At 33.0% G+C, this 57355-nt stretch carries 59 protein-coding genes; 37 read left to right on the forward strand and 22 right to left on the reverse strand.

Annotated elements, in window-relative coordinates:
• Positions 1–275, forward strand: a 275-nt coding sequence (locus ACIQ0M_RS06100) for a T9SS type B sorting domain-containing protein (protein WP_396150776.1), incomplete at its 5' end; no start/stop codon positions are given.
• 167 nt (positions 276–442) lie between these two features.
• The gene (locus ACIQ0M_RS06105; protein WP_396150778.1) at positions 443–802 is read left to right on the forward strand and encodes a hypothetical protein; all 360 of its coding nucleotides are present in this window, start codon (positions 443–445) and stop codon (positions 800–802) included.
• Positions 803–863: 61 nt separating this feature from the next.
• Here ACIQ0M_RS06105 and ACIQ0M_RS06110 read toward each other — a convergent pair whose 3' ends face one another.
• Complete coding sequence (locus tag ACIQ0M_RS06110) at positions 864–2054, reverse strand: pyridoxal phosphate-dependent aminotransferase (protein WP_396150780.1); 1191 nt, start codon at positions 2052–2054, stop codon at positions 864–866.
• 172 nt (positions 2055–2226) lie between these two features.
• Here ACIQ0M_RS06110 and ACIQ0M_RS06115 point away from each other — a divergent pair, with 172 nt between their 5' ends.
• Positions 2227–3507, forward strand: coding sequence for a PDZ domain-containing protein (locus ACIQ0M_RS06115; protein ID WP_396150782.1), 1281 nt, complete (start codon positions 2227–2229; stop codon positions 3505–3507).
• A 32-nt stretch (positions 3508–3539) separates the two neighbouring features.
• Here the strand turns inward: ACIQ0M_RS06115 and ACIQ0M_RS06120 are convergent, their stop codons facing one another.
• The gene (locus ACIQ0M_RS06120; protein WP_396150784.1) at positions 3540–3974 is read right to left on the reverse strand and encodes a DUF1573 domain-containing protein; all 435 of its coding nucleotides are present in this window, start codon (positions 3972–3974) and stop codon (positions 3540–3542) included.
• A gap of 179 nt (positions 3975–4153) precedes the next feature.
• On the opposite strand from ACIQ0M_RS06120, the gene ACIQ0M_RS06125 reads away from it, so the two are divergent.
• Entirely contained in the window at positions 4154–6784 is a 2631-nt protein-coding gene (locus tag ACIQ0M_RS06125; protein ID WP_396150786.1) for a valine--tRNA ligase, read from the forward strand.
• Between the two features lie 54 nt (positions 6785–6838).
• Here ACIQ0M_RS06125 and ACIQ0M_RS06130 read toward each other — a convergent pair whose 3' ends face one another.
• The 3 genes from ACIQ0M_RS06130 to ACIQ0M_RS06140 form a co-directional block, all read right to left on the reverse strand.
• Positions 6839–6973 (reverse strand): hypothetical protein, encoded by a 135-nt coding sequence (locus tag ACIQ0M_RS06130; protein ID WP_129464907.1) that lies wholly within the window; start codon positions 6971–6973, stop codon positions 6839–6841.
• A 66-nt stretch (positions 6974–7039) separates the two neighbouring features.
• Positions 7040–7450: a thiol-disulfide oxidoreductase DCC family protein gene (locus tag ACIQ0M_RS06135; protein WP_396150788.1), complete on the reverse strand. Its 411-nt coding sequence runs from the start codon at positions 7448–7450 to the stop codon at positions 7040–7042.
• A gap of 5 nt (positions 7451–7455) precedes the next feature.
• Positions 7456–9627 carry a DNA mismatch repair protein MutS gene (locus ACIQ0M_RS06140; RefSeq protein ID WP_396150790.1) on the reverse strand — a complete coding sequence of 724 codons (2172 nt, stop codon included), beginning with the start codon at positions 9625–9627 and terminating at the stop codon, positions 7456–7458.
• A 108-nt stretch (positions 9628–9735) separates the two neighbouring features.
• Between ACIQ0M_RS06140 and ACIQ0M_RS06145 the strand changes: the two genes are divergently transcribed.
• Positions 9736–10401 carry a uracil-DNA glycosylase gene (locus tag ACIQ0M_RS06145; protein WP_396150791.1) on the forward strand — a complete coding sequence of 222 codons (666 nt, stop codon included), beginning with the start codon at positions 9736–9738 and terminating at the stop codon, positions 10399–10401.
• On the opposite strand, the gene ACIQ0M_RS06150 is transcribed toward ACIQ0M_RS06145, so the two are convergent.
• Positions 10402–10776: an RNA-binding S4 domain-containing protein gene (locus ACIQ0M_RS06150; protein WP_396150793.1), complete on the reverse strand. Its 375-nt coding sequence runs from the start codon at positions 10774–10776 to the stop codon at positions 10402–10404.
• Positions 10777–10890: 114 nt separating this feature from the next.
• On the opposite strand from ACIQ0M_RS06150, the gene ACIQ0M_RS06155 reads away from it, so the two are divergent.
• Positions 10891–11871: an FKBP-type peptidyl-prolyl cis-trans isomerase gene (locus ACIQ0M_RS06155; protein ID WP_396150795.1), complete on the forward strand. Its 981-nt coding sequence runs from the start codon at positions 10891–10893 to the stop codon at positions 11869–11871.
• A gap of 63 nt (positions 11872–11934) precedes the next feature.
• On the opposite strand, the gene ACIQ0M_RS06160 is transcribed toward ACIQ0M_RS06155, so the two are convergent.
• From ACIQ0M_RS06160 to ACIQ0M_RS06175, 4 genes are all read right to left on the reverse strand, one after another.
• Positions 11935–12852, reverse strand: coding sequence for a hypothetical protein (locus ACIQ0M_RS06160; protein ID WP_396150797.1), 918 nt, complete (start codon positions 12850–12852; stop codon positions 11935–11937).
• A gap of 179 nt (positions 12853–13031) precedes the next feature.
• Positions 13032–13985: a transketolase family protein gene (locus ACIQ0M_RS06165; protein ID WP_396150799.1), complete on the reverse strand. Its 954-nt coding sequence runs from the start codon at positions 13983–13985 to the stop codon at positions 13032–13034.
• Positions 13985–14611: a hypothetical protein gene (locus ACIQ0M_RS06170; protein ID WP_396150801.1), complete on the reverse strand. Its 627-nt coding sequence runs from the start codon at positions 14609–14611 to the stop codon at positions 13985–13987. The genes ACIQ0M_RS06165 and ACIQ0M_RS06170 overlap by 1 nt, the downstream gene beginning before the upstream one ends.
• A 9-nt stretch (positions 14612–14620) precedes the next feature.
• Complete coding sequence (locus ACIQ0M_RS06175) at positions 14621–15469, reverse strand: transketolase (protein ID WP_396150803.1); 849 nt, start codon at positions 15467–15469, stop codon at positions 14621–14623.
• Positions 15470–15660: 191 nt separating this feature from the next.
• Here ACIQ0M_RS06175 and tgt point away from each other — a divergent pair, with 191 nt between their 5' ends.
• The 6 genes from tgt (at position 15661) to ACIQ0M_RS06205 (ending at position 22916) form a co-directional block, all read left to right on the forward strand.
• Positions 15661–16791, forward strand: coding sequence for a tRNA guanosine(34) transglycosylase Tgt (tgt, locus tag ACIQ0M_RS06180; protein ID WP_396150805.1), 1131 nt, complete (start codon positions 15661–15663; stop codon positions 16789–16791).
• A gap of 30 nt (positions 16792–16821) precedes the next feature.
• Positions 16822–17898 (forward strand): LptF/LptG family permease, encoded by a 1077-nt coding sequence (locus tag ACIQ0M_RS06185; protein WP_396150807.1) that lies wholly within the window; start codon positions 16822–16824, stop codon positions 17896–17898.
• The gene (locus ACIQ0M_RS06190) at positions 17885–18772 is read left to right on the forward strand and encodes a DMT family transporter (protein WP_396150809.1); all 888 of its coding nucleotides are present in this window, start codon (positions 17885–17887) and stop codon (positions 18770–18772) included. Before ACIQ0M_RS06185 ends, ACIQ0M_RS06190 begins: the two co-directional genes overlap by 14 nt.
• A gap of 102 nt (positions 18773–18874) precedes the next feature.
• Positions 18875–19828: an acetyl-CoA carboxylase carboxyltransferase subunit alpha gene (locus ACIQ0M_RS06195; protein ID WP_396150811.1), complete on the forward strand. Its 954-nt coding sequence runs from the start codon at positions 18875–18877 to the stop codon at positions 19826–19828.
• A 140-nt stretch (positions 19829–19968) separates the two neighbouring features.
• Complete coding sequence (dnaB, locus tag ACIQ0M_RS06200) at positions 19969–21513, forward strand: replicative DNA helicase (protein WP_396150813.1); 1545 nt, start codon at positions 19969–19971, stop codon at positions 21511–21513.
• A 218-nt stretch (positions 21514–21731) separates the two neighbouring features.
• Positions 21732–22916, forward strand: coding sequence for an asparagine synthetase B (locus ACIQ0M_RS06205; protein WP_396150884.1), 1185 nt, complete (start codon positions 21732–21734; stop codon positions 22914–22916).
• Between the two features lie 52 nt (positions 22917–22968).
• On the opposite strand, the gene ACIQ0M_RS06210 is transcribed toward ACIQ0M_RS06205, so the two are convergent.
• Both ACIQ0M_RS06210 and cphA read right to left on the reverse strand, forming a co-directional pair.
• Positions 22969–24717 (reverse strand): DUF4375 domain-containing protein, encoded by a 1749-nt coding sequence (locus ACIQ0M_RS06210; RefSeq protein ID WP_396150814.1) that lies wholly within the window; start codon positions 24715–24717, stop codon positions 22969–22971.
• Between the two features lie 36 nt (positions 24718–24753).
• Entirely contained in the window at positions 24754–27378 is a 2625-nt protein-coding gene (cphA, locus tag ACIQ0M_RS06215; RefSeq protein ID WP_396150816.1) for a cyanophycin synthetase, read from the reverse strand.
• Positions 27379–27629: 251 nt separating this feature from the next.
• On the opposite strand from cphA, the gene ACIQ0M_RS06220 reads away from it, so the two are divergent.
• Positions 27630–28502 carry a cyanophycinase gene (locus tag ACIQ0M_RS06220; protein ID WP_396150886.1) on the forward strand — a complete coding sequence of 291 codons (873 nt, stop codon included), beginning with the start codon at positions 27630–27632 and terminating at the stop codon, positions 28500–28502.
• Positions 28503–28577: 75 nt separating this feature from the next.
• On the forward strand, positions 28578–29420 hold the full coding sequence (locus ACIQ0M_RS06225; protein ID WP_396150817.1) for an isoaspartyl peptidase/L-asparaginase: 843 nt from the start codon (positions 28578–28580) through the stop codon (positions 29418–29420).
• A gap of 174 nt (positions 29421–29594) precedes the next feature.
• Here ACIQ0M_RS06225 and ACIQ0M_RS06230 read toward each other — a convergent pair whose 3' ends face one another.
• From ACIQ0M_RS06230 to ACIQ0M_RS06240, 3 genes are read right to left on the reverse strand one after another with little or no spacing between them, the layout of a single operon-like run.
• The gene (locus ACIQ0M_RS06230; protein WP_396150819.1) at positions 29595–30206 is read right to left on the reverse strand and encodes a response regulator; all 612 of its coding nucleotides are present in this window, start codon (positions 30204–30206) and stop codon (positions 29595–29597) included.
• Positions 30203–32005, reverse strand: a complete 1803-nt coding sequence (locus tag ACIQ0M_RS06235) for a tetratricopeptide repeat protein (protein WP_396150821.1) — start codon at positions 32003–32005, stop codon at positions 30203–30205. The genes ACIQ0M_RS06230 and ACIQ0M_RS06235 overlap by 4 nt, the downstream gene beginning before the upstream one ends.
• Positions 32005–32499 carry a hypothetical protein gene (locus ACIQ0M_RS06240; RefSeq protein WP_396150823.1) on the reverse strand — a complete coding sequence of 165 codons (495 nt, stop codon included), beginning with the start codon at positions 32497–32499 and terminating at the stop codon, positions 32005–32007. The genes ACIQ0M_RS06235 and ACIQ0M_RS06240 overlap by 1 nt, the downstream gene beginning before the upstream one ends.
• 374 nt (positions 32500–32873) lie before the next feature.
• Here ACIQ0M_RS06240 and ACIQ0M_RS06245 point away from each other — a divergent pair, with 374 nt between their 5' ends.
• Complete coding sequence (locus ACIQ0M_RS06245) at positions 32874–33257, forward strand: hypothetical protein (RefSeq protein WP_396150825.1); 384 nt, start codon at positions 32874–32876, stop codon at positions 33255–33257.
• A 52-nt stretch (positions 33258–33309) separates the two neighbouring features.
• Here the strand turns inward: ACIQ0M_RS06245 and ACIQ0M_RS06250 are convergent, their stop codons facing one another.
• Positions 33310–34377: a branched-chain amino acid aminotransferase gene (locus ACIQ0M_RS06250; RefSeq protein WP_396150827.1), complete on the reverse strand. Its 1068-nt coding sequence runs from the start codon at positions 34375–34377 to the stop codon at positions 33310–33312.
• Between the two features lie 301 nt (positions 34378–34678).
• On the opposite strand from ACIQ0M_RS06250, the gene ACIQ0M_RS06255 reads away from it, so the two are divergent.
• The 5 genes from ACIQ0M_RS06255 to ACIQ0M_RS06275 all read left to right on the forward strand — a co-directional run bounded on the left by ACIQ0M_RS06255 (position 34679) and on the right by ACIQ0M_RS06275 (position 37413).
• Positions 34679–35173, forward strand: coding sequence for a DUF4920 domain-containing protein (locus tag ACIQ0M_RS06255; protein WP_396150829.1), 495 nt, complete (start codon positions 34679–34681; stop codon positions 35171–35173).
• Positions 35173–35628, forward strand: coding sequence for a hypothetical protein (locus ACIQ0M_RS06260; protein WP_396150831.1), 456 nt, complete (start codon positions 35173–35175; stop codon positions 35626–35628). The genes ACIQ0M_RS06255 and ACIQ0M_RS06260 overlap by 1 nt, the downstream gene beginning before the upstream one ends.
• A gap of 3 nt (positions 35629–35631) precedes the next feature.
• The gene (gene mnmD / locus ACIQ0M_RS06265) at positions 35632–36291 is read left to right on the forward strand and encodes a tRNA (5-methylaminomethyl-2-thiouridine)(34)-methyltransferase MnmD (RefSeq protein ID WP_396150833.1); all 660 of its coding nucleotides are present in this window, start codon (positions 35632–35634) and stop codon (positions 36289–36291) included.
• 31 nt (positions 36292–36322) lie between these two features.
• On the forward strand, positions 36323–37114 hold the full coding sequence (locus ACIQ0M_RS06270; protein WP_396150835.1) for a TIGR00266 family protein: 792 nt from the start codon (positions 36323–36325) through the stop codon (positions 37112–37114).
• Positions 37115–37215: 101 nt separating this feature from the next.
• On the forward strand, positions 37216–37413 hold the full coding sequence (locus ACIQ0M_RS06275; RefSeq protein ID WP_129464880.1) for a hypothetical protein: 198 nt from the start codon (positions 37216–37218) through the stop codon (positions 37411–37413).
• Positions 37414–37447: 34 nt separating this feature from the next.
• Here the strand turns inward: ACIQ0M_RS06275 and ACIQ0M_RS06280 are convergent, their stop codons facing one another.
• Complete coding sequence (locus ACIQ0M_RS06280) at positions 37448–38392, reverse strand: LysR substrate-binding domain-containing protein (RefSeq protein ID WP_396150837.1); 945 nt, start codon at positions 38390–38392, stop codon at positions 37448–37450.
• Positions 38393–38498: 106 nt separating this feature from the next.
• Here ACIQ0M_RS06280 and ACIQ0M_RS06285 point away from each other — a divergent pair, with 106 nt between their 5' ends.
• The 4 genes from ACIQ0M_RS06285 to can all read left to right on the forward strand — a co-directional run bounded on the left by ACIQ0M_RS06285 (position 38499) and on the right by can (position 41666).
• On the forward strand, positions 38499–38978 hold the full coding sequence (locus ACIQ0M_RS06285; protein ID WP_396150839.1) for a Dps family protein: 480 nt from the start codon (positions 38499–38501) through the stop codon (positions 38976–38978).
• 66 nt (positions 38979–39044) lie between these two features.
• On the forward strand, positions 39045–39335 hold the full coding sequence (locus tag ACIQ0M_RS06290) for a hypothetical protein (RefSeq protein ID WP_396150841.1): 291 nt from the start codon (positions 39045–39047) through the stop codon (positions 39333–39335).
• A gap of 67 nt (positions 39336–39402) precedes the next feature.
• The gene (locus ACIQ0M_RS06295) at positions 39403–41001 is read left to right on the forward strand and encodes a SulP family inorganic anion transporter (protein ID WP_396150843.1); all 1599 of its coding nucleotides are present in this window, start codon (positions 39403–39405) and stop codon (positions 40999–41001) included.
• Positions 41002–41030: 29 nt separating this feature from the next.
• The gene (gene can, locus ACIQ0M_RS06300) at positions 41031–41666 is read left to right on the forward strand and encodes a carbonate dehydratase (protein WP_396150845.1); all 636 of its coding nucleotides are present in this window, start codon (positions 41031–41033) and stop codon (positions 41664–41666) included.
• A 26-nt stretch (positions 41667–41692) separates the two neighbouring features.
• Here the strand turns inward: can and ACIQ0M_RS06305 are convergent, their stop codons facing one another.
• Both ACIQ0M_RS06305 and ACIQ0M_RS06310 read right to left on the reverse strand, forming a co-directional pair.
• Entirely contained in the window at positions 41693–42889 is a 1197-nt protein-coding gene (locus ACIQ0M_RS06305) for an LETM1-related biofilm-associated protein (protein WP_396150847.1), read from the reverse strand.
• Between the two features lie 85 nt (positions 42890–42974).
• Positions 42975–44063, reverse strand: coding sequence for a M42 family metallopeptidase (locus ACIQ0M_RS06310; protein ID WP_396150849.1), 1089 nt, complete (start codon positions 44061–44063; stop codon positions 42975–42977).
• A gap of 86 nt (positions 44064–44149) precedes the next feature.
• Between ACIQ0M_RS06310 and ACIQ0M_RS06315 the strand changes: the two genes are divergently transcribed.
• The 5 genes from ACIQ0M_RS06315 (at position 44150) to ACIQ0M_RS06335 (ending at position 48586) form a co-directional block, all read left to right on the forward strand.
• Positions 44150–44848 carry a DUF4294 domain-containing protein gene (locus tag ACIQ0M_RS06315; RefSeq protein ID WP_396150851.1) on the forward strand — a complete coding sequence of 233 codons (699 nt, stop codon included), beginning with the start codon at positions 44150–44152 and terminating at the stop codon, positions 44846–44848.
• 40 nt (positions 44849–44888) lie between these two features.
• Positions 44889–45824 (forward strand): TerC family protein, encoded by a 936-nt coding sequence (locus ACIQ0M_RS06320; protein WP_396150853.1) that lies wholly within the window; start codon positions 44889–44891, stop codon positions 45822–45824.
• A gap of 1382 nt (positions 45825–47206) precedes the next feature.
• Entirely contained in the window at positions 47207–47962 is a 756-nt protein-coding gene (locus ACIQ0M_RS06325) for a hypothetical protein (RefSeq protein ID WP_396150855.1), read from the forward strand.
• A gap of 3 nt (positions 47963–47965) precedes the next feature.
• Positions 47966–48361: a DUF5675 family protein gene (locus ACIQ0M_RS06330; protein WP_396150857.1), complete on the forward strand. Its 396-nt coding sequence runs from the start codon at positions 47966–47968 to the stop codon at positions 48359–48361.
• Between the two features lie 9 nt (positions 48362–48370).
• Complete coding sequence (locus tag ACIQ0M_RS06335) at positions 48371–48586, forward strand: hypothetical protein (protein WP_396150858.1); 216 nt, start codon at positions 48371–48373, stop codon at positions 48584–48586.
• A 231-nt stretch (positions 48587–48817) separates the two neighbouring features.
• On the opposite strand, the gene ACIQ0M_RS06340 is transcribed toward ACIQ0M_RS06335, so the two are convergent.
• The 3 genes from ACIQ0M_RS06340 to ACIQ0M_RS06350 are packed head-to-tail and all read right to left on the reverse strand — an operon-like array spanning position 48818 to position 50807.
• Positions 48818–49834 carry a DUF2971 domain-containing protein gene (locus ACIQ0M_RS06340; RefSeq protein WP_396150860.1) on the reverse strand — a complete coding sequence of 339 codons (1017 nt, stop codon included), beginning with the start codon at positions 49832–49834 and terminating at the stop codon, positions 48818–48820.
• A 1-nt stretch (position 49835) separates the two neighbouring features.
• Positions 49836–50339: a hypothetical protein gene (locus ACIQ0M_RS06345; protein ID WP_396150862.1), complete on the reverse strand. Its 504-nt coding sequence runs from the start codon at positions 50337–50339 to the stop codon at positions 49836–49838.
• A gap of 45 nt (positions 50340–50384) precedes the next feature.
• The gene (locus ACIQ0M_RS06350; RefSeq protein ID WP_396150864.1) at positions 50385–50807 is read right to left on the reverse strand and encodes a DUF6943 family protein; all 423 of its coding nucleotides are present in this window, start codon (positions 50805–50807) and stop codon (positions 50385–50387) included.
• Positions 50808–52444: 1637 nt separating this feature from the next.
• Here ACIQ0M_RS06350 and ACIQ0M_RS06355 point away from each other — a divergent pair.
• The 8 genes from ACIQ0M_RS06355 (at position 52445) to ACIQ0M_RS06390 (ending at position 57145) form a co-directional block, all read left to right on the forward strand.
• Positions 52445–53242 (forward strand): type II toxin-antitoxin system antitoxin SocA domain-containing protein, encoded by a 798-nt coding sequence (locus ACIQ0M_RS06355; RefSeq protein ID WP_396150866.1) that lies wholly within the window; start codon positions 52445–52447, stop codon positions 53240–53242.
• Positions 53239–53586 carry a hypothetical protein gene (locus tag ACIQ0M_RS06360; protein ID WP_396150868.1) on the forward strand — a complete coding sequence of 116 codons (348 nt, stop codon included), beginning with the start codon at positions 53239–53241 and terminating at the stop codon, positions 53584–53586. Before ACIQ0M_RS06355 ends, ACIQ0M_RS06360 begins: the two co-directional genes overlap by 4 nt.
• Before the next feature lie 94 nt (positions 53587–53680).
• Positions 53681–53860 carry a hypothetical protein gene (locus ACIQ0M_RS06365; RefSeq protein ID WP_396150870.1) on the forward strand — a complete coding sequence of 60 codons (180 nt, stop codon included), beginning with the start codon at positions 53681–53683 and terminating at the stop codon, positions 53858–53860.
• Between the two features lie 147 nt (positions 53861–54007).
• The gene (locus ACIQ0M_RS06370) at positions 54008–54205 is read left to right on the forward strand and encodes a hypothetical protein (protein ID WP_396150890.1); all 198 of its coding nucleotides are present in this window, start codon (positions 54008–54010) and stop codon (positions 54203–54205) included.
• Between the two features lie 70 nt (positions 54206–54275).
• Entirely contained in the window at positions 54276–54437 is a 162-nt protein-coding gene (locus tag ACIQ0M_RS06375; protein WP_396150872.1) for a hypothetical protein, read from the forward strand.
• A 58-nt stretch (positions 54438–54495) separates the two neighbouring features.
• Positions 54496–55506 carry a CBASS cGAMP-activated phospholipase gene (locus ACIQ0M_RS06380; protein ID WP_396150874.1) on the forward strand — a complete coding sequence of 337 codons (1011 nt, stop codon included), beginning with the start codon at positions 54496–54498 and terminating at the stop codon, positions 55504–55506.
• A 4-nt stretch (positions 55507–55510) separates the two neighbouring features.
• Positions 55511–56452: a cyclic GMP-AMP synthase DncV-like nucleotidyltransferase gene (locus ACIQ0M_RS06385; RefSeq protein ID WP_396150876.1), complete on the forward strand. Its 942-nt coding sequence runs from the start codon at positions 55511–55513 to the stop codon at positions 56450–56452.
• Positions 56453–56455: 3 nt separating this feature from the next.
• Entirely contained in the window at positions 56456–57145 is a 690-nt protein-coding gene (locus ACIQ0M_RS06390) for an SEC-C metal-binding domain-containing protein (RefSeq protein WP_396150878.1), read from the forward strand.
• Positions 57146–57355 lie beyond the last annotated feature (210 nt).

A 57355-nucleotide genomic window follows, 5' to 3' on the forward strand; every position in this document is an offset into this window, starting at 1 on the left:
ATGTGGTGGATTATCCGCTGTTCTTTACACCAAACGGAGATGGATATAATGACACATGGAATATTTTTACGTTAAGAGAGACCAATCCTAACGCAAAAATTTATATATTTGACCGCTATGGAAAATTCCTGAAACAAATAGCCCCTGCGGGTCAAGGATGGGATGGAACATTCAACGGTCAAAACCTCCCATCAACCGATTACTGGTTTACGGTAGAGTATTTAGAAAACGATCAAACCAAAACATTTAAAGCACATTTTTCATTAAAAAGATAGAAATCATAACCAATAATAAAAAACTCCTGATATCGTCAGGAGTTTTTTTTATCGATGAAATTCACGTCGCTATGCGTTAAACGTTTAATTATTCATTTAAACGAGTTTAGTGTTTAAAATATATTCTAATCATTAGATTTACAACTGTTTAATCATAAAAGTAAGTAATGAAAAGGATTATAGTAATTTTTATATTAAGTGTAATTTCAATAGGATGTGCATCAGAATCAACTGAATTTGACACGCAAGGATTTAATTTGCCTGAATGGTTAAAAGGCGAATATGAAGGAGTTCATACAGGAAAATATCTTCGCATATCAAATCAAAATATAGAGTTTAAAGTTGATGCACAAGAGTACTTATTTAATTATACTATGATTGTTTCGGAAACAGAGGATGAAAATCATTATACAATAACCACTGAATCTGATATTTTGATTTTTAATAAAACAACACTAGACGAAGAAATTAATTTTCAATTTAATGATTTAAACTTAGGATGGTTTAAGAATAAAAAGATTGAATAAAAAAAATAAAAATCCCAACAATTTAATAATCGTTGGGATTTTCAATTATAAATAGTATCAACTATTGGTTGTAAACTTTTAAGGCTTCCTTTAAAATTCTAACAGACTTAATCAAGTCTTCTTTCTTTAAAACATAGGCAATTCTCACTTCATCTAAGCCAACATAAGGAGAAGAATAAAATCCAGCTGCAGGAGCAACCATAACAGTTTCACCATTAAAATCATACGATTCTAACAACCATTGTGCAAAATCATCAGCATTTTTAACGGGAAGTTTAGCAATGCAATAAAAAGCTCCTTTTGGAGTAGCTACTTTTACACCATCAATTTGATTTAATTCTGCAATCAACGTATCTCTTCTGTCTTTGTATTCTGTAATTACTTCATCAAAGTAACTTTGAGGGGTTTCCAAAGCTGCTTCACTGGCAATCTGAGCAAAAGTTGGCGGACTCAATCTGGCTTGAGCAAACTTCATTGCAGCAGCCATCACTTCTTTATTTTTTGAAACGATACAGCCAATTCGTGCTCCACACATGCTATAGCGTTTAGAGACAGAATCAATCATAATAGCATGTTGTTCGATTCCAGGAACATTCATCACAGAGAAATGTTTGTCACCATCATAAATAAATTCGCGGTAAACTTCGTCAGCTATCAAAAATAAATCATGCTTTTTTACTAATTCAGCTAACTGAAATATTTCTTCTTTTGAATATAAATATCCGGTTGGATTTCCGGGATTACAAATTAAAATTGCTTTTGTTTTTGGTGTAATTAATTTCTCAAAATCAGCAATAGGCGGAAGGGCAAAACCTTCGTCAATCGTAGAAATAACGGGCACAACTTTTACACCAGATGCCGTTGAAAAACCATTATAATTGGCATAAAACGGTTCAGGAATGATAATTTCATCATCTGTATCCATTGTACTTCCCATGGCAAATAGTAAAGCTTCTGAACCACCCGTTGTGATGATAATATCTTCTATGTTAATTGGTAAATTATGTTTTTGATAATATTCGGATAATTTTCTACGATAACTTTCAAATCCGGCAGAATGACTATATTCTAATACTTTTATATCAATATTTTTTATTGAATTCATGGCCACTTCAGGAGTTTTAATGTCCGGTTGACCAATATTCAAATGATAAACTTTTGTACCTCTTTTTTTGGCAATTTCAGAATAGGGAACCAGTTTTCTGATAGGTGATTCCGGCATTTGCTGTCCTTTTTTGGAAATCTTAGGCATAGTGGTTGATTTTTGAAATGCAAATTTGCAATTTTTTTTATTCAGACCCAATGCTTTTTGAGGATATATTTACATAAGTTGATTTTTAAAGCTAATTTTTGTAATTTTATTAAAATATTGCTCATGAAATTTGCCCTTGTTTTTTTTTTCTTTTTTATTCTTCTCACCTAGTTTGATAGGGCAAGAGGGATTTCAATATTTTTCTAAAAAAGAAAGAGTTACCATTCCATTTCAATTCATTAATAATTTGATTTTCATTCCTTTGAAAGTGAATGGAGTTGATTTAACTTTTTTGCTTGATACCGGTGTTGAAGAATCAATTTTATTTAGCTTAGAAGACAAAGAAGAATTGAAATTTAATAATGTTGAGAAAATTAAGTTGCGTGGTTTGGGAAGCTCAGATTTTATTGAAGGACTAAAGTCATCCGGAAATCAGGTTGTCTTTAGAGATGCCATTGTTGATCAAAAACACGATATTTATATTATTCTTGACGAAGAATTTAATTTTTCAGGAAGTGTAGGAATTCCAGTAAATGGCATAATTGGTTATCAATTTTTTCGGAACTTTAAAGTTGAAATAAATTATTTAACTCAAAAAATTCATATTCACAATCCCTCCAAAGAAATAAAAAAAAGAAAAATAAATAAGTTTCTGGAGGTTGATATTTTTTTTCATAATAATAAACCTTACTACAGTTCTCAATTTAAATTTGAAGATCAGAAAGTTGATGGTAAATTGCTTTTGGATATTGGAAATAGTGATGCATTTTGGTTTTTTTCTAATAGAATAAAAAGCTACACCTTTTCAAATCAATCTTTTGATGATTTTCTCGGAAAAGGTTTTAATGGAGATATTTTTGGAAAAAGAACAAAGTTAGATTCCTTTTCGTTTGAGAATTTTAGTTTTAAAAATCCCTATGTCGCCATTCCGGATTCGACTTCTTTGTACAATATTAAATGGGCAGAAAATAGAATTGGATCAATTGGTGGTGAGGTTTTTAAACGGTTTAATATAATTTTTGATTATAAGAATAGTAAATTATACCTCAAGAAAAATAAAAAATTTAATGACCCTTTTGAGTATAACATGAGTGGAATAGAGATTAATCATGCCGGTTTGCAATGGATACAGGAGGAAGTAAAAATGAATATATTGACAACGGACAAGACATCCTATGAAAATCTAACAAAAGGAAGTGATAGTTTTAAATATAAGTTTGTTTTAAAACCCATTTATATCATAGCTAATATCAGAAAAGATTCACCGGCTGACCTTTGTGGATTAAAAAAAGGCGATATTATTGTTAGTATTAATTCGCATGGAACAGACAGATATTCTTTGCAAGAGGTCAATAATTTATTAAAATCACAAAACGGGAAAAAAATTAATTTTGAAGTTGATCGCGGTAACCGAAGAATGCAATTCACTTTCTATTTAAAAATTATATTATAAAAAAAATCCCTTCGTTAAAAGGGATTAAATTTTTATTGCATCGGACCAACTTTTTTCTTTTCCATCAAGTTAACTTCTTGACGTTCCAAAACTTCTCCTTTAATTTTAAGGTGAACTTTTCCTCCTTCGGCATTCACTGCATTTGTCTCAACAGTGATACTTTTTCTGATTGGACCGGTTGCCATATTATATTTTACTTCAATTTTATCTGATTTTCCAGGCATAATAGGTTCTTTTGGTTTAGACGGAACCGTACAACCGCAGGTAGATTGAACATTTGTAATAATTAAAGGTGCATCGCCAGTGTTGGTGAATTCGAATACGCGAACACCATTGTCGTTGTCTTTGTAAACTTTTCCGTAGTCTATTGTATTTTCTTTGGCCTTAAACTCAATTTTTGGACCTTTTTGAGCAAAAGCTGTCAAGCTAATTAGGCTAAATACAGCAAATAATAAAATTTTTTTCATGGTTCTGTGTTTTTGGGTTGTGTAAAAATAGTCACTTTTGTTCAAATTACAAATACTAATTTCTTTTTTAATACTTCTGACTAAATCGTTACTTTTGCATCATAATACAAAAACCAGACCAAATTGAATATTTGTCAGTAATAGATAATTTTCAATTTATAACCATATAATTTATATTTATGTCAATTCCTGCTCAATTTGATGCCAAGCAAGCCCAACAAAAATGGTACGATTACTGGATGAAAAACAACTATTTTCATTCAAAACCAGACAACAGAACTCCTTATACAATAGTAATTCCTCCACCAAACGTGACAGGGGTTTTGCACATGGGACACATGTTGAATAATACCATTCAAGATGTTCTAATTCGTCGTGCACGTTTAAAGGGTTTCAATGCTTGTTGGGTACCGGGAACTGACCATGCTTCCATTGCAACCGAAGCAAAAGTGGTAGCCAAACTAAAATCAGAGGGCATTAATAAATCCGATTTAACGCGTGAAGAATTCCTAAAACACGCTTACGATTGGACTGATAAGTACGGAGGAACTATTCTGGAACAACTGAAACAATTAGGTTGTTCATGCGATTGGGACAGAACCAAATTCACTATGGATGAAGATATGTCAGCTTCTGTAATCAAATCGTTCGTTGATTTGTATAACAAAGGAATGATTTATCGTGGTTATCGAATGGTAAACTGGGATCCGGAAGCGAAAACCACTTTGTCTGATGAAGAAGTTATTCATGAAGAACGTCAAGGAAATTTATATTATATTAATTATAAGGTGGAAGGTACAAACGATGTTTTAACTGTTGCCACCACTCGTCCCGAAACAATTTTTGGTGATACCGCTATTTGTATCAATCCAAATGATGAACGATTTTTTCATTTGAAAGGTAAAAAAGCTATCATTCCAATTTGCAATAGAGTTATTCCAATTATTGAAGATGACTATGTTGATTTAGAATTTGGAACGGGTTGTTTAAAAGTAACTCCGGCTCACGATGTGAACGATAAAGTTTTAGGTGATAAACACAACCTTGAGATCATCGATATTTTCAACGAAGATGCTTCTTTAAACAGTTTCGGATTGCATTACCAAGGAAAAGACAGATTTGTAGCTCGTGAAGAAATTTCAAAAGAACTAAAATCGATAGGAGCTTTGGTTAAGACCGAAGTCCACATTAATAAAGTTGGAACTTCTGAAAGAACTAAAGCGGTTATCGAACCAAGATTATCTGACCAGTGGTTCCTCAAAATGGAAGAGTTGGTTAAGCCAGCCATCAAAGCCGTTTTAGAAACCGAAGAAGTAAAATTATATCCAAGCAAATTCAACAATACCTACCGTCATTGGATGGAAAATATTCGCGATTGGAATATTTCACGTCAATTGTGGTGGGGTCAACAGATTCCGGCTTATTATTATGGTGAAGGAAAAGAAGATTATGTTGTAGCAGATAATATTAATGAAGCTTTGGCTTTAGCCAAAGAAAAAACTGCCAACTCATCACTGACCACTGACCACTTGAAACAAGACTCCGATGCACTCGACACTTGGTTCTCGTCATGGTTATGGCCAATGGCTGTTTTTGGAGGAATTTTAGATCCTGAAAATGATGATTTTAAATACTATTATCCTACCAATGATTTAGTTACCGGTCCGGATATTTTGTTTTTCTGGGTGGCTCGTATGATTATTGCCGGTTATGAATATACAGGTGAAAAACCATTTTCAAATGTTTATTTAACCGGTTTGGTTCGTGATAAACAACGTCGCAAGATGTCAAAATCATTAGGAAATTCTCCTGATCCATTAGATTTAATTGAAAAATTTGGTGCCGATGGTGTTCGTGTTGGATTATTATTGAGTGCTTCAGCCGGAAACGATATCATGTTTGATGAAGAATTATGTAGTAACGGGAAAGCCTTCGCTAATAAAATTTGGAATGCTTTCAGATTAATCAAAGGTTGGGAAGTAGCTGAAATTGCTCAACCGGAAGCTTCAAAAATTGCCATTGATTGGTATGAAGCTAAACTGCAACAAACCCTTGCTGAAATTGAAGATAATTTTGAAAAATACAGATTATCCGATGCGTTGATGGGAATTTATAAGTTAGTTTGGGATGATTTCTGTTCATGGTTCTTGGAAATCATCAAACCGGCTTATCAACAACCAATTGACAAAGCAACTTTTGATAAAGCGATTGAATTATTAGAGGCTAATTTGAAATTATTGCATCCATTCATGCCTTTCTTAACGGAAGAAATTTGGCAATACATTGCAGAAAGAACGCCGGGACAAGCATTGATTATTTCAGAATGGCCAACCATGCAAAACACAAATGCAGATTTAATTGCTGAATTTGATTTTGTAACCGAAGTTATTGCCGGTATTCGAACCATTCGTAAACAAAAAAATATTGCGAATAAAGATAGTATTGATTTAAAAATAATCAACAACGAAAAAAATCCGAGTACATTTGATGCTGTAATCATAAAATTAGGAAAAATTGATAACCTAGAATATGTTACAGAAACAGTGAATGGAGCATTAACTTATCGAGTAAAATCAAACGAATATTTTATTCCAATTGCCGGAAATATTGATGTTGCGGCTGAAATTGAAAAATTGGAAGAAGAGTTAAAATACATTCAAGGTTTTTTGAAATCAGTTCAAGTAAAACTTTCTAATGAAAAATTTGTTGCGAATGCAAAACCTGAAATTATCGCCAACGAACGAAACAAAGAAGCCGATGCCTTAGCAAAAATTGCCACCATCGAACAAAGTTTAGCGAGTTTAAAATAAAACAAACACAAAAATCCCGATTTAATTCGGGATTTTTTTTTGGATATAAATTTCTTATTTCTTTTTATTTTTTTCGTTCATCATCAACATAACGGCTCCAATTAGTCCAAAGATGACTAATAAAAACACGCCAATCATGATAAAAGCACCGTTGTCCCAAGAATATAAAGCAAACGTTTGATTAATCATTTTGTCAAGTTTTAAGTTGAGTCAAAATTAAAAATCAAACAGCAGATTTTTTATGATAATTATCAGTTATAAAAATTTTGCTTTTAATTCAGGAGTTGGAATCATACATTCTTCTTTTTTACCATACCATTTGTATCGGTTTCTTGCGATAAGATCATACACAAAATTGCCCAAGTTTCCTGTAAATGATAAGTAACCAATAATTTTATGCCAAGTATTAAGTTCTTTAGCAATTTGCATGGCTGCTTCAGCTTTATGAAAATAAGCAATGCCGGGTTCATAAAGTACAATACTATCCACTTTCATCGGATTAACGCCAATGTGTTTCAGAATTTTTTCACCTAATTCTGACTGCAAAGCAACAAAGCGAAAAATGTCTTTTTTATCGTGTTTGATAATAAATTGAACCGAAGAGTCACATAAATTGCATACTCCGTCAAACAAAATTATTTTTTTATCGAGTGGTAATCCTTCCATGGTTTCTATTTTTTTGCTTCTACCAATTCCAATACCTCCAAACTTACTTTTGAGGTAAACATGCCATAGTTTACGGTAGCTTTATTTTTTTCAATAGCATCCAAAGTTCCAACTGCCTTTCCGTCAAACATGCGAACTCGGTCGCCGATTTTTAAAATGGGTTTTGGCTTTTCCGATTCTACTTTTAAAGCTTTGGCTTTTTTCTCTTTTTTAACGGCTCGTATTTCGTCTACTTTTGTTGTAACTTCTTGAATAATTTGCTTCTGAATGACTTCCTTTTCCTTTATCTCCTTAGCACTTGCTTTTTTGCGTTTGGAATTTTCAATTTCAACAATTTTTAAAAACTCACCGATTAATACTTTTTTATCTTTGTTATTGAAATATTTATTCGAAAGATCATCAATTTTCTGACCAATGTAAATTAAACGCTGGTTGGCATCATACAATTCTTGATAACGTTCTAATTTATCCTGAATTTTTGCATTGATGGTTTCCATTTTTTTGCTTTCTTCTCGGGCTTTGGTCTCTTCTTCCTTAAGATTAATCGACGTTTTTTCTAACTTTGAACGTTCTTTTTGTAACGTAGCAATGGTTTTATCAAAACGAACTTTTCCGCCTTCAATTTTCTTTTTCGCTCGATTAATCAATCCATACGGAATGCCATTTTTTTGTGCTACTTCAAACGTAAAAGAACTTCCGGCTTGACCTAATATCAATTTATACATGGGTTCCAACGATTTTTCGTCAAACAGCATGTTGGCATTGGAAGCAAAAGGCAATTCGTTGGCTAATATTTTTAAATTGGAATAATGCGTTGTTATGATTCCGAAGGCTTCCCGGTGATAAAATTCTTCCAAAAAAGTTTCGGCTAAAGCACCGCCTAATTCCGGGTCTGAACCCGTTCCGAACTCATCAATCAAGAATAATGTTTTATCGTTACATTTCTTTAAAAAGTAGTTCATGTTTTTAAGTCGGTAACTGTATGTACTCAAATGATTTTCAATAGATTGATTGTCACCAATATCGGTTAAAATTCGATCGAATAAAAACGTTTCACTTCGTTCGTGAACCGGAATAAGCATACCGCTTTGTAGCATTAACTGTAATAAACCAACTGTTTTTAACGAAATGGTTTTTCCTCCGGCATTTGGTCCCGAAATCACAATAATTCTGCTTTCGTTTGTTAATTCAATGGTTTGCGGATAAGTAATTTCGTTTTTACTTTTGTTATTTAAGTATAAAATAGGGTGGTAGGCATCTCTGAAAAACAGCCTTTTTTCTTCAATAATTGTTGGTAAAATTGCATTAATTTTTAATGCGTATTTTGCTTTTCCGGCAATTACATCGATATCACTCAAAAACTCCTGATATTGACTCAAAAGTTCTTTAAACGGACGAATATCATTGGTCAATTTTTTTAGAATTCGAGTAATTTCTTCTCGTTCTTCGTATTCCAAATTACTCAATTCTCTTGAATAACGCAACGTAGCTTCGGGCTCAATGTAGGCAATACTTCCTGTTTTAGAACTTCCTAAAATGGAACCTTTCACTTTTCGGCGATACATGGCTAAAACCGCCAATACGCGACGATTCTCAACAAAACTTTCTTTAATTTCATCCAAATAACCTAAGCCATTGTATTGGCTCAAAGCCATACCAAAACTTTGGTTTACTTTGCCACGAACAGAACTCATTTCTCTTCGAATATTGATTAAATCCGGCGATGCATTGTCTTTAATTTCTCCATATTTATCAACCACTTCATCAATTTTTTGGACAATGTATTTGGTATATTCAATCGCTGTTGATTTTTGATATAAAGTAGGATAGTAGTCAGCAAATTTTTTCAAAAAAAGCAACATCGTATTGGTTGTTTCCGACAATTGAGCAATTTTTCTGAAACTTCCAACTTCCAAAAAACTATCTTCAATACCAATGAATTTAATTTCGGTGCTGATGTTATCAAAACCATGATTTGGAAGAGCATTGTTGTTAGAAAATGAAGATAGATATTCAGATGTTTGCAAAAGCGAATCCATTAAGAGCGTTTTATCTCTAAACGGAACAATTTCCAAAGCTTTCTGCTTACCCAATTCGGTATTACATCGATCGGAAACGTTTTGCAGTATGGTGGAGAATTCTAAATCTTTTAAAGTTTTATCGGTGATGGATATCATTTAGTTTAATAGCAATTTTAGGCAAATTTAGCGATAATATTTCTTTGTTTAAATAGGGTTTAACTTCAAATTGAGAAGTATAATTATCTTTGTGAAAATATATCCGTTATGCAAGTTAAAATCCACCCATCTTGGCAGACAATTCTTGAAAATGAATTTACAAAACCTTACTTTGAACAGTTGATTTCATTTGTCAAAAATGAGTATAAACTACATACTTGTTATCCAAAAGGAAGTGAGATTTTTGCCGCTTTTGATCATTGTCCGTTTGAAAATGTAAAAGTAGTCATCATTGGCCAAGATCCCTATCACGGATCAAATCAAGCGAATGGATTGTGTTTTTCTGTTAATGATGGAATTCCTTTTCCGCCTTCATTACAAAACATTTTCAAAGAAATTGAAAGTGATTTAAAGATTCCTTATCCCAAATCCGGCAATTTAGAACGTTGGGCAGATCAAGGTGTTTTGTTGCTTAATGCCACATTAACTGTAAGACAATCGGAAGCCGGAAGTCATCAAAATAAAGGTTGGGAAACCTTTACAGATGCAGTGATTCAAGAAGTTTCAAAACAAAAAGAAAACGTTATTTTCCTTCTTTGGGGCGGATTTGCTAAAAAGAAAGGAGCTAAAATTGATAGAAAGAAACATATTGTTTTAGAAACGGGACATCCTTCGCCATTAAGTGCTAACCGTGGACTCTGGTTTGGTAACCAACATTTTAGCAAAACCAATCAACATTTAAAAGATTTGGGAAAAAAGGAAATTATTTGGTAGCTAATCGATTGTATCATCCGTATAATTTTCCAAATCCCTGCGGTCTTTTTTGGTAGGCCTTCCTTCACCTGTTTTGCGATAATGTTCTTTGGATAATTTTAGTAATTCCAAATGAGCAAAGCTTTCCGCAGGCGTTTCGTCTTTCCGATAAATGTCGACCAATTTTGCTCCCACACGATTTTCAGGAATGGCCAAAACTTTAATTTTATAGGTAATTTGTTCTTTCCTAAATGTAACATCATCACTCGGAAAAACTTCCTTTGAGGGCTTAGCTACTTGACCATTAACGGTTACATGATTTTTTTTACAAAGTTCAGTCACCATATTTCGGGTTTTAAAATATCGCACACACCACAAGTATTTATCTATTCGCATACCTTTTTTCAGAATTCTTCGTTAATTATTATACAAAAATAAATCAAAATTGTATCTTGCGACACTTATTTTAAGATATTATTATACTAAACCTGAACAATAATTTTATTCAAAATGCTATTTAAAAGTTTAAAAAATGTAGTACTGATTACAGTATTCTCAACAGTCATTTTTTCATGTAAAAAAGATGATGATAATGTAACGATAACTCCACCAAGAGATAGAACTGTACAATATGGTGAAGATGAAATTACAATCAACAACTATTTTGAAGAAAACTACATGACAGTTGATGCTGATATGAATGTGACAATTGCAGAAATAACAGATCCTCTAACTCAAGTTTCTATAAAAGACCAGACAGATTATCCTTTGCAATTTATCACGGTTAAAAATGATTCAAGACAAACCTATCTTAAAGGTGGAAGAGTTGAGGATCCGGTTGACTATAAACTTTATTATATCATTCTAAATGAAGGTGGAGGTCAAAGACCCACAACTGTTGATTCATCTTTTGTTGATTACAGAGGTTGGAATTTTGACAATGTTGAGTTTGAGAGAACTGTAACTCCAGTATGGACAACTTTTCCTAGTGAAAGGTTAGAATTTAGATCTGGGTTAAGACAAATTTTTCCGTTACTCAAAACACCTGAAACGGTAACTCCAAATGATGATGGAACTATTTCTTATACAAACTATGGAAATTGCGTTGTATTTATACCCTCAGGATTAGCTTATTATAATTTGTCAAGTGGAGCAAATATTCCTGCCTATTCTAATTTGGCTTTTCAAATAAAGTTAAAAGGATTACGTTATAACGATCATGATCGAGATAAGATTCTATCTAAAGACGAAATTTATGATCCTACGGGAGATACTGATATTGGTTTGTTTAACCAAGATTCTGATGGTGATGGAATTCCTGACTTTTTAGATACTGATGATGATGGTGATGGTGTTTTAACAAGAAATGAATTGAAAATACCGGGGACAACACCACAACAATATTATCCATTCAATGATATTCCGAGTTGTTCTGGTGATCAAGTAGACCCAAATAGATTGAAAAAGCATTTGGATTCAGGTTGTCATTAACAAACTAAAAGCCGTTTCAAATCTATTATTGAAACGGCTTTTTGATATAAAATTAATTATAAATTAAAAAGGGTTGAAATCATATGCAATATTGCTGAAATTTGTGCTATAACCACTTCTAGCATAATTAAATGAGCCAGTAATATAAATTGTATTCAAAGCACAAGGACCAACAAATACATAATTTGATATGTTTTTAGTAAAAACTGCAGAACTTATAAATTCAAATCCATTTATACCATTGTTAGTCCATTGACAAGTACCCGACATTGATAAATTTGGAGATAATTGAGCAGAGATATCATCATTTTTCCAAGTACATCTCCAAAAAGAACATGATTTATATTGTTGATGAACTCTATAGAAAATTTTAGAACTTGACAATGCATTATTAATATATAATGATTCGTTAAAGATGCTTAAAGTTACTCTTTTACTCCCATTTGTAATTGTCCAAGATTTTGTGTAATTTACATTATGCCTATTTAATTCATTATTTGACAAGCTACTATTATGGAGAGAACCAATTATTTCATTTTTAGAAGTTGAAATTAACTCACCTTTTTCATTTAAAAATATTACATCATTTCCAATCATTATATTATTATCATAATTAAAAATTGTTGAAATGTATTCAGAAAGTACTATTTCAGTATTACTTTTTTTCTCTACTTTACCTTCGTTTGAAGTTTCTTCATCTACAATTTCTTCTTCATTTGATAAATTTCTATAATAAATACTGTTATTATCATTCTTGATAAGCAAAAAATCATTGAATTCTTTTGGATTAAGATTTGATAAATCATTATAGAATTTTAAGAAATCATCATTATCATTAAATCTAAAGATTTTCCCATCATATTTTTCAAGGATAGTTTCTTTAAGATTAAGATTTGATTCTTCTTGATTAAACTCTTCATTATCATTACTACAGGAAAGTAATGATAATGAAATTGTTAAAAGGCCGATAATTTTTTTCATATGTTAAAATTTTAAAGTTTCTCAAAAATAGTAAAAAACTTTCAAAAAAAAAACATTATGTAGTGTTTTTATTTCAATTTTAACATTCGGTAAATAGCGTTTAATTTTCTAAGAATTTCAAACAAAAAAATCCCTATTCAATTTGAATCGGGATTTTTTTTGGAGGTAAAAAGGGTAAACTATTTTCGATTGATAACTTTCTCAGCTTTTGCAATAATTGCTTCGGCATTCAATTGGTATTTTTCCATCAATTGAGCAGGTGTTCCACTTTCGCCAAAACTATCTTGAACAGCCACATATTCTTGAGGAACAGGATTATTTAACGATAATGTTCTTGCTACACTTTCGCCTAAACCGCCCAAAATATTGTGCTCTTCCGCCGTAACAACACATCCCGTTTTAGCAACCGATTTTAAAATGGCTTCTTCGTCTAAAGGCTTAATGGTATGGATATTAATTACTTCAGCAGAAATACCTTTCTCTTCCAATTTTTCGGCAGCAAGTAACGCTTCCCAAACCAAATGACCGGTCGCAATAATGGTTACATCGGTTCCTTCATTCATCATTACCGCTTTTCCAATGATAAATTCACCATTTTCAGGTGTAAAATTTGCCACACTAGGACGACCAAAACGCAAATAAACCGGACCGTTATGGTCAGCAATGGCAAGTGTTGCAGCTTTTGTTTGGTTGTAATCACATGTATTGATTACAGTCATTCCCGGTAACATTTTCATCAAACCAATGTCTTCCAAAATTTGGTGAGTTGCACCGTCTTCTCCTAAAGTTAATCCGGCATGCGAAGCACAAATTTTAACGTTTTTATCAGAATAGGCAACCGATTGACGAATTTGGTCATAGACTCTTCCGGTAGAGAAATTAGCAAAAGTTCCTGTAAAAGGAATTTTTCCACCAATGGTTAATCCGGCAGCAATACCAATCATATTCGCTTCTGCAATTCCGATTTGAAAAAAACGTTCCGGGTGATTTTTTTTAAAATCATCCATTTTTAATGATCCAATTAAGTCGGCACAAAGTGCCACTACATTTTCGTTTTTCTGACCTAATTCAGTCAAACCTGCTCCAAAACCGGAACGGGTGTCTTTATTTCCTGTATTGATATATTTCTTCATTATAATTGAACTTTCAGTTGTGTGTTAATTTTTTGTAATTTAGTTAATTGATATGTTTCTACTTTTTTATCATTATGATAAACTGTAATTTTTTTAGGTAAAGGGATAGAGAATTCAAAATCAGTATTTGAAAAATAACCATGACAAAAATGATTTAGAAAGCGTTGATCTATTAAAATGTCATTTTTTTCATAAACTAAATCAAAGGCTTTACTTGATTTTTTCTTTTTTGGATTATTGAATTTTAGTAGATTAACTTCATTTGAAACACTATCAATCTTTTTTTCAGTTGATTCAAAATGATATTCTACGAAAGTTTTGTTTTTTTTATTAAGCAAATAGCTTGTACTTTTTAAATAAGTAAATTTAACACCCAAATCATCATTAGAAACCAGAAAGTGATGTGACTTCAAATTTTTACTATCATATATTACTCCAGAAAGCTTATTGTTGAAATCAAAGTAAAAGGAAAAGTAATAATCATTTGAATTTTCATTAAACATAAAATATTCTCTTGTGTTTTTTTCCTCATTTTCGTATTCGACATATTTATCAAAGTGATATTCATTTTCATTGTAAGAAAATGTTGAAAAAAATAGAAGAGGTATGAAAAGTAAATATTTCATTCTAATGACCTAATAATCGCCTAAAGTAACTGGGTTTTGAGCCAATGCTTTTTCTAATTGCTCATCATTTGGAGCTTTTCCGTGCCAAGCGTGGGTGTGCATCATATAATCAACGCCATTGCCCATTTCAGTATAAAGTAAAACACAAACCGGTTTTCCTTTACCGGTTTTGGTTTTGGCTTCTATCATTCCAAAAATGATAGCTTCAAGGTCATTTCCATCTTTAATTTCGATAACATCCCAACCAAAAGCAGTGAATTTTGCTTTTAAATCACCCATGTTTAAAACTTCATCAGTTGAACCGTCAATTTGTTTTCCGTTTAAATCGATGGTAGCAATATAATTATCCACTTTGTATGCCGAAGCATACATCATCGCTTCCCAATTTTGACCTTCTTGCAATTCGCCATCACCGTGAAGTGAATAAACTAAATGCGAATCATTGTTTAGTTTTTTTGCTAATGCAGCTCCAATTGCTACAGACATTCCTTGTCCAAGTGATCCCGAGGCAACTCTGATTCCAGGTAAACCTTCATGTGTAGTAGGATGACCTTGTAATCTTGAGTTGATCAATCGAAAGGTTGCCAATTCTGATACGGGAAAGTAACCACTTCTGGCTAAAACACTGTAAAAAACAGGCGAAATGTGACCGTTTGATAAGAAAAATAAATCTTCCTCTTTTCCGTCCATATCGAAGCCTTCCTTTCTGTCCATTAAAACTTGGTATAAAGCGACAAAAAATTCTGTGCATCCCAAAGAACCTCCCGGATGACCTGAGTTTACGGCGTGAACCATGCGAAGAATGTCTCTTCTGACTTGTGTTGAAAAGTCGTTTAGTTGTTGTGTGTTGGGTTTCATTTTTATGATAAAAGTTAAACTTCGGCAAAGGTAAATCAATTATTAGATTTTGGCTAATTCGCTTGTACAGAATTTGGGAAAGTTTTCAAGATAAATTGTTAGTAAACCTATGATATACTTGTATAAATTATTCATAAAACAGACGCAACAAATACGAATTCTTTTATCTTTGCCAACTGTAAAAAATAGATATGAAGTTTGATTTATTGACGACTGACCCTCATTCGCAAGCCCGTGCCGGCTCCATTACTACCGATCATGGTGTGATTGAAACACCCATTTTCATGCCAGTTGGAACGGTTGCTTCTGTAAAAGGCGTGCATCAACGCGAGTTGAAAAATGATATAAATCCCGATATCATTTTGGGGAATACCTATCATTTATACCTTCGTCCGCAAACCGAAATTCTTGAAAAAGCCGGAGGTTTGCATCAATTTATGAATTGGGATCGCAATATTTTGACCGATAGTGGTGGTTATCAAGTATATTCACTTTCTTCTAATCGGAAAATAAAAGAAGAAGGGGTGAAGTTTAAAAGTCACATTGATGGTTCCTATCATTTCTTTTCACCTGAAAATGTAATGGAAATTCAACGTACAATTGGAGCCGATATTATTATGGCTTTCGACGAATGTACGCCTTATCCATGTGATTATAATTATGCCAGACGTTCGATGCACATGACGCATCGTTGGTTAGATAGATGCATCAATCATTTGGAGAAACTTCCTTTTAAATATGGGTATGAGCAGACATTTTTTCCGATAGTTCAAGGAAGTACTTACAAAGATTTACGTCAGCAATCTGCCGAATATATTGCTAATGCAGGAGCACAAGGAAATGCAATTGGCGGACTTTCAGTTGGTGAACCGGCAGAGGAAATGTATGCAATGACCGAGGTTGTTACTGCTATTTTGCCAAAAGACAAACCTCGTTATTTAATGGGAGTGGGAACACCAATTAACATTTTGGAAAATATTGCATTAGGAATTGATATGTTTGATTGTGTAATGCCAACTAGAAACGCAAGAAACGGAATGCTTTTTACAGCCAACGGAACAATCAATATCAAAAATAAAAAATGGGAAGATGATTTTTCCCCAATTGATGAAATGGGAATCACTTTCGTTGATACAGAATATACAAAAGCGTATTTACGCCATTTGTTTGCTGCAAATGAGTATCTTGGCAAACAAATTGCCACCATTCATAATCTCGGATTTTACATGTGGTTGGTTCGTGAAGCCAGAAAGCACATTATCGCAGGAGATTTCAGCGTTTGGAAAGATCAAATGGTGAAGCAAATGAGTGAACGTCTCTAAAACACAAAAATCTAACATTCCATTTTCTAAATGAAAATAATTGATAAATACATATTAAAGCGATATTTAGTGACATTCACTGTCATGCTTTTGTTATTTATACCGATTGGAATTGTTATCGATGTGGCCGAAAAAATCAATAAAATTTTAGAGAGCAAAGTACCATTTTCTGCTGTAGCTATCTATTATTTAGACTTTACAATTTATTTTGCCAACTTACTATTTCCCATCTTTTTGTTTCTGTCAGTTATTTGGTTCACTTCAAAATTGGCAAATAATACGGAGATAATAGCTATTTTAAGTTCCGGAATTTCATTTACCCGATTTTTACGACCTTATATAATTGGAGCAACCATTGTTTCTATTTTTGCATTGTTAATGGGATTCTTTCTTGTGCCCAAAGCCAGCAAAGGATTCAATGATTTTCGCTATACCTATTTAAAAAATAATAAAGAAATCAGGCAAAATTCTAATGTCTTTCGTCAAATTAGCGATGATGAATTTCTGTATGTCAGTAATTTTAATTCAGTTTCTAAAACAGCATTTAATTTTACTTTAGAAAAGTTTAAAGGTGAAAAACTCGACTACAAAATTACAGCCAATCGGTTGAAATGGAACGAGAAAGATAGTACTTATACCATGTTCAATTACCAAAAAAGAAAAGTTGGGCCGTTAGGTGATGTTTTAGAAAAAGCAGAAAAAAAAGATACTGTTTTTAATTTTGACTTAGAGGATTTAACTCCTGTAATTTATATTGCAGAAACGCTAACACTGCCGGATTTAGTTCGATTTATCGATAAAGAGAAAGCAAGAGGAAATGCAAACATAAATACTTACTTGGTTGTTTTGTATAGAAAATACAGTTTGCCCGTTGCAGCATTTATTTTAACAATTATTGCTGTTTCGGTATCTTCCATGAAACGCAGAGGCGGAATGGGTGTTAACTTAGCCATTGGAATTGTAATTGCTTTCACCTATATTTTCTTTGATAAAATTTTCGGAACAATGGCCGAAAAGTCCAGCATTCCACCCTTGGTTGCGGTTTGGTTCCCAAACATAGTTTTTGGTATATTAGCAATTTATTTGCTTAGAAATGCAAAACGATAACCTCAAAAGTTATTTACACCTTCATTTAATTGTCTTCATTTGGGGATTCACTGCTATTTTGGGTGAATTAATTTCGCTCGATGCCTTACCGTTGGTTTGGTTTAGAATGCTAATGGCCGTTGGATTTATCGTTCTTTTTATGCTTTATAAAAAAACAGATATTACAATTCCACGTAAAACAATCATGGTTTTTTTGTTATTAGGATTAGTGATAGCACTTCATTGGCTAACTTTTTTTAAAGCAATTAAAGTTTCTAATGTTTCTGTGACGTTGGCATGTTTGTCGACAGGTGCTTTTTTTGCCTCTTTTTTAGAACCAATTCTTTATAAGAGAAAAGTCATTTGGTATGAAGTTTTTTTTGGATTACTTGTCGTAGTTGGACTTTATATCATCTTTAATTTTGAAGGAGATTATTATTTAGGAATTATTTTAGCATTAACGTCTGCATTTTTATCAGCACTTTTTTCTGTGGTTAATGGAAAGTATGCGAAAATGTATGATTCAACGGTGATTTCGTTTTATGAACTTTCGGGAGGTGTTCTTTGTTTTTCGATTTATCTTTTATTGACAAATAGTTTTTCAAAAGAGTTCTTCATTCTTCGACCTTCAGACTGGATTTACCTGATTATTTTGAGCTCAATTTGTACTGCTTATGCATTTATAGCATCGGTAAAAGTGATGAAATTTATCAGTCCTTATACTGTAATGTTAACCATCAATCTTGAACCTATTTACGGTATAATCTTAGCTTTACTTCTATTTAAAGACAAAGAAAAAATGAGCCCGGAGTTCTATTTGGGTGCATTGATAATTCTTTTTACGGTTGTTTTGAATGGAATTATTAAATACAGATTAAAAAACAGACGGGATTAATTTTTTGCTATTTTTTTATAACTTAACATTAAAAATAGCTTTTCTTAACAAGATAAAATTCTATCTTTGCTATTCAAACTAAACTAAAATCTGTCGAAACCTATGGAATATTTAGATTTTGAACTTCCTATCAAAGAGTTAGAAGATCAATTGGACAAATGCCAAATTATCGGTGAAGAATCGAACGTGGATGTTACCGCAACGTGCAAACAAATTGAGAAAAAATTAGAAGAAACAAAGAAAAAAATATACAAAAATTTATCTGCTTGGCAACGTGTGCAATTGTCGCGTCATCCAAGTCGTCCATACACAATGGATCACGTGAGAGCTTTGTGCGGCGGAACTTTTTTAGAGCTTTTTGGCGATAGAAATTTTAAAGACGACAAAGCCATGATTGGCGGATTGGGAAAAATTGGTGGTCAGTCGTTTATGATTGTAGGTCAGCAAAAAGGGTTTAATACCAAAACACGTCAGTTTAGAAATTTCGGAATGGCTAATCCGGAAGGATACAGAAAAGCTCTTCGTTTGATGAAAATGGCCGAAAAATTCGGAATTCCGGTTGTTACTTTAATCGATACTCCAGGTGCTTATCCCGGTTTAGAAGCTGAAGAACGTGGTCAAGGTGAAGCCATTGCCAGAAATATTTTTGAAATGCTTCGTTTAAAAACACCAATCATTACCGTTATTGTTGGTGAAGGTGCTTCCGGTGGAGCATTGGGAATTGGGGTAGGAGACAAAGTTTATATGTTAGAAAATACTTGGTACTCTGTAATTTCACCTGAGTCTTGTTCTTCCATTTTATGGAGAAGTTGGGAATACAAAGAACAAGCGGCAGAAGCTTTAAAATTGACTTCTTATGATATGAAAAAACAGAAGTTAATTGATGAAATTATTCCTGAACCACTAGGAGGAGCTCATTACGACAGAGAAACAACTTTTAAAACAGTTGAACAATATATTATCAAAGGATATAATGAACTGAAAGATTTATCAACAACTGAGTTAGTAGCTCAAAGGATGGATAAATACAGTAAAATGGGCGAGTTCAAAGAATAATTCTTACATTATTATGCTAAAATCCGAAGCCCTGAAACTTCGGATTTTTTTTTGGTTTTCAACAATAAAAATAAGTTGTTAACATCGTTTTACTAACAACTACTTCAGGTATTTTTTTATATTATAGTTACTTTAGCCTAATGGAAAATTTACGAAATATTAACCCGATTAAAGTAGATAAAACTACGATAATAAACTTAGAAAAAGGAAAGCTACCTCCGCAGGCTCTTGACTTAGAAGAAGCCGTGTTGGGAGCGATGATGATTGACAAAAAAGGGGTTGATGAAGTAATTGATATTCTTCAACCGGATGCCTTTTATAAAGATGCTCACAAATATATTTTTGAAGCAATTGTGCAATTGTTTACGGATACCCAACCAATTGACTTATTAACCGTTTCAGCACAATTAAAAAAGAATGCCAAATTGGATTTGGTTGGAGGTGATTTTTACTTAATTCAATTGACACAAAAGATATCTTCATCGGCTCACATTGAATTTCACTCCAGAATCATTTTACAAAAATTTATTCAACGAAGTTTGATCAAAATATCTTCCGAAATTATCGAAGAATCGTATGATGAAACCACCGATGTTTTTGATTTATTAGACAAAGCCGAGTCCAAATTATACGAAGTAACGCAAGGAAACATCAAACGAAGTTCAGAAACTGCCCAAAGTTTGGTTATCCAGGCCAAAAAAAGAATCGAAGAAATTGCCAATAAAGAAGGTTTAAGCGGTGTGGCTACCGGTTTTGATAAATTGGATAAAGTTACGTCCGGTTGGCAACCGAGTGATTTAATCATTATTGCCGCTCGTCCTGGTATGGGGAAAACGGCATTCGTACTTTCAATGGCTCGAAATATGGCCATCGATTTCAATCAACCTGTGGCAGTATTCTCGTTGGAGATGTCCTCTGTTCAGTTAATTACGCGTTTAATTTCGTCAGAGACCGGATTGTCTTCCGAAAAATTAAGAACAGGAAAACTAGAAAAACACGAGTGGGAACAATTGAGTGTAAAAGTAAAAAATCTCGAAAAAGCACCACTTTTTATTGATGATACACCATCACTTTCCATTTTCGATTTACGTGCAAAAGCGAGACGTTTGTCATCCCAACACGGAATTAAATTAATCATTGTCGATTACCTTCAATTGATGACTGCTGGCGGTGGCGGAAAAGGTGGAGGAAATCGTGAACAGGAAATTTCAACTATTTCAAGAAACTTAAAAGCATTAGCCAAAGAATTAAGCGTTCCGGTGATTGCATTATCGCAGCTTTCTCGTGCGGTTGAAACGCGTGGTTCCAGCAAAAGACCTTTGCTTTCCGATCTTCGTGAATCGGGTGCAATTGAGCAAGATGCCGATATTGTATCGTTTATTTACCGTCCGGAATATTATAAAATTGATGAATGGGATGACGATGAGCGTTCCCCAACCGAAGGACAAGCCGAATTTATCATCGCAAAACACCGAAACGGAAGTTTAGAAAATATACGACTGAAATTCATCGGAAACTTGGGTAAATTTGATAATTTGGATGATTTTTCATCTGGTTTCGGCGATTTACCTTCACGAATGAACGCCGAAGATACTACATTCATTACTAAAAATCTTCCTTCTGCCAACGAAGCTTTTGGAAGTAATATGAATGCGGAAGATGACGATTCGGATGTACCTTTTTAATAGTCAAATTTTATCATGTAAGTCATATAAGGATATCAGTTTATTAATTGACTTATATGGTTTTTAATTTTATCATTTTCTTCACACAAAATCGTTTATCTTTGACTTAAGAACTTTTTTGCCAACTAAAAAATTTGCAAATTTTGAAAAGGACGATTTTTTACTTATTTATATTTTTCATTTCCTTAACGGTAAAAGCCAATTTCATTCTTTTACCGATGGATGAAAGCACGCAACAAAATCACTTAAAAGCTTATGGAATTACGTATTGGGCTTTAGAAAATGATTACAAAGCCAGTTGGTTACTCAATTACCGTGGTGGTTCGTTTTTATTGCCCGATGCTCCTGAAATCAGAAAAGAATGCCAGATTCGAGGGGTTTCTTTTGAACTTTTATCAGAAGGTCAAGCCAATCAAATTTTGGAAGAAATCAGTAGTCCGTCACAAAATATGGAATCGGTTGTTTTGGAAAAAGCTCCAAAAATTGCAGTTTACACACCAAAAGGAAAACAACCTTGGGATGATGCGGTGACATTAGTTTTAACGTATGCAGAAATTCCATTTAAAGCGGTGTATGATGAAGAAGTGTTATCCGATCAATTGCTTTTGTATGATTGGTTGCACTTGCATCATGAAGACTTTTCCGGTCAATATGGAAAGTTTTTTGGAGCTTATCGAAATGCACCTTGGTATATCGAACAGAAAAAAGAAGCCGAAGCTTTGGCCGCAAAATTGGGCTATTCAAAAGTGTCAGAATCTAAATTGGCGGTAGCCAAAAAAATTCGTGACTTCGTAATCGGTGGCGGATTTATGTTTGCGATGTGTTCAGCAACCGATAGTTTTGATATTGCACTTTCTGCGGAAGGGATTGATATTTGCGAACCGATGTTTGATGGAGACGAAAGCGAACCTAATTATCAATCCAAAATAGATTATTCCAGAACATTTGCTTTTCGAGATTTTATTTTAGAAAGAAGCCCAACGGTTTATGAGTTTTCAGATATTGATATGACCACAAAAAGACGAATTCCGATGGAAAAAGATTATTTCACGTTAATGGAATATTCTGCCAAATGGGATCCAATTCCAACTATGCTTTGCCAAAATCACACCATGTTAGTGAAAGGTTTTATGGGACAAACTACCTCTTTTGATAGTGAATTAGTAAAATCGAACGTTTTAGTAATGGGACAAAATCAGTATAACAGCGAAGCTCGATACATTCACGGAACCAAAGGAAAAGGCATGTTTACTTATTTCGGCGGTCACGATCCGGAAGATTATCAACATTTAGTAGGCGATGCTCCAACCGTTTTAGATTTACATCCAAATTCTCCCGGTTATAGATTAATTTTAAATAACGTTTTATTTCCGGCGGCGAAGAAAAAGAAACAGAAAACGTAATATATTTATGACTTAGATAATTTTTTACTTATAACTCAGTATTTGTTTTTAATTACTTATCTGATTCAATAAGTTTTAACTGATATCGAACATAATGAATACTTTTTAGAGGCTTAGCGTTTTTAAGAGCGGGTTCAAATTTTAATTTAACCATACTTTCCTTGACTTGTTCATCTAACCACATATTGTCAGCAGCAGCAAACTTTATTTCTGTTACTATTCCTTTTTCATCTACAAATAAAGAGTAACCATATGATAAAATGTGGTCATCGCCATAATCTTTAAATAATGAAGTTTCAGCCTTAAAATTTTTTGCTATTTCTTTTTCATTCAGTGGTATAGGTTCATTATCAGGTAATGTGTAATCTTCATACTCTTCGTAACAATTTGCACATAGCCTTGACACTATAATTGTATTTACTTTTGGATTTACAAATTTTGGGAACTCTTTAATTGAAACAGGCTTACCATTCTTGTAATCAATTTCTTGTTTTAAGTTACCATTTTCGTAAAAACTTCTTGTAATTCCGTGTTCTTTACCATTTTCCATTTCTTGATAAAGAGCAAGAATTCCATTAGTGTAAGTTTTTTGCTTACCGTGTCTTTGATAGTTTTTATACTCTTGCTCGTTTCTGTCAATTTTATCTCCGAACATCGAGTATTCAAAAACATATAAACCAGTTCCATCAGTTAGTGTTTGCATTCCTTTTTCATTCCAGTGATTTATTAACCTGAAATTGCCATTCACAAATTCTGCTTCAACTTTTCTACTTCCATCTTTGTAAAATTCTAGCCATTGACCTTCACGTTCATAAGCTGATTTGTATGTTCCGGCTTTTGCAAGTTGTCCGTTTTCGTACCATTCTTTATATTCTCCAAATCTTTCATCTTTATTTAGTCGTTTCGTTTCAAGTTTTTCAGGGTTTCCATTGTCATAATACCACTTGGAAATTGCTAAATTTTTCGTTGAAACAATTATAACCTCATATTTGAGTTTACCATTAGCATAATATTCTTTGCGTTCACCAGTTTGTTCTCCATTTGCATATTCTATTATTTCTTTTGGATTACCATTTTCAAAAAGAGACTTGAATTCTCCATTAATTAAACCGTTTTCAAGGTGAAATTCTTCTTTAATTTTTTTACTTTCATAGAAGGTTTTGCAAAGCCCAGTAAAAGTCATATCAAACTCTTTTCCATATTCGTCCACACATATTTCATTTGGATTTTTACGGATGTAATTTTCAATCAAAGACATCGTCTTTTCATTCATTTTATAGTAATTGTCATCGAGTAAAGATATTTCATCAAGTCTATCATAAAGTTCACTATCAAACAAATCACTTTCTTGTGCTTTGTCCATTAGTTTTTTATTTTTTTGGTAGATTTTATCTGCTTTTTTGACCAAATTTGCCATTTCAACATCTCCAATATGTTCCAGTCCTTTAATTATCGTTGGAACGTACTTAGCATATCCGTTGTAGTAGAATTGTACGAATCCACCATTTGTAACTTGAGCATCAAGATACCACCAATAATAAAGTGCTTTTTGTCCATAAGATAAAGATTTACCACGTTCAATTTCGTGTTCTTTATCATTAACAAATTTCGATATTGGTTCAAGTACAAACCAGCCAAAATCAAATCCACTTAATATATAAAATTCGCCCTTATTAAGTTTAGGGCGAAAATGTTCACTTTTGTCAAATTTCCAATAAGGGTCATTTTCATTATTGGCTTTGTAACCAAATAAATTTAATAGGTTCATAATTATTATTGATATGGCAATTATTCTTTTCATTCGTGATGTGGTGCAGTATTAAGGCAAATTATCAGACTAACTCAAATTCTCCTCATTCTCTTTATCCAAATATTCCTGAACAATTCCAATTGCATTCGTAACTACATCGCTTAAAGCGGTGATAAACGTTCCGTCATCCGCAATATTAATGGCGTGTTTGATGGCTTCAATTTCTTTCGGAATAATTTCGTACGTCACCGGACGATTCGCTTTTTGAATTCCTTCCAAAATTAAATCGATAATTTCCTGTTCTGTTCTGCCACGCAAGTGTTTTTCCTGACGAATGATGATATGGTCAAACATTCTTCCGGCTATTTCAGCACAATCCCGAATGTCTTCGTCTCTACGGTCACCCACTCCGGCTATGATTCCTATTTTTCGTGAGGCTTCAATATTACTTAACAAATCTTCAATGGCCATGTATCCTGCCGGATTATGAGCAAAATCAATCATCACTTTGAATCGTTTAAATTCAAAAATATTCATTCTTCCCGGCGTTTGTGCTACACTCGGAATGAAGGTTTGCAATGAAAGGCTGATGTCGTCGGTTTTGAATCCATACAAATAACTCGCTAAAGTGGCAGCCAATACATTTTGAATCATAAACTTGGCTTTTCCGCCCAAAGTCAATGGAATGTGGAGTGCTTTTTCGACTCTAATTTTCCAATCGCCTTTTTTGATGGTAATGTATCCATTTTCATAAACGGCAACAATTTTTCCTTCTTTGCTCAGTTTTTTCACGAATGGATTCTCCTCATCCATAGAAAAATAGGCAATATTGCAATTCAAATCATTGGCAATTTTTAAACATTGCTCGTCTTCTGCATTTAAAATGGCCCAACCGTCTTTTTTTACACTTCTAACTACAACGCTTTTTACACGTGCTAAATCATCCAAAGTATCAATGTCGCTTAACCCCAAATGATCTTCTCTAATATTGGTAATGATGGCAATATCACAGCGGCTAAAACCTAATCCTGCTCTTAAAATTCCACCTCTGGCGGTTTCTAATACAGCAAATTCAACCGTAGGGTCTTTTAAAATGTATTCCGCACTAATTGGTCCGGTGGTATCGCCTTTTTCCAACATGTGGTTTTGGATATAAATACCGTCAGAAGTTGTGAAACCAACTTTATAGCCATTATTTTTAACAATATGAGCCAACAGTCGGGTAGTGGTCGTTTTTCCGTTTGTTCCCGTTACCGCAATTATCGGGATTCTACTGGGTTTTCCTGGAGGATAAAGCATATCAATTACGGGAGCAGCCACATTTCTGGGTAATCCTTCCGAAGGAGCTAAGTGCATTCTAAATCCGGGAGCGGCATTTACTTCCAAAATTACACCACCATTTTCTTTTAAAGGTTGGGTTAAATTTTCTGCCATGATATCGATTCCACATACATCTAAACCAATAACTCGCGAAATTCGTTCTGCCAAAAAGATGTTTTCAGGATGCATCATATCGGTTACATCTACAGAAGTTCCTCCCGTACTTAAATTTGCTGTTGATTTTAAGTAAACGGTTTCTCCATTATTAGGAATTGTTTCTAATGAATAGCCCAATTTTTCTAATAAATCCGTCGTGTCTCTATCAACTGTAATTTCGGTAAGTACATTTTCATGTCCGTAACCTCTTCTAGGATCTTGATTGGTGATGTTGATTAATTCTTGAATAGTATGTTTGCCGTCACCAATAACATGAGCCGGAACTCTTTTAGCAGCTGCGACTAATTTATTATCAATCACTAATACTCTAAAATCAAAACCGGTGATAAATTTTTCAACAATCACACGGCGACTGTATCGTTGAGCATGAGCTAAACCTTCAACTGCATCTTTCCAAGTAACAACGTTTATCGAGGCTCCTTTTCCATGATTACCATCCAAAGGTTTAATTACAATGGGGTAACCAATTTTTTTGATAGTGAGTTCCAAATCCTCTTCGTCCACGCAAATCGAACCACTGGCAACCGGAATAGAAGCCATGTCTAACATGCGTTTGGTTTCTTCTTTATTACAGGCAATATCCACAGCAATATTACTGGTTTTGCAAGTAATGGTTGCTTGAAAACGCATTTGATTTACACCGTAACCCAATTGTACTAAAGAGTTGGTTCCGAGTCTAATCCAAGGAATATCACGTGCAACAGCTTCTTCAACGATACTTCCCGTAGAAGGTCCCAATCGAACGCGTTCCCTAATTTCCCGCATTTTTTTTATGTCAGCTTCCAAATCATAAGCTGTTCCTGCAATCAAAGCTTCAGCAATTTTGACTGAACTTTCGGCAGCAAACATACCCACATTTTCTTCTGTATAACTGAAAACCACATTATACACTCCTGGCGTTTTGGTTTCTCTTGTTCGTCCGAATCCGGTTTCCATGCCGGCAAGGGTTTGAATTTCTAAGGCAATATGTTCAATGACATGACCCATCCAAGTGCCGCGTTCTATTCGCATAAAAAATCCGCCTCGCACTCCTTCAGAACAGCGATGTTCTATCATGGTAGGAAACATAGCTTCGAGGCGTTCTCTAAAACCATCAATTTTATTGGTCGGAAATTGTTCCATTTCTTCCAAATCCAATCGCATTTGGATTAATTTTTTTCGTTGAACACTCCAAATGTTTGGTCCGCGTAGAGCTTGTACTTTTAATATTTTCATAAACTTAAATTGAAAGAAAGGTTAGTTTAGTTTTTGTGTAATGATTTTGTTAAAAATAAGAAATATTTGTTTTACTAAAATATTTTTTTTGTTGCTTTTGTTAAAATTTATTTGAAATGTAATGAAAAATGAATTTTTGAATTGATTTTCAGTGAGATGATGCTCTGTTTTTTATGAATAAAAAGCAATTCATTTCTGTCAAATTCTTAAAAAACCATGAGTTAGTTTTAAGATTTTGTTATTTTTGTGGCATGAATGGCAGAGGAAAATTAATTATTATTGGTGGAGCTGTTGATAAAGGCAGTTTTACAGAGGCTAGTTTTGATCAAGACGTTTCAAAAAATATGAATTTCTTTGAAACCGGAATTTTAAAACGAATCATCGACGAATCGAAATTTAAAGATAAATCAAGGATTGAAGTCATAACCACCGCTTCAAAAATCCCAAGAGAAGTTGGTCCTGAGTATGTTAGAGCCTTTCAATATTTGAACTCTTCGAATGTTGACGTCTTGCACATTGAGCGACGCGAGCAAGCTTCTGAGGTTGACGTTATCGAACGATTGAAAGCAGCTGATGTAGTAATGTTTACCGGTGGCGATCAACTTCGCCTTTCCTCAATTCTAGGTGGAACCAAATTTCATGATATTTTATTGGAAAAATACAAGAATGATCATTTTATTTATGCAGGGACTTCCGCAGGAGCAGCTGCAGCATCTAATAACATGATTTACCAAGGGAGTAGTAGTGAGGCTTTATTGAAAGGCGAAGTAAAAATCACTTCCGGATTGGGCTTGATTGATGATGTGGTTATTGATACACATTTTGTTCAACGCGGTAGAATCGGACGTTTATTTCAAGCGGTCGTTGGTAATCCGAAAGTATTAGGAATTGGTTTAGGTGAAGATACCGGACTTTTGATTACAAACAATACCAAAATGGAAGCAATCGGTTCCGGATTGGTTATTTTGGTGGATGGAAAAGAGATTAAAGACACCAATTTAACACAAGTAGAATTGGGTCAGCCGGTTTCTATTAATCATTTGGTTACACATGTCATGAGCATGGGGGATACCTTTGATTTGAGTACGTTTAAAATGCATATTCATTCTTCGCAATATATTTAAGAAGATAAAAGTTGATAAGTGAAAGGGAATTGGTATTTCCTTTCAACTATCACCTTTTACCCATACCATAAAAAAATGAAAATAATTATTCACGGCGGATTTTTCTCTGAATCATCAACTAATCTTGAAACTAAAATTGCAAAACAAGAGGCCTTGTTGAGAATTGTAAAGGATTCTTATGAGTACCTTAAATCACATACCGCTTTAGAAACAGTTGTTTACGCTGTTTCTTTATTGGAAGATGATGAATTATTCAATGCAGGAATAGGTTCACAAATTCAAAGCGACGGAAAAATAAGAATGAGTGCTGCATTAATGGATGGAACTTCCATGAAAATGAGCGGTGTGATTAATATTGAAGAAGTTAAAAATCCCATTCAAGTTGCAGAAGTTTTAATGACTGTTGATGATCGAATTTTGGGAGGAAGTGGAGCAACAAATTTTGCCAGAAAACATGGTTTTGAAGCTTTTTCAACCGAAATTCCACAACGAAAAGCGGAATATGAAGCCAAATTGAAATCAACCGGTACAGGAACGGTAGGCTGTGTAGCTTTAGATTCAAAAGGAAAAATTGCTGTAGCAACTTCCACAGGCGGAAAAGGATTTGAAATTCCTGGACGCATATCGGATTCTGCCACGGTTGCCGGAAATTATGCCAATGAATTTTGTGGCGTAAGTCTAACCGGAGTGGGAGAAGACATTGTGAGTGGGGCAGTGGCAACCAAAATTGTTACTCGTGTGACAGATGGATTTTCGTTGGAAGAAGCGTTTGAAAAGACTTTCAATGAACTCAAACCTTTTGACGGTTTTGCCGGAGCAATTGCGATTGATTGTAAAGGAAACATGTATCACCAAGATTCACATCCAACAATGGTTTTTGCCAGTTTTGATGGGGAAAATGAAGTGGTTTTTAAATAATAACATTATTAAAAATAAATGAAAAATACCTACTTGTAGGGATGTTTTGGTATCATTCTTTCTACTAGCTTTGTCGTAGTTAATTAGTTAATTTTTTAGCTATAACCGTGTTAGTAGTTTTTGGAAATTTAGTTGAAAGTCCCTGTAGTAGGGACTTTCGCTTTTTAGAATGGTTTAAAAATCATATTTTCGTTCCACAGCAAACCGAATTAAATCTGTTTTTCCGTGAATGTTCATTTTTTTGATAATGTTTTTTCGGTGCGTATCAACCGTCGTTTTTCCAATGAATAAGATTTCGGCTATTTCTTGTGAAGTTTTGCCTTCGCCGATGAGTTGCAGAATTTCTTTTTCGCGTTTGCTTAAAATTATTTCCTCTTTGGTTAACGAATCGTGCGTTGTAATCGCATCATCAAAATAAATTCCACCTTTAGCTACAGTTCTGATGGCTTCCAAAACTTTTTTTAGTGATGAATTTTTTAGAATATATCCTTTTGCCCCGACTGATTGCATTTGATTAATGGCTTCCGTTTGTTCAAACATACTAAAGCCAATGACTTTGGTGTTTGGGTAATTTTCCATAATTGATTTTGTGGCACAAATTCCGTCACATTTTGGCATTCGAATATCAGTTAACACGATATCCGGACGTTTTTTTCGAACTATTTCTATCAATTCTTCGCCATCATTGGCTTCCCCAACTACTTCGATATCAGGCTCGTATTCAATCATAAGTTTGATACCGTCTATTAACGCTTGATGATCTTCTGCAATTACAATTCGTATCATAATGGAATATCGATTATGATGGTAGTTCCTTTGTCTTTGATGGTGTCAATCGAAAAAGTTCCGCCCATTTGTTCTACTTTCTTTTCAATGTTTTTAAGCCCCATTCCATCGCTTGATTTTATCTCTTTTGGATCAAAACCCACGCCGTTGTCTTCAATAATCAGGTTAATATCTGTACCGTTATGTTGTGTCAAATAGATATTTACCTCACTGGCTTTGGCGTGTTTGATAATGTTAGTGCATAATTCTTGAATCATTCGAAAAAGACTTATTTCTAATTTATTGTCTAATCTTTCCTTTAAACCAAAAGGAATGACATTCATTTCCAAAAGGTTTAACACACTCATTTTATCAGCCATTTTTTTTACAGCGGGTACCAAACCTTCATTTCCAATAATGCCTGAATTTTTAAAGTGAGCCATATCACGCACTTTTTGATAGGCTTCTTCAATTAAATTATCTGTTTTTTCATAAAGTTTATTTTCTTCCACTATTAAACCTTCTTTTTGACGTTTTAAATTTTGGAAGTTTAATTTCAATGTTGCCAACATACTCCCCAAATTGTCGTGAAGCTCATTGGCTAATTTTATTCGTTCACTTTCTTGACTTTCCAACATGAGATCAATGCTCTGAAGTTCATGCTCTTTTAAAGTAGTGGCTAATTTTTGTTTTTCAAGTAATTTTTCTTGCTCTGCGATTTTTTGTTTCTTTTTGGCATTTTTAATGGTCAATAAAGCGATTACAATGATTGAAATTAAAAGACCAACTAGAACAAAAAGGATTAAAAGGTTGATTTTTCGTTTGCTTTCTAATAAACTGTTTTGATTTTTTAGAGCTTTATTTTCAAGTTCTTTTTCCTTTGTTTCGTATAAAATTTGTAATTCAGAGACTTTGATGTCTTGTAATTCTGCGTTTATTGTATCTTGTAGAGTTTTGTATTCATAAATATGATCCAATGCTTTTTCATAATCACCTAAAGCTTCATAGTTGAAAGATAGAAATTTTTGGATGAGACTTTTTGTTTTAGCTCTATATTTTTTAATATCTATTTGATTGGCTTTATTTAAAAATTCAATAGCTTTTTTATATTCTCCCTTGTAGTAGTATGCACCGGCAATATTTATATAATTTGTGCAAACTTCCTCTGCATCATCTTTTTTGATAGATACATCTAGATTTTTATTGTAAAAATATAAGGCAGAATCAGGTTGTGATAGTTTCTCAGTGTATAATACTCCAAGATTGTTGTTTATTGTTGAATATGTTATTTCATTAAAAGATTTTCTGTTGTGTTCCAGTGCTTTTTTGAAATATTTTTTACTTTCCTCAGGATTATCATCAATAAGCAAAGAGGCCCAACTTTCATAGCCTTTTGCAATTAAATCATCTTTACCCATTTCTTTTGCAAATGCTATATATTCTTTAATAAGATCTTTAGCATTTTCGAAATTGTGTTTTTGAGTACTAAATAAATATGCTATCTCGAGTGTAACTTCCATCGCTTGCTCTTTTTGACCTGCGGCAAGATAAATGTTTTTTGATTTTGTGTAAAACTCAAATGATTTTCCGTTTTGGTTTTCATTACTGTAAGCTTTTGCAATATAGTTGTAAACTTTTGCAAGTTCAGATTTATCCTTAGTAGATTTAAATTGGGTTAAATATTTTATAGCACTATAATTTCTACCTTCAGCAAGTAAACTGTCAACTTTTTGATAACTAGTTGATTGTGAAAAAACAAACCCACTCGATATAAAATATGTAAAGAGTAGGTAAGTAAATTTTATTTTTTTTAAAATCATTATTTTTTTATTATGCTCATCCCTAATGTTCTCGGTCTACCACTGACTATAGGATTTTCTTTAGGATAGTCCTCTGAAATGAAATTACTTTTAATTTTTGCCCTTCCATAATATTCAAAAACATTACCCTTAATTTCTCTAATATTTGCAGGAGAAAGTTGATTATCATGCACTAACAAAAACAAAATATCAGGTTTTTTTAAATCAATTACTTCATCCCGATAATCGGTATTTAAATTTCCAGCATCTACTTCTGGTTTCATGATTATGCTAATTTTTTCATGATATTCAGTTACTTCTTCGAATTGATTTTCACCATAATTTATATTGGTCAATATCACATTTAAGTAAATATCGTCCTTGAGTTTAGTGGTTAAGTCATAATGTTTATAGACATAGTTATTATCATTATCTTCAGGGATACCTAATTCTAGCGTTAAGATTTTTTTTATCCCATTATAAAATCCAATTGCTGTATAACGTACATCTTCCATAGTTATTAGTTTTAAAGTTAAACACTTCAAAATTCGATAGTAATTTACAAAAAAAAATCCCTACAAATAGGGATTTTTAGGTTTTCATTATTTTTTTAAATAAATCTTAATGAGAAATAATAATAGTATGAAGAAAATAAAGCCCAAAAGCACTTTAAAACTTCCTTTGTAATGCAATTTATGTAGCGATAAATCTTTTCGATACACATAAATCATTACCGCGATAAAGCATACCACAAAGAAACCTGCAAAGATCATCTGACCGGTTGAAAACATAACTTTAATTTTTCAACAAAAATAGTTAATTGTTTTTGAATAGCTCTTTCGAACCACATTCAAAAAACAGTTATTTTTATCAAAATAAATTGGATAATATGCAAAAACAAATTTTAGCCGTTAAAGAGTTTCACACGGCATTCGGATTAGGTTTTAAGGAAGAACCTTCAATAAATTTAGGCGAAAGCAAAAATTTACTTCGTTTTAATTTGATGAAAGAAGAAAACGAAGAATATTTAGAAGCTGCAATGAATAATGACATTGTTGAAGTTGCCGATGCGTTAGGCGATATGCTTTATATTTTGTGCGGGACCATTATAGAACATGGTTTGCAACACAAAATCGAAGAAGTGTTTGACGAAATTCAACGCAGCAATATGAGCAAATTAGGCGAAAACGGAAAACCAATTTATCGTGAAGACGGAAAAGTTTTAAAAGGTCCAAATTACTTTAAACCAAATTTTGAAGCCATTCTAAAATAAAAAATCAGTTGTCGGTTTCTTTAACAGATAACCGACAATTGATAACAGAAAACTAAACTTTTACCGTCCAGCCAAAAGTATCTTCTGCTAGTTTATATTGAATATTAGTCAATTTTTCTTTTAATTGTGAAGCATACGAATTTTCCATTTTAGGTAATTCATAATAATTATCCTGATATGAAAATCCAACAATTGGGTTTACTACTGCCGCGGTTCCGGCACCAAAGATTTCTTTTAGCGAACCATCCTTAGCTGCTTCAATTATTTCTGAAACTAAAACAGAACGTACTTCTACTTCAATTCCGTCGCGTCTTGCGATATCAATTAGACTCTTTCGAGTTACACCATCCAAAATTCGTTCACCGGTTGGTGCTGTATACAAAGTGTCGTTAATTCTAAAGAAAACATTCATCGTTCCGGCTTCTTCCAATTTGGTATGTGTCGCATCGTCAGTCCAAATAATTTGCTGAAAACCTCTTTCATTTGCCAATTTGGTTGGATAGAATTGTGCCGAATAATTTCCGGCGGCTTTGGCTGCACCAATTCCTCCGTTTGCAGCTCTACTATAATGTTCGGCAATAATTACTTTTACTTCACCTGAATAATATGAACGAGCCGGCGAAAGAATAATCATAAAACGATATTGCGTCGATGGTTGAGCAATTACTCCTGACCCAATCGCTATCATGAAAGGTCTGATATACAAAGTATTACCTTTTCCTTTTTTCACCCATTCCCGTTCTAAATCTAAAATAGCTTTTAAACCGCCAATAAAAATATCTTCGGTTACTTCCGGCATAGCTAAACGTTTGGCAGAATGGTTAAAACGGTTAAAATTTTCATCAGGTCTAAACATCCAAACATCATCTTTTTCATCTTTATAGGCTTTCATGCCTTCAAAAATCGCCTGACCATAATGAAATACTTTTGCCGAAGGATCAATCATAAACGGTTCATACGGTTTGATAATCGGTTTTTGCCAAGCTCCTTCTTTAAAATCGCAAATCAACATGTGATCGGTAAAAACATTTCCAAATGTTAGGTTTTCAAAATCTACACTGCTGATTTTTGAAGTTGAAGCTTTAACTATATCGATTTCGTTAATAAGATTTGAACTCATTTAAATATGATTTTAATATACAAAATAAAATTAATTAATTGATAAACAACGGTTTACGTTAAAAATGAATTAAAATGTAAAAAGAGGTTTATGATTTGGCTAAAATATAAAAAAAACTATAGTTTTTTGATAGTTTTACAAAAACATCACAAATTCAAACTACTTTTTTAAATTTCTTTAAACTGAATATAAATTATTGAGTTTTTAGCATTTTGAATTAAAATTTATTGGAAATTTAATTCGAAAAGGATTAAACTACTTATTTTTGTAGTTCAAATAAGTAAAGTCTAAAATTAATATAATGAGAAAAACGATTTTAATGGCTATTGCAGTTTTTACAATGATAGCCTGTAAAAAAGAGGAAACGAAAGAAATAGCAGTAGTTCAAACCGAGAATTTCAAATCATTTGGTGATTCAATTACCGCTGAAGGTGTAATTTCGAAGGAAGAACTTTTAGCGAAGTTTGAAACTTTAAAAGAAGGTGATACTGTTGAAGTAAAATTCCGCTCAGAAATAAAAGATGTTTGCCAAAAGAAAGGTTGCTGGATGAACATGAGTTTAAATGAAGATAAAAATACTTTTGTTCGTTTTAAAGATTACAGCTTTTTTATGCCATTGAATGCAGCCGGTAGCGAAGCAATTGTAAACGGAAAAGCTTTCATTTCTGTTGAAACTGTAGAAGAATTAAAACATTATGCCAAAGATGCAGGAAAATCGCAAGAAGCGATTGATTCAATTACAGAACCAAAAGTTTCCTATTCTTTTTTATCTGATGGCGTATTAATCAAAGAATAATGAAAAAAATTTTGATTATAGGATATTCGGTTTTATTCTTTATTAGTTGCCAAAATAAAAATGAATCTTCGAAAGAAAAAAAAGTTGATTCTACAGCCACGACAGAGAAAAAATCGTTCGAAATGTATGAGCTTTCCGAAATGGCATTGCTTATGGAACAAATGTATGTGGACAATCAGCGACTAAAAGAACGCATTGAAAAAGGTGAACCAGTGGGAGAATTTCCGTCTCACTTTGCCAAGATTCACCAAGCAATCATGACAGATCCTTCAGAAAATGATGCTTTTTTTAAAGAAAACGCTCAAGTTTTTTTAACTGCTCAAGAAATGATTTACAAAGAACCCGAAAAGGCAAAAGAACATTATTCAAACGCTATTCAAGCTTGCATTTCATGTCATGAAGTGAAGTGTTCTGGACCAATTCCGAGAATCAAAAAATTACAACTCAAACCTTAAAATTTGAAAAGAGAAATTATTATCACTTCCGATGGTTCTACTTCCATCCATTTGCCTGAGTGGGAGGAGAGTTATCATTCGAAACACGGAGCCATTCAGGAAGCTCAACACGTATTCATCAAAAACGGATTATCACTTTGCAAAGGGCAATCCGTTTCTGTTTTAGAGATTGGTTTTGGAACAGGTTTGAATGCGTTTATTACTTTTTTAGAAAGTCAAAAAAACAAACAGAAGATTGATTATGTTGGTGTAGAAGGCTTTCCGATTTCACCTGAAGAAATAGTGCAAATGAATTATGTTAATCAACTTAATGCAAATCAATTTGAATCAGAATTTAAAACAATACATGCTTCAGATTGGGAGGAAAATGTAACAATTTCCGATACCTTTCGACTAACTAAACGAAAGCAATTATTCAACGACATCAACGATAAAAATCAATTTGATATTATCTATTTTGATGCTTTTGGGTATCGCGTTCAACCGGAATTGTGGAGCGTAGAAATTTTTACCAAAATGTTTGAAGCATTAAAAGAAGGTGGAATTTTAGTTACCTATGCTTGTCGCGGACCGATTAAAAATGCGATGAAAGAAGCGGGTTTTAAAATAGAAAAGTTGGCCGGACCACCGGGGAAGAGGGAAATGTTGAGAGGGTGGAAGTAGTTTTAATTGTTTAAAAGTTTAAAAGAGATATATGTACAAAGTCACAGATTACACTATTTACGGTGAAGAAATGCAATATGTTGAAATAAATTTAAGTCCGTCAGAGTCTGTTGTGGCCGAAGCTGGTGGCTTTATGATGATGGAAGACGGTATCCGGATGAAAACCATTTTTGGTGATGGAAGCGATGCGGGCGGAATTATGAACAAACTGTTTTCGGCAGGTAAACGATTGCTCACAGGCGAAAGTTTGTTCATGACATTATTTGAAAATAGTTATCCAAGTCAACGAAAAATATCTTTTGCTTCACCTTATCCCGGAAAGATTTTAGCAATTGATTTGAATTCCGTAGGCGGAAAATTCATTTGTCAAAAAGATGCTTTTTTATGTGCGAACCAAGGGGTGAAAATCGGAATAGAATTTTCCAGAAAGTTAGGACGCGGTTTGTTTGGCGGCGAAGGTTTTATCATGCAAAAATTAGAGGGTAGCGGAATGGCATTCATTCATGCCGGTGGAACCATGGCAAAAATTGAGTTACAACCCGGCGAAATGATTAAAGTAGATACTGGTTGCGTGGTTGGTTTTACGCAAACAGTGGATTATGATGTACAACTTGTAGGAGGAATACGAAATACAATTTTTGGAGGGGAAGGATTATTCTTTGCCACTTTAAAAGGTCCGGGAACGGTTTATATTCAATCGTTACCATTCAGTCGATTAGCAGGTAGAATATGGGCTGCCGCTCCACAAGGAGGTGGAAAACAGAAAGGTGAAGGAAGTATTTTAGGTGGTTTAGGAAATCTTTTAGATGGCGATAATCGTTAAATTTTAGCCAATTGGGATGTTAAAAATTTAGTAGATATTTTTATTTTTAGTAAATTTACCAAACGTTCTTTAAAACCAAATTCTACATAAAAATCAAAAAAATGACAAGACCGATGTTTGCTTATACTAAGAAAATCTTAGAAAGCGTAAGTTTTGATCCTACACTTTTTAGTAAAGAACTCGTGAAAGCAATGAAACAATTATTGCCTTATGAAATTGAACAACTGAAAGATTGGTTGTTGAACTTTACTAAAGAAAAACCAGAACTAAAGAATTGTTTAATTTATGTTAATCTATAAAAACTAAAGGAGCCTAAATAGCTCCTTTTTTATTTTATTTCTTTTGAATCGGACTAATTATTTGTATATCCTGAAAAGCAATCGCTCCCCGAACTACGCCGCTAATTACATTGCGTAAGGCATCAATAATGTGAATTTTTAATTCGTTTTTAGGATAAATTAAGCTCACTTCTCTCGCCGGTTTCGGGTCTTTAAATTGGCGAAGTTTGGATTTGTCTTTTTCTTTTAAATCCAATGTATGTAAATAGGGCAGAAGTGTAGTTCCTAATCCTTCATCGGCCAATTTTATTAAGGTTTCAAAGCTACCACTTTCTATGTGAAAATTAAATTTGTCAGAGTTTCCTGGATTGTTTTTGCATAAGTTTAAAATACCATCTCGAAAACAATGACCGTCTTGCAGTAACAGAATTTCATCTAAATTCAAATCGGAAACTTCTATTTCTTTTTTATCAAACACTGAATGACCTTCCGGAATATAAGCTACAAACGGTTCGTAGAATAAGACGATCTCTTTTATTTTTTCTTCTTCTAATGGTGTGGCAGCAATGGCGGCATCCAAATGACCGTTTTTTAACTTCACAATGATTTCATCAGTGTTTAATTCCTCAATAATTAAGTTAACTTTCGGGTATTTTTTGATGAAATTATTCAAAAACATTGGTAATAGAGTGGGCATAACGGTTGGAATAATCCCCAACCTGAATTCGCCACCAATAAAGCCTTTTTGCTGATCTACAATGTCCTGAATGCGATTGGCTTCGTTAACGATGTTTTTGGATTGGTTAACGATTTTTAAACCGATTTCTGTCAATTGAATCGGTTTTTTTGTTCTGTCAAATATTTGAATGCCAAGTTCTTCCTCAATTTTTTGAATTTGCATGCTCAACGTTGGTTGGGTAACAAAGCATTTTTCTGCGGCCAGCGTGAAATTTTTATGTTCTGCAACAGCTAAAACATATTGAAGTTGTGTAATTGTCATCTTTATAGTAAATTTTGATGCAAAGATAAAAACTATCAATTTTAGTTATACCATTAATCGTGATTTTTTTGTATATTTATGATATATTAATCAACAATATAACACAATGAAAACGAATAGTTTAGGGTTAGATTTAAAGAAAACGGAAGTTTTAGCAGCAGAATTAAATATTTTACTTGCCAATTTTCAAGTTTATTATCAAAACTTACGTGGATTACATTGGAACATTCGAGGAAAACGGTTTTTTGACTTACATGTAAAATTTGAAGAGTTGTATAACGACAGCCAATTGAAAATTGATATGATAGCTGAGCGTATATTAACATTAGGAGGAAGACCATTGCACACTTTTGAAGATTATATCAAAAACAATAAATTATTTGTTGGAAAAGATATTTCCAATGATGAGGAAGCAGTTAACTTAATTGTCAACTCATTAACGCAGTTATTAAAAATCGAAAGAGTTATCTTAAAACAGTCGGATGAAGCCTTAGATGAAGGAACCAACTCGATGATGAGTGATTTTATTAAGGAACAAGAAAAGACGATTTGGATGATGAAGGCATGGTTGGAAGAAGAAATTTAGTTAAATTTTTTTTAAATTATAAGTTTTTTTTAACAATTGAATTTGTTAAAAGGTATATTTGTCACAATGAAGACAGCGGTTTACATAATGATTTTTCTATTTGTTTCATTTTTATCTTTACCAACTATTCTAGGTTTGATTGATAATAATGAAACAGATATATCAATGGTTTACAACATGTCTGAAGAAGAAGAAGCACAGAAAACTTATAATATTAAAGAAGCTTTAAAGACAAGTAAACAAGTTTTTCTAATTTGCTTTGAACTACCTTTTAAGAGAAAAATTGTTTTAGAAAATCACATTCAGTTCGATTCAGTTTTTGAAGAAATCTTCTCTCCTCCTCCTGAATTATTATAATGAATTGTTATCCGCTAACTCGCGGAGAAAAAAACTATTTGTTTCCATTCATTATATTTTAAGGTCAATGACAAAAAAAAATAATCTTTTAGGTCATCTAAAGTCTGATTTTGCGTCTGGTTTAGTTGTATTTTTAGTAGCACTTCCATTGTGTTTAGGAATTGCTTTGGCATCCGGTGCTCCACTTTTTTCCGGAATTATTTCGGGTGTAATCGGAGGAATTATCGTCGGATTTTTAAGTAAGTCACACATTAGTGTTACAGGACCTGCTGCCGGTTTAACCGCAATTGTATTAACCGCAATCACTGATTTGGGAGCTTATGAAGTTTTCTTAACAGCTGTAATTATAGCAGGACTTTTACAGCTTTTTTTAGGGTTTTTAAAAGCAGGAAGTATTTCTAATTACTTTCCAACCAATGTAATCGAAGGTATGCTTGCCGGCATTGGTATAATTATTTTTCTTAAACAAATTCCACACGCAGTTGGTTATGATAAAGTGGCAGAAGGAGATACTTCATTTTTTGAAAAAAGTGGGTCCAACATGTTTGAAACAATTGTGGATGCGTTTAATTACATCAATTATGGTTCAATTATCATCACATTAGTTGCATTAGCCATTTTAATTTTATGGGATAAAGTTCCATTTTTAAAAAATTTAAAATTAGTTCCGGCGGCGTTAATCGCAGTATTTTCAGGAATAATCATCAACGAAATTTTTATTAGAACAGGAAGTACTCTTCAAGTTTCAAAGGATCATTTAGTTTCACTGCCTACACCTTCTTCTTTGGAGGAATTTAAAGCTATGTTTGTGTTGCCTGATATTTCATTGGAAGTTATTAGCAATAGTAATGTTTGGATAACAGGTGCGACGATTGCCGTTGTCGCCTCAATTGAAACGTTACTTTGCATTGAGGCATCTGATCGAATGGACCCTTACAAAAGATATACTGATACTAATGTTGAATTAAAAGCACAAGGTATTGGCAATTTATTAAGCGGTTTAATTGGTGGTTTACCAATGACTTCTGTAGTAGTTAGATCATCAGCAAATGCCAATGCAGGTGCCAGAACTAAATCCTCTACTATAATTCACGGTACATTATTATTGATAAGTGTATTAACAATCGCTCATTTATTAAATAAAATTCCTCTCGCTACACTGGCAGCAATTTTACTTTTAATCGGCTACAGATTAGCTAAACCTTCTCATTTTAAGCACTTTATAGAAAAAGGAAAATACCAATACATACCATTTATAGCAACAGTTTTAGCGGTAGTTTTTTTAGATTTGTTATGGGGAGTTGGAATAGGGATGGTTCTTAGTATCATTTTTGTTTTAATTGGAAATTTTAAAAGAGCATATTCATTTAAAAAAGAAGCTTATCATGATGGAGATGTAATACATATTGATCTTGCACAAGAAGTTTCTTTTTTAAACAAAGCCGCCATAAAAAATACGTTGAATAATATACCTGAAAAATCTAAAGTAGTGATAGATGCCTCCGATACTGTCTACATTGCACATGATGTATTGGATTTGATTGAAGAATTTAAAAGAATAAGAGCCGTTGATGATGAAATTGAAGTTAAATTGGTTGGTTTTAAAAAGGCTTATAATTTGGATTATACGGAGGAGGGTCAACACGTTTCTTTAAAAAAAGAGTAATAATCTAACAAATAAAAAAATAAATAAAAATGAGTGAATTTTATAAAAAAATACTAGAAAACAATAAACAATGGGTTGAAAATAAACTAAAATTAGATCCAAACTTTTTTGAAGGATTATCAAAAGGACAAAGTCCACCCTTATTATGGATTGGATGTTCCGATAGCCGTGTTCCGGCAAATGAAATCATTGGTGCAGCTCCTGGTGAAGTTTTTGTTCATAGAAATATTGCCAATATGGTGATTCATAGCGATATGAACATGTTGAGTGTATTGGATTATGCAGTGAATGCTCTTAAAGTGAAACATGTTATCGTTTGCGGACATTATGGATGCGGTGGTGTTAAAGCGGCCATGGGAAATAGTTCTATCGGTGTAATTGATAATTGGATCAGACACATTAAAGATGTCTATCGTTTTCATCAATCTGAGTTAGATGCTATTGAAAATGAAGATAATCGTTTCAATAGATTTGTAGAATTAAATGTAAAGGAGCAAGTATACGATTTAGCTAAAACCTCTATCGTTCAATCGGCATGGAAATCAGGTCAAGAGTTAACAATTCACGGGTGGGTTTATGGTTTAAACTCCGGTTATGTAACCGATTTAGGTGTAAACTTCAAAAATAACGATGAGTTAGACGAAGTCTATCAGTTAAAATTCTAAAAGTAAGCCATCCTCGGATGGCTTTTTTATTGGTCTAAATTTTCATTAAATGCCGAAGGGAGCATTTGAGGGATGAATTTTATCAAAATTGGCAAAAGTAAACTTCCACCGGGTAGTAAAAAAATGGTTAACGATGGTATTGTTTTACAAACATCCAACAGTTGCTTTTTCATTCTTTTCTTTTCATTAGTATCCAGTTCTCTGGTGGTTGAAGCCGCAAGTAGTTTTACTAAATCTTTGCTTTCTGTTAATTCCTTCAGTAATCTTTTTTTGTTTCGTGTAATCAACATTACTACACTTTGGGTAGTTTGATCATAAAAATGCTTGATGGGATTAGAATAGTTGAAATAGGGAATATCGTTTCGGTATTTTTTAATAAACTCATCAATCACAGTTAAACTTTCTATAATATAAAAATGCTCTAATTTTAAAATAGAACCTAAATCATATAAAAAAGCAACTTCATTTTTTTCCATTTTTTCATCACTCCAAATCGCCATTCCTGCTAAATCCATGAGGTAAAATTTTTCTAAATCGTTTTCAAGAAAACTAAAATTTAGAGCATTCAAATCACTAATCTTAAACCCTGAAAATTTAGTGTAACGAACAGAGGTTTCAAATAATTTAATTAACAAATCATCATAATGCGATTTATTTGATTTTATTGTTAATGAAAGCGTTACAACACCCACTATAATTTCTTCTAATTTTTGAACATAATCTTTGGTTAGTTCGCCCTTTGTCAAAAAATTATAGAAGGCTAAAACGTCAATAAATAAAAGGGCATTCGTAACAATGTGCGAAAAATTTTTGCTCACAATGTTATCATTTGTTTGAACCCTGGAATCAATGATTTTTTCTAGTTGTATCGCTTTACTTTCAGAAGGTAAAATTTTTTTAAAAAAAGAAAATCCTTTTGGGTGCATGAGGTTATAAAAATCAAAAGCCAAATCAATAAACTTTGATTTTTCGGGATTTTTTTCAATTAATTGATAAATACCAAACAAGGTGTTCACCAAGGCTACTTTAGATACTTCTTCAGAAGTCCAACCATTCATCAATAAAGGCTCTCGTGTGTTAATAGAGACCACATGACCATAGATAAAGCCCGTTTCTCTGGTCTTGCAATAAAAATCTTTGTTGCTGTACAAATTGGTTGTATTCAACAAATGGGATTTGCTGAAAAATTTATCCACCCAACCTTGTGCAGAAGGATTAATCATTGTTTTAATTTTTATACAAAGCTATCATTTTTAAAACAAAAATTCCCGAAAAAACAGTATCGGGAATTTTAAATTTTGGTTATTTTTATTTGAAGTAAGAGAACGTTTCATTGTTCTCAATTTTCAGTAAGGTTTCATAGATTAATTTAATGACATTTTCCACATCCTCCCGATGAACCATTTCTACTGTGGTGTGCATGTATCTTAGTGGCAATGAAATTAAAGCCGAAGCAACTCCACCGTTACTGTAGGCAAAAGCATCTGTGTCTGTTCCTGTAATTCGTGACGAAGCCAATCGCTGAAAGGGAATTTTCTTTTCTTCTGCCGTGTTAATGATTAATTCTCGCAAGTTATTTTGAACGGCAGGAGCATAAGTAATTACCGGACCTTTTCCGATTTGAGTTTCACCTTCAATTTTTTTGTCAATCATTGGTGTGGTGGTGTCGTGACATACATCGGTTACAATTGCAACGTTTGGTTTGATGGTTTTGGTAATCATTTCTGCACCACGCAAACCAACCTCTTCCTGAACAGAATTGGTAATGTATAATCCAAAAGGTAATTTCTTTTTATTTTCATGTAAAAGTCTCGCTACTTCTGCAATCATAAATCCTCCCATTCGGTTATCGATGGCACGGCAAACAAACTTATTTTGGTTCAATACCATAAATTCATCCGGATATGTAATAACACAACCCACATGAACCCCCATTTTTTCAACTTCCTCTTTCGTGGAACAGCCTAAATCAATGAATAAATTATCAATACGAGCCGTTTCTTCTTTGCCACGGTTTCGGGTATGAATAGCCGGCCAGCCAAATACACCTTTTACGATTCCTTTTTTTGTGTGGATATTTACTCTTTTCGAAGGTGCAATTTGATGATCTGAACCTCCATTTCGGATAACATAAATCAATCCGTTATCGGTAATATAATTTACATACCACGAAATTTCATCCGAATGACCCTCAATCACAACTTTGTAGGGAGCATCTGGATTGATGACACCCACAGCCGTACCGTAAGTGTCTGTTATAAAAGTATCTACATACGGTTTTATATAGTCCATCCAAAGTTTTTGACCTTCAGATTCATAGCCGGTTGGAGAAGCATTGTTTAAATAATTTTCTAAAAATACGAGCGATGATTTTTTTAGTATGGTTTTTGCTGACATAGAATTTGTATTTTTTTGCTAAAATATAAATAAGATAACACAGTTATAGTATAAATCTTTACTTTTGATTTTTATTTATGAGAAAAATGAAACCTAATTTACTGTTTTTTGTATTCTTGCTTATTACAAATGTAACTTTCGCACAAGAAGAAACCAAGAAAGATTCTACTGTAATCTATTATTTAATTGGAAATGATTCAATTTTAAGAACTTCTTTGGATTTAGAGGAAGTTGTTGTAACCGGAAAGAAATCAAGTAAAGAAGACGAAGACCGCAAAAAATTTCTTTTGCTTCAACAACGAGTGCTTAAAGTTTATCCCTATGCAAAATTAGCGGCGGATAACTTAACTAGGCTAAATCAAAACATGGGTAAGTTTAAAACAGAAAGAGAAAAAAAGAAATATTTTAAAATTGTCGAAAATTATCTTGAGAACGAATTTGAAGAACAGCTTAAAAAGTTATCGCGTAAGCAAGGCCAAATTTTAGTAAAATTAATTCATCGACAAACGGGAAAAACGACCTACACCCTTGTAAAAGATTTAAAAAGTGGGTGGAAGGCCTTTTGGGCGAGCAACACTGCCAAAGTATTTGACATTGACTTGAAAGAAGAATATGATCCATTTGCTGTTACCGAAGATTTTCTTATTGAAAGTATTTTGATAAAGGCTTTCAATGAAGGAAGATTACAAAGACAACCACCGGCAAAATTTATTGATTATGCAGAACTTTCTGCAACTTGGAAAGATAAAGTTCAAAAAGCAAAAGACAAACAGGCAGAAAATTAATTTTTCAATTAGATTCTAACCTACTTTTACAAAAAAAACTATGACTGTTTGGATACTATTTATTGCTGCAATTTTGGTCTTTTTAGCTTTAGATTTAGGTGTTTTTAATAAAACACCACACATAATCAGCTCGAAAGAAGCTGGAATTTGGACAGGAATTTGGGTTACACTTTCGTTTATTTTTTCCGGAGTTATCTACTGGTTATACCAAAAAGGATACATTGCAAATCCTGAAAGTTATGAACCTGCCATTGCCTCCATGAAATTCATTACCGGATATCTTATTGAGTTGTCCTTGAGTGTTGATAACATATTTGTGATTGCGGTTGTTTTTTCTTCTTTCAAAATTCCGCAGAAATACCAGCACAGGGTTCTTTTTTGGGGTATTCTTGGTGCGATTGTATTTAGAGGTTTGATGATTTTTTTTGGTGTAATTCTGATTAACAAGTTCAGTTGGATGACCTATATTTTCGGATTATTTTTATTATTTACCGCCGGAAAAATGCTATTTAAAAAAGACGAAGAACAATTTAATCCCAAAAAGTCATTTGTTTATCGTAACTTGAGGAAAGTAATGCCTATCACCATGCATATGGAAAAAGAGCATTTTTTCGTAAAAAGGAAACATATTACAGCTGCCACGCCCTTATTTGTAGCTTTGATTGTTATTGAACTCATGGATGTATTATTTGCACTGGACAGTGTGCCGGCAATTTTAGCCATCACACCCGATCCGTTTTTAGTATTTAGTTCTAATATATTTGCTATTTTGGGGTTGCGATCGATGTATTTCTTTTTATCACACATGCTCAATAAATTTGCACACTTGGAATACAGCTTGATAGCAATTCTATCTTTTGTGGGTATAAAAATGCTATTGGTTCACTATTATAAGTTTCCGGAATGGGTTTCATTGGGATTTATTGCACTAGCATTAGGGATTGGAATTGTGGTTTCCCTTCGTAGTAAAGACTAGAAATGGTTGAAAAATAACCTTTTATCGATTTTATATTCCTATCAACAGAAATATTTTTTTTAACTGTATTACTATTCTACTTTTGAATCACCATAAGTTAAGTAGGTTAAGTTTATGGATAAATTTGGGGCAAAAAGGGTGAAAGTAATTTCACCTTTTTTTTTGGTAAAAATTGAAGCAATAAAAAAAGACTTTTGAAATCAAAAGTCTTTTTCGTGTAGTGGTTTTTGGTTTTTGGAATTATAATATACAAAATGTTACCCCAAAAATAAATTTTGGAACATTAGAATAAATTTAAAATTGTGGAATTTTGCTTTTGGAAATTCAAAGGTATGAATAATAGTTGAAAACATAAAAAAAGCTCCTCAAAAAAGAGGAGCTTCCTCCCAAATTTATTCTTAACCCTATAAAGGTAACTTAGTTTCAAAGGTAAACAAAACCAAAAGTGTGACCTAGTAAAATGTTCAATTTTCGATGAAATACGTTAATTAACAGAATGTTAAGATTATCTTTTTTTCAATGATGAATATCATTCTGTTAAAAAAAATTTAGGAAAAAAGTAAACCAAACATAGGTTTTAATATTCTTCTAAAGTTGTTATAATAGAAAAAGCCTTGTAAATCAAAAGATTACAAGGCTTTTGCGGAGAAAGAGGGATTTGACTACCTATTTCAACGTATTCTATAACAGCTTGTTACAATTGAATTTTTATTTGGGTAACCGATTTTACCCCCTTTTGAATCGTAAATAATTCATTTCATTTGTGAGTTGTAAATATACTCATTTGCAACGATATAGCAAATTAAAATTCTACAAACATTACTAAAAATTGAACAAGTTATTAAAGTATTTGATTGTCTACATCTTGATTAAAATCTGTCTGAAGTATTTTTCAATTTTAACCAAAAATCAAATGAGTTACTTGTTCATATTTTATGCCACTATATGTACAGAACTCTTCAATTGTTAAGAACTCATTTTCGAGCTTGTCGAGGTCTTTTTTTATCTTTTGCATTAATCTAGTACTTTGACGATAACTCTTGCCGGTTATTCGTTGTATGTCTTTTGGATAGATGCAAACCCTCTGATTATTCAATTTCATACTTTATCCATGCCTTTGATTGGGCTTTGACTTACTTCTGACTAGCAGAAAATTTTTTGCAATTTAGTTATAATATTTCATACTTATTTATTGGCTATTTATGTTCATTTAAGACACTTGTGTCGATTTTGGACATTTGGTACACTTCAAATTTTTTCCTTTGTGTAATGTGATGTAATCTTTGCTATGATCATTTGAAAGTGTTGCAACAAAATTTATAATGATGGAGTCGTGAGAGGTTTGTGAAAGCAAACCAAATGTTGAATTAAATTTTGAAGTTATGGCTAGACAGAGAGGCATAATTAAATTAAAAGGTACTATCGGAGATATTACTTTTTACAAAACACAGGATGGACACTTAGCCAGAGAAAAAGGCGGAATTGATGCCAGTAGAATCTCAAGTGATCCTGCGTTTCAGAGAACTCGTGAGAATGGTGCGGAATTTGGACGAGCAGGTAAGGCCGGAAAGATTCTCAGAACAGCTTTGAGAGCTCTGCTTTTAAATTCTGCCGACAGCAGAATGGTAAGTAGATTGACCCAACAAATGGTGAGGGTGATTCAGGCTGATGCTGTGAATGAAAGAGGTTTGCGTAATGTGATTGATGGTGAAGCAGAATTGCTTAGCGGTTTTGAGTTTAACATTCGTGGTAAGCTTGGAACTAGCTTGTTTGCTCCCTTTGTTGGAACTATTAACCGTGTAACAGGCGAGATTTCCGTTTCTTTAGCACCCTTTGTGCCGTCAAACATGATTGCAGCACCAACCGGAACCACACATTTTAAAATCATTTCTGCTGGAGCAGAAGTTGATTTTGAAGCTGAAACGTTTGTTGTTGAGAATTCTGAAACCGCTATTTTGCCATGGAATGCTCTTCCAACGGTCGCTATTAACCAAGTGAATGCTGTTACTCCTAACAGTACTAAACCCTTGTTTTTAGCTCTTGGTGTAGAGTTCTATCAGGAAGTTAATGGACAGATGTATCCATTGAAGAATGGTGCATTCAATCCGCTTTCCTTGGTTCAAGTTAGTGGCTTGTAGAAGATGGTTTTATTACTGTCAAGAACTTATTTCCCTGAAGGAACGAATGGTAAACTCGAATGCGAAGGCAAATTGATTTGCATGACAATTGAATTGCCATGGAAGATTAACGAAACGAAGGTTTCCTGCATTCCGGAAGGGAAATATTTTATTAGAAAGCGATATAGTGCAAAATATAAGTGGCATTTGGAAGTGATGGATGTGCTGAATAGAAAGTTTATTCTTTTTCATCCTGCCAATAATGCTCAAAAGGAATTGCAAGGTTGTATTGCTCCTGTTACGAAACTTTCCGGACCGGGTTTAGGTTTGATGTCGAGAAAAGCTTTTACTAAGCTTAAAGACTTTGTTTACAAAGCTTTGGACAGTAAAGAAAGTGTTGAATTAATTATCCAATCTTAATAATAGATTATGAAAAAAATCATTAATAGAGCAAAAGCTCCCACACCAAAATTTTTCAAAGTGCTTCGAACTGTTGGGTTAGCATTAGCTGCCGTTGGCGGAACAGTTTTAGCTGCTCCAATAGCTCTACCTGTTATTGTAACTACCATTGGAGGTTATGTTGCAGTAGCCGGAGGCGTTTTGTCAGCTGCAAGTCAGCTTACTACTACCAATGACAGCAAATAATCCCACCTTGATGGGGACTGCTGGAGGCACGTTTTTAAGTATTGTACCTAATCTTTCCTCTCATGATATCGTAAAAACTGTAATTCTAGCTATTATCGGAGCGGTTGTGAGTTTTACGATTTCGTTATTGCTTAAAAGCCTAAATAAGAAGCACAAAAAATAGTTTAACCCTAGTTGTGGTGACCTTTGGGTTAAACAAATTGAAAGCCAAGTCGTGAGACCTGGCTTTTTTTATATTCTGTAGGGGACATCAGATGGAGAGATTTTAACGTCAAGATATTCATTTTTTTTCAAGAAATCTTTTATTGAGTGCTTATTTAGTTCAAAATTTAGAGAAGGACCAATGATAATCTCAGTTATTGGTAGCTGCTTTATTTTAAATTTTTTATTTTTTTCTAAGTCATCAAGTGCTATCTTGTTTTTTTCTCTAAACTCTTTCTCAAGTTTGTAGTTTGTTTTAAGTTCAAGGTAAGGGACCAATAAGTTGTTTTTACTGGTTCTGTATGATATTATATCTTCGGATTCATTGTAATCTTTATCGATTGACAAATCAAATCTAAATTCCTTTTCTTCGCTGAACGAATTATGTTTAAACTGACCAACAAATTTATCAATAATTTCATTAATTTCTTGAGCAATTATTTTATTAAGGTCTGGTTCATTTAGAGTTTTAAGAACTTGTAATTGAGATAAATAGAAATCATAACAGGTATTGATTATTCTTTCTACAATTTCTTTTTGCTTTTCAAGACTGTATTCGATGTAGATTCCGTTAGCTTTAGGTTGAAAAGTTTCAATTAATTTTTTTAAATCAAGACCTATTGCAATACCCTTTCCGTCATCAGCATACGCTCTCCACTGACTTAATAGATCCCCATCTAATGAAAAACAAGTAACATAGTGATTTGATATTAATTTATCATCTAGTTCTTTTTGAATGGAATTGATTATAATTAAGCCATCTGGATTATTAGTTTTATCTTTCTTTTCTTCAATGCATTTTTTGAATAAATCTATACCATAATAGTATTCCTTTTTATCATTTAAATAAGCAGAGTTACTTGAAAAAAAACATTGATTTTCAACTATTGCTTTCAAGCCGGCTAGATTTGTATAATGATAAAGAGTTTTATTTCTACTTGAAGATTTTTGAAGCGAATTGGTGTCTAATGAAATTTTAAGATCTTTCTCTAAACTTAATTTAAGAGCTTCAAAGACTGGGCTTTTTCTGTTTAAATCCTCTGCCATTTTACTTCTCTTTCTCGCTTGTTATGGCACCCAATAATAGTATAGCAGCACCAACGCCTAATAAAATTTCTAAACCGCTTAGTCCCTCCTTATTTTGTATCTTCTTTTTAGGAGAGATTCTTTCAAACAAATCAACTTTAAATTTTTCCAGACTATTTAAATTATAATCATCAATATACATTTCAATGGGATTTTTACCTTGAAAATCAATATTTTTACCGTTATGGTTTGAATATATTACAATGACCTGATTATCTTTTTTTGATTTTAATGCGTATTCTATTTCTTCTCTAACTGTTTTAGATAAATTGGAGGTTGAAAAAATGACAAACCAATTTGAAGAATCAATATTTGCTTTGGTTTGAGGGGTAAGTCTATTAAAATAATTTCTTTCGGGTAAATAAATAAAATAACCATTTTGCCGACCTTTTCTGAAAAGGTCGATAGCAATATTTTTTTCGTTTATTGAATCCGGGTTGTATGTTATAAATATGCTATTTTGCATAAAATTAGTTGTTTCTACAAAGCTACTAAATGTTGTTAATAAAAGCTACTTATTAACATATCGAAATAAAATTACTCTCCTTAAATCATTAATCAAATTTAAATTTTCATGAAATTGCTTTTCTTTTTGCTCCAAAAGTTTGAGTGTTGCGACGTCTTTTTTGTGCTGCTCAAAATCTTGCATCATTTCATTTGATTTTAACATCAAGTTTTTACAAAAATCGTGGATTCGGATATACGGAATAACAGAACCGATTAGAAATTGATGCCAAAATTTTATCCTCCAAAGTGAGGAAATTATGGCTTTCATGTGTTCGCAATCTTCGGAGCAATAGAGGGTAATTACAAAGCAATTCGGGCATGGTTCATTCAAAGGTTTCCCTGTGTTCATTCCTTTGCTCAGGATGAAAAAATGAGGGTTTGAATAGGTTTCCCCTGTTCGGTGGTGTTTCAATTTAAAATTTATCATAACGTGGCGTTTAAAGAATTACTGACTAGACACACTTTTCCATAAAATTTTTTCAAAAGAAAAAAAAGAAAAAAAAGAAAGCACTGACGCCAAGTGGAGGGTTTCAAAAAAGCAAGTTTTTTTTAAAAAATACTACCACCCAGATTCGTCCTTTGGAAGTCGGGATTTGTGGTTGAGTAGATATATTCTGATGAAAATGTATGGGTGGTGGAGATTTTTTAAAAAACCCGGAGGGCTTGAACTTGCTTTTTTGTAAACCCGGAACTTAACTTTGCTACCTTTTTTTTATTTTTTATTTTTTGAATCTCAAGCACACTTTTGCTTTGGAACGAGGATTTTGTTGTTTCGGAGTTGGGTTCGTTGTGCAAGGGTTTCCAATTTTGGGGCTGGATGAAAAATCCAATAACAATAGCAACGCTTTTCATCCAGAACCGAAATTTGAAACTCTTGCTGCACTGTTTGATTTTTGAGGGTGCTTGTAAGTGTTCAGTTTGCACAAAGTAGTTGGCAGTTGATTCGGAGATGTGTGGCACCTTCAAAAAACAATGCAAATACTACCGCTTTTTTTAAAGTGTTTAGGATAAAATTTTTGCGGCGACCGGTTGACTCTCGTTCGGAGTTGGGTTCGTTGTGCAAGGGTTTCAAATTTTGGTGCTGGATGAAAAAACAAAATCAATAATAACGCTTTTTATCCGGAACCAAAATTGGAAACTCTTGCTGCACTGTTTGATTTTTGAGGGTGCTTGTAAGTGAATTGAAAATAGAAATAAGCAAATGTTTCATTCGGAGAAGAGTAGCACCTTCAAAAAACAATGCAAATACTACCGCTTTTTTAAAGTGTAAAGAAGAATTTAAATTCGGAGGAAGAGCAAGTGTATAGTTTTTATTTGCTGAGCAGTATATCTTCTGATTGCTTTTATGGGGTGCTGATGCCCAGATAAAGTTTAAAATTTTAGGGCTTTAAAGAAAAAAAGTAGTTGAAAGCAGCGGGGCATCGGCAAACCAAAAAGCAATAACCACTACTTCTTTGAGCAAATAAAAACTATACTCTTGCGGGTGAATTTATATTTTGAGGTTGCCAGAAAGTGTTCAGTAATCAGAATTAAGTGTTCAGTTAATCGGAGATGGATAGCAACTTCAAAATATAATGCAAATGCTACCGATTTAAGCGGTTAGTTGATAAAGACAAATGATGTAACGTTCTTTGAATTATGGCTTTCTAGCGAAGGATAAACGTTCTTATGAAAACACAAAGTAAGACCCGCGAAGCCACGTGTTTTTTGAAGCTGGGTGGTGAGAGGAAAGCGAAAAAAATGTGTGGCTGGAGCGGGGCTTTCGAGCGTGGGGTGAGCGGCTTTTTTACATAATGTTATTATAGGGCTATGACCACTTTTGAATGTGATTAGATTTTTTTTTATAGCCCTATAATGCCACATTATGTAAAGAAGCTTTGGGAAAAGTTTTTGTTGCTTATTACCATTTTGTTCCGGAGTGGAGAACGTCTGGCATACAAAAACTTTTGGAGCGTTGGGAAGGAGTGGCAATTGGAAATAAATAATTGTTTTATTTTCTAACATTAATTTGTTTGATATTAAAACATTTTGTATATTTGCATAATTAATCTATAATTGAAAATTATGATATTTCAAATTTCACAAGATCAAATAGGTCAACGTATAGCTGAATTGAGAAGGAGAAAACAATTCTCTCAAGAAGACTTGGCGAAAATGGTTGGTATATCCAGACCTTCTTTGACACAAATTGAATTAGGTAAAAGAAGCTTGAATATTATGGAGTTACAAAAGTTTGGACAAGTATTGGGTTTTTCTCTTGATGATTTTATGTCTGAAAAATTTTCATTAGAAACTTTAGATTTTTCTGAAGAAAATAAAGAAAAAAGTGTTACCGATAGGATTTCAGTACCTTCTTTAAAGGTAAGTAAAATGAAAAATATTTTGCTTTATATTTTAGAGCGTTGTGCCGGAAAACCAAATGTGGGAGAGACTGTTTTGTATAAGCTATTGTATTTTTCAGATTTTAATTATTATGAATTATATGAAGAGCAATTGACAGGTGCCTCTTATCGTAAATTGCCTTTTGGACCGGTTCCTCAAAATCTGGATATCATTATTAATGATATGATAGAAAGTGAACAAATACAACGCTTACGAACGGATTATCATGGATATCTGCAAACTCGATACATTCCATTGGTTAAAGCCGATTTAACAGGATTTAAGGCAAGTGAGAAAGAAGTTATCGATAGAGTGATTGAGCAAATGAGCGATTGGTCAGCATTGGCAGTAAGTAATTATTCTCATAAGGATATTCCTTGGATGGTTTCTAAAGATGGTGAAGAAATCAATTATGAATTAGCCTTTTATCGTGAGCCTCCGTTCTCCGTTAGGAACTATGAAGAAGATGATGCCTTATGATTGAATTTGAAGAAATAGCTCCTTTTAAGAAGGATTTTAAATCTCTATTAAAGAAGTATAAGACCTTAGTTGATGACCTTGAAACTGTGAAGAAAGTATTGGAACTTCTTCCTGAAGATAGACCTCCTTTTAGTTATAGAATTGATAATTTAGGAATAGAAAGTTGTGTTATAAAAGTAAAAAAAATAGCTTGTAAATCGCTTAAAGGAAAAGGAGTTAATTCAGGCTTACGTTTGGTTTATGCTTATTTTGAAAAAGAAAACCGAATAGTATTTGTAGAAGTTTATCATAAGAATGATAAAGAAAATGAAGATAGAGAACGGATTTTAGAATATTTTAAATGATTTGATTATGAAAATGAGCGTAAATGTAGGACATGTTGGTGTTATCAATCTAATAAATGGGTTATCCTTTACTTATGGCATAAAAAAGTATTTGATGAAGACTAATACCATGGTTTATTATACACAAAAAGGAATTGATACATTTTTAGTTAATAACCCTACTGTAGAAGAACAACATACAATTGACAACCTAAATGCAAAAAGTGAAAGTGCCTTGATAAGACTAGGTTACTTGGGTAAAATAAAAATGGATGAAGTGAAAAACTATTCCTAAAAAAACCGAAGCTTATGGAATAATGCTTCGGTCAGACGAAATTAAATCTTTGGACGGATGTTTATTTCTTCTGCAAAAGTAATAGAATTCTATTTATTACCTAATTATTCCTTGGGTTTTTAATCAAACGCCTCAGTTTTAAATAGTTTGATTGGAATATATTTGATAGCCATGGCAAAAAATGGTACACCCGGAGATGGGCATCGTAATGGTGCCGTGAAAGGAAGAAGTCAGACTTATAATTCAAAAACTGAACAGTATGTTAAACGCGATACGAGTACTGGTCGTTTTATGGATGTTAAGCAAGACGGAACGCCTTTTAAAGGAGTAAGAAAAGAGAAGTGATTTTCTTTTAGGTAGCTGATATGACACAGCTTGGTGTTGTCTGAATTCTATTAACCTCTAATTAAAACACATGAGAAGTTTAACTAAGTACCCTTCGAGGGAACATGCTACGCTTTGCTATAAAAATACCTGTACTACAGTTTATGGTGAAACGGCTCAATTTGTGAATGCTGTTATTGTAACTATCACTGTAGTTGTAGCAATAGGTTTGATTGCCAAAGCATTGAAGTAATTGAATTAAAAGAGTTTTACATGAGTAAAACTCTTTTTAAAATTTTTTAAAAACATATATGGAAAAGAAAACGTTTAAAATACTGTCTATTGATGGTGGTGGAATAAAAGGACTTTACAGTGCTTCTATTTTAGCTTCTTTTGAGGCTAAAACAGGAAAAAGAATTACTGATCATTTTGATATGATATGCGGTACTTCAACCGGTGGATTAATTGCCATTGGACTTGCTAATGGGATGAGTGCTCAATCTTTGGTTGATTTGTATGTAACAAAAGGTTCTGTACTATTTCCAACCTCAAACAATACTTTTATGAGAAGTTTCCAAAATTCATATAAAACCATAAAACAAATTTTCTTTTCCAATAAACATTCTGTAAAACCATTGAAAAGTATTTTGGAGGATTTATTTGAAGAAAAGACCATGAAGGATGCCAATAATTTACTTTGTATACCAAGTTTTAATTTGACTAGTGGTCAGCCTAAAGTTTTTAAAAAATCCGGAAATCAAACGGAACATTTTGTAGACGATGCAATTAAATTTGTAGATATAGCATTGGCCACTTCTGCAGCACCAAGTTACTACCCTATTCATGAGCACAATGAATTTTTATATACTGATGGAGGGGTTTGGGCTAATAATCCTTCGCTTTGTGGTTTATTAGAAGCTATTGATTATTATGTAGGGGAAGGAAAAGATTATGACGATTTTAGTATTTTATCCATTTCGAGTATTACTACACCTAATGGATGGGTGTCAACCTCCAATAAATCAAAATCAATCATTGGTTGGAATAAAAAATTGTTTGAAACGGCTATGGATGGACAGTCTTATTTTACGGATTATTTTTTAAAAAAAGTTATCCCTAAAATACAACCTAAAGGTGATTACATTAGAATTGAATCACCAAAGTTGTCACCTTCTCAAATGAATGTAATTACTATGGATAGAGCAGATAAAAAGACTTTATCCACTATACGAACCTTAGGAAATCAAGTTGGGAATACCTACGCAACAAATCCAAAGATTTTAGCATTTTTTAAATCAATTAAGAACTATAAAAACATATAAAAAAATGGCAAATTGTCACAGCTTGTTTGGAGAATATAATACCGAAATTTCTCTGACGTCAAATAAGAAAACAAAGATGACCACTTCTAAAGATGGTTTGAGAGAGCGAATTAGAAAATACTTTAAGGAACATCATCCTGAATACATACCTAAGTTTTATATACAAGGCTCTTATAAAATGAAGACTGGTATTAGAACTAAGGATGATATTTGTGATTTGGACGATGGGGTTTATTTTTTCAGAACTCCTGACGTTACTGCTACTACATTACAGAATTGGATATGGGATGCTGTAAATGGTTATACCTCAACTTCTCCGGAACATAGAAAAAAATGTATTCGTAATATCTTTTCCGGTGATTACGAAATTGATATTCCTGTTTATTATAAAATAGATGCTCAAGAGTATAAGCTAGCCGTTAAAAATAATGGTTGGGAAGATAGTGACCCGAAAGCACTGATTGATTGGTTTAACGATAAGAAGGATGCCAATGGAAAAATGAATAAAGCTATTAAGGAGTTAAAGGCATGGTGCGATTATAAAAGAAATAAAATGCCAAGTGGACTTGCAATGACTATTTTAGCTATGAAAGCTAAAGATAAAATTGTACTTAATGATAGAGATGATATTTTGTTGACCGATATTTTAAGAGAAATTAAAAAGGCATTAGCTCTAAAATTTGAATGTATAGTACCTGTAACACCGAAGGATGATTTGTTTGCGGATTATGATTCTACTCGAAAAAATAATTTTCTAACTAATTTAGATAATTTTCTTGCTGATGCTGAAGCAGCTTTAAAAGAAACAAATCAACTAAAAGCTAGTAGATTTTGGCAAAAACATTTGGGCACTCGTTTTCCAGATGGTGAGGATAAAAATGAGCAATCTAACAGTAATGCTGCCACTACTAGTGGAGCCGCATTATCTAGACCTTGGGGAAAATAAGAAATGAATGGTTATCTCGTATTTGAACAAGAGGCAAAAGAAGTTGTTGAGAAATACAAGGAATTATCATTTAAAATTGAAGATGGAGTTCCTTGTATTTTTGGTTCTTTAATTTTGAGTAATGAGTATGGAGGTATTGAAGATTCGTATCAAGTTGAAATAAAGCCAGTTGATGATTATCCAAATCGTTTTCCATTAGTATTTGAAACTGGCGGTCGTATTCCAAGAAATATTGATTGGCATATTTTTGAACAAACCGGCAATTGTTGTATCGCTTCGCCACCGGAAGAAATAATCATTTGTAACAATGGAATAACGCTTACTTCATTTATTGACAATCAGGTCAAAAACTATTTTTACGGTCAAATTTTTAGAAATCAAAATGGCTATTTTTTAAAAGAAAGATCACATGGAAATAAAGGTTGGATAGAGTTTTTTGAAGAATCCTTTATGACTGACAATATTTTTAATATTGAATTTGGGTTAAATCAAATTATAGAAGGAAAAAAAATTGATAGGGTTTCCATGTGTTTTTGTGGAAGTGGTAAAAAATATAGAAAGTGTCATAAAAAGAGCTATGATGTTTTATCAAAATTAAGTTTGGATAATGTTAAGCTGTTTTTAAATGCCTTAAGAGAAACTAACGAATATAAAATTGCTGTTTATCAGAGAAATCAACTAATAATTAGATAGTTTTTTTTACTGATGTAGGTCACAGGTTTGAATCCTAATTAGGCTTTATCTCTTATTGCATAAGGGAAGTTTTTGACCCACAAAAAAACTGTGTGACAAAAAAGTTAAAAAAAGGTTTTTTTAAAAAGTGAAAATATAGGTGTATCATTTTTAGCAGCCACTAAAAGGGTTGCTATATTTGCTAGGATTGCAATGATACTTTCTATATTC

Origin of the sequence: Flavobacterium sp. (assembly GCF_044339515.1) — a bacterium.
Taxonomy (GTDB): Bacteria; Bacteroidota; Bacteroidia; order Flavobacteriales; family Flavobacteriaceae; genus Flavobacterium.

Excerpts from the sequence above, each read along its gene's own strand:
- ACIQ0M_RS06105 (WP_396150778.1), top strand. The coding sequence starts at position 443 with ATGAAAAGGATTATAGTAATTTTTATATTAAGTGTAATTTCAATAGGA.
- ACIQ0M_RS06110 (WP_396150780.1), bottom strand. The coding sequence starts at position 2,054 with ATGCCTAAGATTTCCAAAAAAGGACAGCAAATGCCGGAATCACCTATC.
- ACIQ0M_RS06120 (WP_396150784.1), bottom strand. The coding sequence starts at position 3,974 with ATGAAAAAAATTTTATTATTTGCTGTATTTAGCCTAATTAGCTTGACA.
- ACIQ0M_RS06125 (WP_396150786.1), top strand. The coding sequence starts at position 4,154 with ATGTCAATTCCTGCTCAATTTGATGCCAAGCAAGCCCAACAAAAATGG.
- ACIQ0M_RS06130 (WP_129464907.1), bottom strand. The coding sequence starts at position 6,973 with ATGATTAATCAAACGTTTGCTTTATATTCTTGGGACAACGGTGCTTTT.
- ACIQ0M_RS06135 (WP_396150788.1), bottom strand. The coding sequence starts at position 7,450 with ATGGAAGGATTACCACTCGATAAAAAAATAATTTTGTTTGACGGAGTA.
- ACIQ0M_RS06140 (WP_396150790.1), bottom strand. The coding sequence starts at position 9,627 with ATGATATCCATCACCGATAAAACTTTAAAAGATTTAGAATTCTCCACC.
- ACIQ0M_RS06145 (WP_396150791.1), top strand. The coding sequence starts at position 9,736 with ATGCAAGTTAAAATCCACCCATCTTGGCAGACAATTCTTGAAAATGAA.
- ACIQ0M_RS06150 (WP_396150793.1), bottom strand. The coding sequence starts at position 10,776 with ATGCGAATAGATAAATACTTGTGGTGTGTGCGATATTTTAAAACCCGA.
- ACIQ0M_RS06155 (WP_396150795.1), top strand. The coding sequence starts at position 10,891 with ATGCTATTTAAAAGTTTAAAAAATGTAGTACTGATTACAGTATTCTCA.
- ACIQ0M_RS06160 (WP_396150797.1), bottom strand. The coding sequence starts at position 12,852 with ATGAAAAAAATTATCGGCCTTTTAACAATTTCATTATCATTACTTTCC.
- ACIQ0M_RS06165 (WP_396150799.1), bottom strand. The coding sequence starts at position 13,985 with ATGAAGAAATATATCAATACAGGAAATAAAGACACCCGTTCCGGTTTT.
- ACIQ0M_RS06170 (WP_396150801.1), bottom strand. The coding sequence starts at position 14,611 with ATGAAATATTTACTTTTCATACCTCTTCTATTTTTTTCAACATTTTCT.
- ACIQ0M_RS06175 (WP_396150803.1), bottom strand. The coding sequence starts at position 15,469 with ATGAAACCCAACACACAACAACTAAACGACTTTTCAACACAAGTCAGA.
- tgt (WP_396150805.1), top strand. The coding sequence starts at position 15,661 with ATGAAGTTTGATTTATTGACGACTGACCCTCATTCGCAAGCCCGTGCC.
- ACIQ0M_RS06185 (WP_396150807.1), top strand. The coding sequence starts at position 16,822 with ATGAAAATAATTGATAAATACATATTAAAGCGATATTTAGTGACATTC.
- ACIQ0M_RS06190 (WP_396150809.1), top strand. The coding sequence starts at position 17,885 with ATGCAAAACGATAACCTCAAAAGTTATTTACACCTTCATTTAATTGTC.
- ACIQ0M_RS06195 (WP_396150811.1), top strand. The coding sequence starts at position 18,875 with ATGGAATATTTAGATTTTGAACTTCCTATCAAAGAGTTAGAAGATCAA.
- dnaB (WP_396150813.1), top strand. The coding sequence starts at position 19,969 with ATGGAAAATTTACGAAATATTAACCCGATTAAAGTAGATAAAACTACG.
- ACIQ0M_RS06205 (WP_396150884.1), top strand. The coding sequence starts at position 21,732 with ATGGATGAAAGCACGCAACAAAATCACTTAAAAGCTTATGGAATTACG.
- ACIQ0M_RS06210 (WP_396150814.1), bottom strand. The coding sequence starts at position 24,717 with ATGAAAAGAATAATTGCCATATCAATAATAATTATGAACCTATTAAAT.
- cphA (WP_396150816.1), bottom strand. The coding sequence starts at position 27,378 with ATGAAAATATTAAAAGTACAAGCTCTACGCGGACCAAACATTTGGAGT.
- ACIQ0M_RS06220 (WP_396150886.1), top strand. The coding sequence starts at position 27,630 with ATGAATGGCAGAGGAAAATTAATTATTATTGGTGGAGCTGTTGATAAA.
- ACIQ0M_RS06225 (WP_396150817.1), top strand. The coding sequence starts at position 28,578 with ATGAAAATAATTATTCACGGCGGATTTTTCTCTGAATCATCAACTAAT.
- ACIQ0M_RS06230 (WP_396150819.1), bottom strand. The coding sequence starts at position 30,206 with ATGATACGAATTGTAATTGCAGAAGATCATCAAGCGTTAATAGACGGT.
- ACIQ0M_RS06235 (WP_396150821.1), bottom strand. The coding sequence starts at position 32,005 with ATGATTTTAAAAAAAATAAAATTTACTTACCTACTCTTTACATATTTT.
- ACIQ0M_RS06240 (WP_396150823.1), bottom strand. The coding sequence starts at position 32,499 with ATGGAAGATGTACGTTATACAGCAATTGGATTTTATAATGGGATAAAA.
- ACIQ0M_RS06245 (WP_396150825.1), top strand. The coding sequence starts at position 32,874 with ATGCAAAAACAAATTTTAGCCGTTAAAGAGTTTCACACGGCATTCGGA.
- ACIQ0M_RS06250 (WP_396150827.1), bottom strand. The coding sequence starts at position 34,377 with ATGAGTTCAAATCTTATTAACGAAATCGATATAGTTAAAGCTTCAACT.
- ACIQ0M_RS06255 (WP_396150829.1), top strand. The coding sequence starts at position 34,679 with ATGAGAAAAACGATTTTAATGGCTATTGCAGTTTTTACAATGATAGCC.
- ACIQ0M_RS06260 (WP_396150831.1), top strand. The coding sequence starts at position 35,173 with ATGAAAAAAATTTTGATTATAGGATATTCGGTTTTATTCTTTATTAGT.
- ACIQ0M_RS06270 (WP_396150835.1), top strand. The coding sequence starts at position 36,323 with ATGTACAAAGTCACAGATTACACTATTTACGGTGAAGAAATGCAATAT.
- ACIQ0M_RS06275 (WP_129464880.1), top strand. The coding sequence starts at position 37,216 with ATGACAAGACCGATGTTTGCTTATACTAAGAAAATCTTAGAAAGCGTA.
- ACIQ0M_RS06280 (WP_396150837.1), bottom strand. The coding sequence starts at position 38,392 with ATGACAATTACACAACTTCAATATGTTTTAGCTGTTGCAGAACATAAA.
- ACIQ0M_RS06285 (WP_396150839.1), top strand. The coding sequence starts at position 38,499 with ATGAAAACGAATAGTTTAGGGTTAGATTTAAAGAAAACGGAAGTTTTA.
- ACIQ0M_RS06290 (WP_396150841.1), top strand. The coding sequence starts at position 39,045 with ATGAAGACAGCGGTTTACATAATGATTTTTCTATTTGTTTCATTTTTA.
- ACIQ0M_RS06295 (WP_396150843.1), top strand. The coding sequence starts at position 39,403 with ATGACAAAAAAAAATAATCTTTTAGGTCATCTAAAGTCTGATTTTGCG.
- can (WP_396150845.1), top strand. The coding sequence starts at position 41,031 with ATGAGTGAATTTTATAAAAAAATACTAGAAAACAATAAACAATGGGTT.
- ACIQ0M_RS06305 (WP_396150847.1), bottom strand. The coding sequence starts at position 42,889 with ATGATTAATCCTTCTGCACAAGGTTGGGTGGATAAATTTTTCAGCAAA.
- ACIQ0M_RS06310 (WP_396150849.1), bottom strand. The coding sequence starts at position 44,063 with ATGTCAGCAAAAACCATACTAAAAAAATCATCGCTCGTATTTTTAGAA.
- ACIQ0M_RS06315 (WP_396150851.1), top strand. The coding sequence starts at position 44,150 with ATGAAACCTAATTTACTGTTTTTTGTATTCTTGCTTATTACAAATGTA.
- ACIQ0M_RS06320 (WP_396150853.1), top strand. The coding sequence starts at position 44,889 with ATGACTGTTTGGATACTATTTATTGCTGCAATTTTGGTCTTTTTAGCT.
- ACIQ0M_RS06325 (WP_396150855.1), top strand. The coding sequence starts at position 47,207 with ATGGCTAGACAGAGAGGCATAATTAAATTAAAAGGTACTATCGGAGAT.
- ACIQ0M_RS06330 (WP_396150857.1), top strand. The coding sequence starts at position 47,966 with ATGGTTTTATTACTGTCAAGAACTTATTTCCCTGAAGGAACGAATGGT.
- ACIQ0M_RS06335 (WP_396150858.1), top strand. The coding sequence starts at position 48,371 with ATGAAAAAAATCATTAATAGAGCAAAAGCTCCCACACCAAAATTTTTC.
- ACIQ0M_RS06340 (WP_396150860.1), bottom strand. The coding sequence starts at position 49,834 with ATGGCAGAGGATTTAAACAGAAAAAGCCCAGTCTTTGAAGCTCTTAAA.
- ACIQ0M_RS06345 (WP_396150862.1), bottom strand. The coding sequence starts at position 50,339 with ATGCAAAATAGCATATTTATAACATACAACCCGGATTCAATAAACGAA.
- ACIQ0M_RS06350 (WP_396150864.1), bottom strand. The coding sequence starts at position 50,807 with ATGATAAATTTTAAATTGAAACACCACCGAACAGGGGAAACCTATTCA.
- ACIQ0M_RS06355 (WP_396150866.1), top strand. The coding sequence starts at position 52,445 with ATGATATTTCAAATTTCACAAGATCAAATAGGTCAACGTATAGCTGAA.
- ACIQ0M_RS06360 (WP_396150868.1), top strand. The coding sequence starts at position 53,239 with ATGATTGAATTTGAAGAAATAGCTCCTTTTAAGAAGGATTTTAAATCT.
- ACIQ0M_RS06365 (WP_396150870.1), top strand. The coding sequence starts at position 53,681 with ATGAAGACTAATACCATGGTTTATTATACACAAAAAGGAATTGATACA.
- ACIQ0M_RS06375 (WP_396150872.1), top strand. The coding sequence starts at position 54,276 with ATGAGAAGTTTAACTAAGTACCCTTCGAGGGAACATGCTACGCTTTGC.
- ACIQ0M_RS06380 (WP_396150874.1), top strand. The coding sequence starts at position 54,496 with ATGGAAAAGAAAACGTTTAAAATACTGTCTATTGATGGTGGTGGAATA.
- ACIQ0M_RS06385 (WP_396150876.1), top strand. The coding sequence starts at position 55,511 with ATGGCAAATTGTCACAGCTTGTTTGGAGAATATAATACCGAAATTTCT.
- ACIQ0M_RS06390 (WP_396150878.1), top strand. The coding sequence starts at position 56,456 with ATGAATGGTTATCTCGTATTTGAACAAGAGGCAAAAGAAGTTGTTGAG.